This window comes from Pseudomonas sp. WS 5411, from assembly GCF_012985595.1.
In the GTDB taxonomy this organism is placed as follows: Bacteria; Pseudomonadota; Gammaproteobacteria; order Pseudomonadales; family Pseudomonadaceae; genus Aquipseudomonas; species Aquipseudomonas shahriarae.
The window spans coordinates 572,855-629,794 of record NZ_JAARMC010000002.1 but is presented as its reverse complement, the minus strand read 5'-3'; the positions used below and the strand labels follow the sequence as shown (position 1 = coordinate 629,794).

Sequence of the window (56,940 nt, the reverse complement as noted above, 5' to 3'; positions counted from 1 at the left end):
CGATCTCGCCGCCTTCACCCACAGTTTTGGTGGCGGTCAGCACTACATCGACTTTGTCGATGGTGTCGTTGATGGTGGTAGTTGCGCCATTGCCAGCAACCACGAGCTTCTCGAAGTTGCCGCCGTCAGTCCCTGTGATCTGGACGGTCTGGGTGCTCTTATCGACGAACACGTCATCGCCAGGGGCATCAACGGTGACGGTGCCGACTGTTTCGCCCGCTTTGATGGTGATGGTTTGTTTGTTATCGAGTGTCAGGGTGACGTCAGTGTCAGCCTTGTTGCTCAAGGTGGCGGTGTAAGTGATCTGGCCACCTTCACTCACTTCCGAAGGAGCCGTCAGCGTCACTGTCGTGGTGTTATCGGTACCTGGGGTATCAGTGACAGTCGTGGTGACTTTGTCAGTACCTGGAACCAGGTTTTCAAAGTGCTCGCCACCGGTGACTTCTTTAATGCCGGTAGTAACAGTCTGGTCGCCTTTGTACACATCATCTGGAGCCACAACCGAAACAGTCCCGCTCGACTGGTTCACACCAATGGTGATGACCTGGTTGTTATCCAGGGTCACGGTCACAGGGCTGGTGATGTTAATCACCGGCGCGCCGTTTTTATCCACCAAGGTAGCGGTGTAAACGATCTCGCCGCCTTCACCCACAGTTTTGGTGGCGGTCAGTACCACATCAACCTTGTCGATAGTGTCGTTGATCTGCGTCGTCGCCCCACCCGGTGCGATATCAAGCTTCTCGAAGCCACCACCCACGATGTCCGGATTGATCGTGACGTTGATCGGACCTGCATCTTTGAATACGTCGTCGCTCGGTGCCTTGGACGTCACCTGGCCTGTCGTCTCGCCCTTGGCGATAGTGATGACGTCACCATTGCTCAAGGTCAGGGTCAGGTCGCTGCCGGCCTTATTGCTCAAGGTCGCGGTGTAGGTGATGTTGCCACCTTCGTCGGCCTCGCCTGGTGCGGTCAGGGTGACGGTGGTGGTGTCGGTGGTGCCGGGTGTGTCGGTCACGGTGGTGTTGACCGGCGTGGTGCCCGGTACCAGGTTCTCGAAATGCGCGCCGCCGGTCACATTGGTGATAGCGGTGGTGACGGTCTGGTTGCCCTCATACACGTCGTTCGGCGCAACAGTGGTGGCAGTGCCAGCGGATTGGCCGACACCAATGGTGATGGTCTGGCCATTGTCCAGCGTCACGGTCAACGGATTGGTGGTGTTGGTGACCGGGTTACCTGCCTTGTCCACCAGCGACGCGGTGTAGACGATATTACCGCCTTCGCCCACGGTGGTAGTCGCAGTCAGGACCACATCGACCTTGTCGATAGTGTCGTTGACGGTGGTGGTAGCGCCATTACCGGCCACTTCCAGTTTTTCGAAGTTACCGCCAGTAGTCTCGACGATCTTTACGGTTTGCGTGCTTTTGTCGACAAACACATCATCGCCTGGAGCATCGACGGTGACGGAGCCGACGGTTTCACCCGCCTTGATGATGATGGTCGAACCGTTATCCAGTTTCAGCGTAACGTCAGTGTCGGCTTTATTGGAAAGCGTGGCGATATAGGTAATCTGGCCGCCTTCGCTGACATCGCCTGGCGCAGTCAGGGTTACGGTGGTGGTGTCGACCGAATCGGTGATGGTGGTGACGGCTGGCGTGGTGTTGGGCACCAGGTTTTCAAAGTTGCCACCGGTCGTGCCGGTGATGGTCGTCGTGACGGTGCTGCCGTTGACGTAGACGTCGTTCGCCGGGGTGTCGACCACCACGGTACCGACGGACTCGCCGGCCTTGATGGTGATCACCGAGCCGTTGGACAAGGTCACGGTCACCGGGGTTTGCGCCGGGTTGGTCAGCGTCGCGGTGTAGGTGATCTGGCCGCCTTCGGTGACGGTGTTAGTGGCGGTGAGGGTCACGCCGGTGTCGTCGACCGAATCGGTAATCGTGGTGACGGCTGGTGTGGTGTTGGGCACCAGGTTTTCGAAGTTGCCACCGGTTGCCCCGGTAATGGTGGTGCTGACCGTGCTGCCATTGTTGTAGACGTCGTTGGCCGGTGTCTCTACCACCACTGTACCGGTGGACTTACCTGCCTCGATGTTGATCACCGAGCCGTTGCTCAAGGTAATGGTGACGGGCGTCTGCGCCGGGTTGGTCAAGGTCGCGGTGTAGGTGATCTGACCGCCTTCGGTCACCGTTTCGCCTGCTGTCAGGGTCACGGTGGTGGTGTCGATGGTGTCGGTGATCTGGGTGACGGCCGGCGTCGGGTCGACGGTCACGATCAGGTTGTTACCGCCGGTGGTGCCAGTGACGGTGACGCTGATCTGGCCTGGGTCGATGTACGGGCTGTCATTAGGCGCCAGGGGCACATTCACGGAGCCAGTCACCTGGCCGGCCGGGATGGTGATCACCGCGCCGTTGGACAGGGTGACGGTCAGGTTGCTGGTAGACGGCTGGGTCACCGTGGCGGTGTAGGTCAGCACGCCGCCGGCTTCGGTGATGGTCGGGGTGGCACTCAGGGACAGGGTCGACGGCAAAGGTGCTGCCGTGAGCGGGTCGGTCGGCTGCCCGCCGAGTTCGTTGGTCAACGCATTGGTACCGAAACCCAGGCCAGCCGTCGGGAAACCAATGGTCGGATCAACCGAGCCTGCGGTCTCATCGAGCATCACAAAGCTGTGACCGCCCCCCGCCGCGCCGGTGCCAGCAGCTGCCGCGCCTGCGGCGGTGGCTTCCAGGTCGGTGGTCGGGTCAGCGCCGGCGGCGATTGCCTGCTGCAGTTCGGCAACCGAAGGTGCAGCCTGTGCGGTGGCTTGTGCCAGGTCCGTGCTGGAGTCGGGCGCGGTGGCGCTCCACTGGGTGTCACGGCCCAGGTCCAGAGTACGGCCATCGGCCAGCTCCAGGCTGACTGCGCCCGACATACCGGTGTCTATCTGGTCGCCGGCGAAAAGGCGATCACCTTCAACAAGCACCCGGCGGGCCCCTTCCGGAGAAATGACGAAAACTTGGCCAACAATGCTTTTGACGATGGCAACAACACTGCTCATTGAAGATTTCTCCGGCGATCCATTCTGTGGGTGTTCCTAGGGCTGAGATCCGATGGGATTCATCAGCCTGGGAGGTGCGTAGTTTATAAAACGAATGACGTCAAATAATTGGCTGTATTTTTTGGCTATTTACTTTATGCCAAACTATTGACCTTCTTGGCGCCATCCTAAACAATCGCCTCGCTAATGTCACATTGATATTCACGCGGCGAACCGTCCTACATGTGTGAACCAGTTCCGCTTTTGAACTTTCCGACGTACGGTCATTACGGTAGCCATTTTCTAACGCAGCACGCCAAGTTGCTGTGACTTGAGACAAGAAGTCCTGGGGATTCTTAAATGCGTTTGCACCTGCTTAAGGCAATACCGTTCGTTCTCGCCGCCAGTTTCGTTCAAGCCCAAACCCTGCCCCAGGCCATGCAGCAAGCGCTGGATGTGCACCCTGAGATTCAGGCAGGTGTCAATGCTCGTATCGCGGCTGACTATCAGTTGCGTGCGGCCAAGGGCGGTTACCTGCCCCGTGTCGACCTGAACGCCGGTTATGGCCGTGAAGGCACCGACAGCTCGTCCACCCGTGCCCGTGGTGGCCATTGGGACACCCTCAATCGCGGTGAGTCGAGCCTGCGTCTGCAGCAAATGGTTTTTGACGGTTTTGCCACCTCCAGTGAAGTTGGGCGTCAACAAGCCACCGTTAACTCCCGCGCGTTTTCGTTGCTTGGCACTTCCGAGCGCACTGCATTAACGGTAGCTCAGGTTTATCTGGACGTCCTGACCCGTCGTGAATTCGTGCGCCTGGCTGAAGACAACCTGCGTAACCACGAGCGCATTTACGACCAGATCAAGTTGCGCACCCAGCGCGGCGTCGGCAGCGGGGCTGACCTGGACCAGGCCGAAGCCCGTCTGGCCCAGGCCCGCAACAACGTGATCACCGAGCAGACCAACCTGGCCGATGCCCAGACCAACTACCTGAGCGCTGTCGGCCAGGAAGCCGATCAGTTGGAGCGCCCGCCTAGCTTCATGGCGATGCTGCCTGCAGACCTGAACGAAGCACGTCGCCAGATGCTGGATAACAGCCCGATCCTGCGCTCGGCCGAATCCGACATCGCCGCCGCCGAAAAACAATACGAAGCCGCCAAGTCTTCCTTCTACCCACGCTTCGACGCCGAGTTGGGCCGCAACGCCGACAACAACATCGACGGCGACGCCAGCCACAACAATGGCTGGGAAGCTATGCTGCGTATGCGCTTCAACCTGTATGCCGGTGGCAGCAACAAAGCCGAGCTGGAGTCCAAGTCCTACCAGTCCAACCAGGCCCTGGATATCCGCAACAACGCCTTGCGCCAGTTGAACGAAGAACTGGGCCTGGCCTGGAACGCCATGAACAACGCCAATGCCCAGGTGCCGATTGCCCAGCAATATGTCGACCACAGCAGCAAAGTACGCGGCGCCTACCAGAAGCAATTCAGCCTGGGCGAGCGGACCCTGCTCGACTTGCTCGACAGTGAAAACGAACTGTTCACCGCTTCGCGTCGTCTGGAAGAGATAAAAAACGTTCAGTTATTTACTCAGTACCGAATCAAGGCGACCATGGGCGAGTTGCTCAAGAGCCAGGGAGTGGTCGCACCGATGGCCTCCGTCGTCCAGAACGATGTGAAGCCGAAAGTTCAACTGCCGGGGATGAATTGAGCTATTCCTTATAGACCCATCCGTTAGTTGAGAGAGCCCGCGTGGAATCAGAAGTTAGTCGAGTCCATCTCAGTCATGATCCACGCACATTGCACGACGACCCGTTACTCGACGGGTTGTTGGCTCTCTGCGCCCTGCACCAGAAGCCTGCCAGTGCGGCAATGCTGACCACCGGTCTGCCATTGCCGTCACAGCAACTGACTGCCGATTTGCTGGCCCGGGCCGCGGCCCGCGCCGGTTTGCAAGGCCGGCTGCTGCAACGCAAACTCGATTCGATCCCCGCGATTGCCATGCCGGCGCTGCTGTTGCTCAAGGACGGCCGGAGTGCCGTGCTGCTCGGCTGGCAGGGTGAAGACGAGGCCCAGGTGCTGCTCAGCGAAAGCGATGGCGGTGAAACCATCGTCAAGCGTCAAGCCTTGGCTGATGACTACATCGGCAAAGTGTTTTTTGCCCAGCCCCAGCACAAATTCGATGTCAGCCACGGCACCCTGATCCCTCGGGCCCGTTCGTGGTTTCGCGACACCCTCAAGCGTTCGCGCTGGCTCTACGCCGATGCCATCGCTGCCAGTTTCCTGATCAACCTGATTGCCATGGCCGCGCCGCTGTTCGTGATGAACGTCTACGACCGCGTGGTGCCGAACCAGGCCACCGCCACCCTGTGGGTGCTGGCCACCGGTATTTTCATCGCCTACGTCTTCGACCTGGTCCTCAAGAGCTTGCGCAGTCTGTGCCTGGACCTGGCCGGCAAAAAAACCGACCTGATCATCTCGGCCACGCTGTTCGAGCGGATCGTCGGCATGTCGATGAAGTACCGCCCGGCGCGGGTCGGCAGTTTCGCCCAGAACATCCACGAGTTTCAGAGCCTGCGCGACTTCCTCGCGTCCCTGACCCTCACCAGCCTGATCGACTTGCCGTTCACCCTGCTGATCTTCATGGTGATCGCCATCCTCGGCGGGCACCTGGTGTGGATCCCCATGCTGGCTTTCCCGATTGCCCTGGGCATCGGTTACCTGCTGCAAAAGCCGCTGGTCGCCACCATGGAACGCACCATGGCCCTGGCCTCCGAGCGCCAGTCGAGCCTGATCGAAACCCTGGCCGGGCTGGATGCGGTCAAGGTCAACAACGCGGAAAGCGAGCGCCAGTACCAGTGGGAGCAGACCATTGGCACCCTCAGCCGCCTTGAATTGCGGGTGAAAATGCTCTCTGGGCTGTCGATGAACATCACCCTGCTGATCCAGCAACTGGCGGGTGTGATCATGATTGTCTTCGGGGTCTACCAGATCATCGGCGGCAACCTCAGCATGGGCGGCCTGATTGCCTGCTACATGCTCAGTGGCCGCGCCCTCAGCCCCCTGGCGTCGCTGTCGGGCCTGATGACCCGCTACCAGCAGGCCAAAGTCACCATGGTCTCCACCGACCAGATGATGGAACTGCCTCAGGAGCGCAACTTCGAAGAGCGCCCCTTGAGCCGCCGCACCCTGCAAGGTGCCATCGAATGCCGGGGCCTGAACTTTACCTACCCCAACCAGCAGAACATGGCGCTCAAGAACATCAACCTGGTGATCAAGCCCGGCGAGAAAATTGGCATCATCGGGCGCAGCGGTTCGGGCAAAAGCTCCCTGGCCAAGCTGATCGTCGGCCTCTACCAGCCCGACTCCGGCGCCCTGCTGGTGGACGGGGTGGACATTCGCCAGATCGACGTCAGCGAACTGCGCCACAACGTCGGCTATGTGCCTCAGGACATTCAACTACTGGCCGGCACCCTGCGCGACAATCTGGTCTCCGGCGCCCGCTACGTTGAAGACGAAGTGGTGCTGCAAGCCGCCGAACTGGCCGGCGTCCACGAATTTGCCCGTCTGCACCCGCAAGGCTACGAACTGCAAGTGGGCGAGCGAGGCCAGAACCTCTCTGGCGGTCAGCGACAAAACGTCGCCCTGGCCCGTGCCCTGCTGCTCAACCCGCCTATCCTGCTGCTGGACGAACCGACCAGCGCCATGGACAACACCGGTGAAGAACGCCTTAAACAGCGCCTGCAATCCGTTGTGGAAAACAAGACCGTGGTGCTGGTGACACACCGGGCGTCGCTGTTGTCCCTGGTGGACCGCTTGTTGGTCATCGACCGTGGGCAAATCCTCGCCGATGGTCCGAAAGCCGTAGTGATGGAAGCGTTGAAGAAGGGGCAGATCAGTGTTGCGTAAATTCAAGGACGCAGTCCGTCGTTACTTTATCGGTTCCGATTCGCTGGACGGCCAGCCACTGCCAGAGGTCAAGAAGGCCCTGATCGAAGATGCCCCGCGCGTGGTGCGGCTGACCATCTGGGGGATCATCGGGTTTTTCCTGTGCATGTTGCTGTGGGCCGGCTTTGCCAAGGTCGACGAAGTCACGCGCGGTGACGGCAAGGCCATTCCTTCCTCCAAGCTGCAGAAGATCCAGAACCTGGAAGGCGGCATCGTTGCCGAGCTGTTCGTCAAGGAAGGGCAGATCGTCGAAGCCGGCGCGCCGCTGATTCGCCTGGACGACACACGTTTTGTCTCCAACGCCGGGGAAACCGAGGCCCAGCGCCTTTCCCTGCTGTTGCGTATCGAGCGCTTGAGCGCCCAGGTCGAAGACCGGCCGTTGAACATCCCTGAAGATGTGCGGGCCGCTGCGCCCACCCAGGCCATCAACGAGCAGTCGCTGTACGAAAGCCGGCGCCAGCAGTTCAAGGACGAAATCGGCGGCTTGCAGGAGCAACTGACCCAGCGCCAGCAAGAAATGCGCGAGTACACCTCCAAACAGAGCCAGTACCGTAACCAGCTGTCGTTGCAGCGCCAGGAAATCAACATGTCCGAACCCCTGGTCGCCCAGGGTGCGGTGTCGCCGGTGGAAGTACTGCGCCTCAAGCGCGCAGAAATGGAAACCCGTGGCCAACTGGACGCCACCACCCTGGCCATCCCCCGTGCCGACTCGGCGATCAAGGAAGTACAGCGCAAGATCGACGAGACTCGCGGTAAGTATCGCAGTGAAGCCCTGACCGAGCTCAACGAAGCCCGCACCGACTTGAACAAGGCCCAGGCCACCGGCAAAGCCCTCGAAGACCGGGTGAGCCGGACCCTGGTCACCTCGCCGGTGCGCGGGATCGTCAAGCAACTGCTGGTCAACACCATCGGTGGGGTGATCCAGCCGGGCAGCGACATGGTAGAAATCGTCCCGTTGGACGACACCCTGCTGGTGGAAGCCAAGATCCGCCCGCAAGACATTGCCTTCCTGCACCCGGGGCAAGAGGCCGTGGTCAAGTTCACCGCCTATGACTACACCATCTACGGCGGCCTCAAGGCCAAGCTGGAGCGCATCGGTGCCGACACCATCACCGACGAAGACAAGAAAACCACCTACTACATGATCACCTTGCGCACCGACCGCAGCCACCTGGGTACCGATGAGAAGCCGCTGATCATCATCCCCGGCATGGTCGCTTCGGTCGATATCATTACCGGCAAGAAAACCATCCTCAGCTACCTGCTCAAGCCCATCATCAAGGCCCGGGCGGAGTCGCTGCAGGAGCGTTGATCTTCAGTGTCTGGGCGGGCCTCATCGCGAGCAAGCCCGCTCCCACACTCAACCGCATTCCTATGTTGGAAATCGGTCGAATGTGGGAGCGGGCTTGCTCGCGAAGGGGCCCTCAACTTCACCCTATCCCTCAGCCCTGCCGCAAAAAGGCCATATCGTTATTCTCTAACGATATTTAAATTTCAATTCTTATATCTATAAAGTCACTCTCCTGACTGCCAGGGAGTGATCTCATGTCCACCGCCACAGCCGCCTTGCCCACCGCCCAAACCTTCGACATCCGCCCATTCCCCGGCAGCGTAGGCGCCGAGATCATCGGCCTGGACCTGTCGCGCCCGGTCAACGACCAGGATTTCGCTCGCATCCACCGTGTGCACCTGGACCACCATGTGGTGGTGTTCCGCGACCAGCGCATCACCCCCGAGCAACAGATCGCCTTCAGCCGCCGTTTCGGCGTGTTGCAGATCCATTTGCTCAAACAGTTCCTGCTGGCCAACCACCCGGAAATCCTCATCGTCTCCAACATCATCGAGAACGGCCAATCCATCGGCCTGGGTGATGCGGGCAAGTTTTGGCACTCGGACCTGTCGTACAAGGAACTGCCGAGCCTGGGCTCGATGCTCCACGCCCAGGAGCTGCCGTCCGAAGGCGGCGATACGCTGTTTGCCGACATGCACAAAGCCTGGGACCAGTTGCCCGAGCTTCTGCGCAAAGCCGTGGAAGGCCGCAGCGCTGCGCATTCCTACACCGCGCGCTACAGCGAAACCAAATTCGAAGGCAACTGGCGCCCAACCCTGACCCCCGAGCAACTGGCCCAGGTCGCCGAAGTGGTGCACCCCGTGGTGCGTACCCACCCGGAAAACGGCCGTAAGGCACTGTTCGTCAGCGAGGGCTTCACCACGCGCATCGTCGGCCTGCCCGAAGACGAAAGCCGCGACCTGCTGGCCCAGCTCTTCGCCCACAGCATCCATCCGCAAAACATCTACCGCCACCGCTGGCAGCCCCACGACCTGGTGTTCTGGGACAACCGCTCGCTGATCCACCTGGCCGCCGGTTGCCCCAGCCACCTGCGCCGCAAGCTGTTTCGCACCACCATCCAGGGCGACGCCCCCTTCTGATTCGGAGCATGACCATGTCCAGGAAAACCCCCTTTGCACGATTGGCCGCGACTGTGGGCCTTGGCGTCAGCCTGCTGGCCGGCAGTCTGGTTGCCCCGACTGTCGCCCAGGCCGAAGGCGAGATTCGCATTGCCGAGCAGTTCGGCATCGTTTACCTGCTGCTCAACGTGGTGCGCGACCAGAACCTGATCGAGAAATACGGCAAGCAGCAAGGCATCGACATCAAGGTCGACTGGACCCAGTTGTCCGGCGGCGCGGCGGTCAATGACGCGCTGCTCTCCGGTTCCATCGACATCGCCGGTGCCGGTGTCGGCCCGCTGCTGACCATCTGGGACCGCACCCACGGCAAGCAAAACGTCAAGGCCGTGGCCTCCCTGGGCAACTTCCCGTACTACCTGGTCAGCAACAATCCCAAGGTCAAGACCATCGCCGACTTCACCGAGAAAGACCGCATCGCCGTGCCGGCCGTGGGCGTTTCCGTGCAGTCGCGGTTCCTGCAATACGCCGCGGCCAAGCAATGGGGCGACAAGGAGTTCAATCGCCTGGACAAGTACACCATCGCCGTCCCGCACCCGGACGCCACGGCCGCGCTGATCGCCGGCGGTACCGAGCTGACCGGGCACTTCTCCAACCCGCCGTTCCAGGACCAGGCCCTGGCCAACCCGAACGTGCATGTGGTGCTCAACACCTATGACCTGCTGGGGCCGAACTCGCCGACCGTGTTGTTCGCCACCGAGAAGTTTCGCAATGACAACCCGAAAACCTACAAAGCCTTTGTCGATGCCCTGACCGAAGCCGCGCAATTCGCCCAGAACGACAAGGGCGCCGCCGCCGACACTTACATTCGGGTAACCAAGGCCAAGATCGACCGTGCCGCGTTGCTGAAAATCATCGATAACCCACAGTTTGAATTCAGTGTCACCCCGAAAAACACCTACCCGCTGGCCGAATTCCTCTACCGCGTGGGCGCGATCAAGCACAAACCCGAATCGTGGAAGGATTACTTCTTCCAGGATGCCAAACCGCTGCAAGGGAGCTGAGATGAACGCGCCCTTGCAAGGCCACACGGCCAGCAACCTGATTACCGCCCAAGCCTTGCTCGCGGTGGATCACGTCAGCCTGGAATATCGCACCCCCGAACGGGTGGTGCGGGCCACCCACCAGGTCAGTTTCGAGATCGACCCGGCCGACCGCTTCGTGCTGCTGGGGCCTTCGGGCTGCGGCAAGTCCACGTTGCTCAAGGCGGTGGCCGGGTTTATCAAGCCCTGTGAAGGCGAGATTCGCCTGCTGGGGCAGAAGGTCGAGCAACCGGGCCCGGATCGCATCGTGGTGTTCCAGGAGTTCGACCAACTGCCGCCCTGGAAAACCGTCAAGCAGAACGTGATGTTCCCGTTGCTGGCGTCCAAGACCCTCAAGCGCCGCGAGGCCGAGGAGCGGGCGTTGTACTACCTCGACAAGGTTGGCTTGAGCGCCTTTGCCGACGCCTATCCGCACACCCTGTCCGGTGGCATGAAGGCGCGGGTGGCGATTGCCCGGGCATTGGCCATGCAGCCGAAAATCCTGTTGATGGATGAGCCCTTCGCCGCCCTTGATGCCCTGACCCGGCGCAAGATGCAGGAGGAGCTGCTGCTGCTGTGGGAAGAGGTGCGCTTCACCCTGTTGTTCGTCACCCACTCCATCGAAGAGGCACTGGTGGTGGGCAACCGCATCCTGCTGCTGTCGCCCCATCCAGGGCGCGTGCGCGCCGAAATCCACAGCCATCAATACGACCTGCACAGCCTCGGGGGTGTGGCGTTCCAGGCGTCGGCGCGGCGTATTCATCGCCTGTTGTTCGATGAGTCGCCCGAGGCCGAAACCGAACTGGATTTCGCCGATATCCGCATCGCTTATTGAAGGACCGTGCCCATGCGCCAGGAATATGAAATCACCCTGCAACCGCTGCCCGGCGTGCCCGTGGAGCGCGCCTTACCCCTGCGCCAACGCCTGTGGCAACAAGGCTGGCTGCGCAAGGGCCTGATCCTGATCGTGCTGGCGATCCTCTGGGAGGCGGCGGCGCGCTATCAGAACAACGATCTGCTGCTGCCCAGCTTCTTGCAGACCTTCCACGCCTTCTACGACGGCATTGCCAGTGGCGAGTTGCTGGGCAAGGTCAGCATTTCCCTGGTGGTGCTGCTCAAGGGCTACCTGATCGGGATTGTCCTGGCATTTGCCCTGACCACCCTGGCAGTCTCGACCCAGATGGGCCGTGACTTGCTGAGCACCCTGACCTCGATGTTCAACCCGCTGCCGGCGATTGCCCTGTTGCCCCTGGCGTTGCTGTGGTTTGGCCTGGGGCAGAACAGCCTGATCTTTGTGCTGGTGCACTCGGTGCTGTGGGCCTTGGCGCTCAACACCTACTCGGGGTTTATGGGGGTGTCGGAAACCCTGCGCATGGCCGGGCGCAATTACGGTCTCAAGGGCATGCGCTTTGTGCTGTTTATCCTGATCCCGGCGGCGCTGCCGTCGATCCTCGCCGGTTTGAAGATCGGCTGGGCCTTTGCCTGGCGCACGTTGATCGCTGCCGAATTGGTGTTTGGCGCCACCAGCGGCAAAGGCGGTCTGGGCTGGTACATCTTCCAGAACCGTAACGAGCTGTACACCGACAAGGTATTTGCCGGGCTGGCGGTGGTGATCCTGATCGGCCTGCTCGTGGAAAACCTGGTGTTCGATACCCTCGAGCGCGTCACCGTGAAGCGCTGGGGCATGCAGCGCTAAAAAGCCTGCTACGATTGCGTGCGCTGTACTCCAAACCCATCACGAGTGCTTGGCATGCAATTACCGGATATGAACCTGCTGGTGGCCCTCGACGCCTTGCTCGACGAGGGCAGCGTGGTGGGTGCCGCGCGGCGGATGAACCTGAGCCCGGCGGCGATGAGCCGCACCCTGACGCGCATTCGCGAAGCGGTGGGCGATCCGATCCTGGTGCGCGCCGGTCGCGGTCTGGTGCCCACGCCCAAGGCCCTGGAGTTGCAAGGCCAGGTGCGCAACGTGGTGGAGCAGGCGGCGTTGTTGTTCCGCTCGGCGGACGAGGTTGACCTGAGCACCTTGCGCCGACGGTTCAGCGTGCGCGCCAATGACTTTTTTGTCGGCGTGTATGGTGGTCGTTTATTCGACACCATGGAGCGGGTGGCGCCCCATTGCGAGCTGCGCTTTGTCCCGGAAGGTGATAGCGATGACGAAGCCTTGCGCGAAGGGCGCCTGGACCTGCGCGTTGGCAACACCATGCCGATTACCCCGGAAGTGAAGGTGCAGAACCTGTTCTCCACCACCTTCGTCGGCCTGGCCCGCGAAGGCCACCCGTTGTTCGACGAAGAAATCACCGCTGCGCGCTTTGCCAGCTACTCCCATATCAGCATCTCGCGGCGCGGTATCGCCCGAGGGCCGATCGACACCGCCCTCAGCGCCCAGGGCCTGGAACGCCGGGTGGCGATGATCGCGCCGGGGTTTCACGGTGCGATGTTTATGCTGCCTGACTCCGACCTGATACTGCCGGTGCCCAAGGAAGCGCTCTACAGCGCCAATCGCCTGAAACTGCCACTGCGCGCATTTACCCTGCCGATTTCCCTGCCGACCCTGGTCCTGACCCAGGCCTGGCACCCGCGTTTCGACAAAGACCCGGCGCACAAATGGCTGCGCGAAACCATGCGCGAAAGCTGCGCCGCGACCTGGCGCGAAGCCCAACCCACCTGACGACCACGATCAAAATGTGTGGAGCTAGCCTGGCTTGTGTGGGAGCTGGCTTGCCTGCGATAGCGGTGTGTCAGCTAAGGCATCTGTCACTGATACACCGCTATCGCAGGCAAGCCACCTCCCACATTCAATCATTGCGTCTGGCGCAGTTATAACCTTCCGATAAGTCAGTTTTCGTCATGTCTAAGCCTTATTAAACTGCTCGGGTATTCTATTGCCGAGTTGTACTTTCATGACGTCCCTCGCTGCCCCCGCGCCCTTGGCCACCGCCAAACCCGCCGCCGTCAGCCCCCCTGTGTTCGGCCCACGGATCATCATCGGCCTGGTCGGCGTGCTGCTGGCGGTGCTGGTCTCGGGCCTGAACGAAATGGTGACCAAGGTCGCCCTCGCCGATATTCGCGGTGCGCTGTACATCGGGTTTGACGAAGGCACCTGGCTGGTCGCGGCCTACACCGCCACCTCCGTCTCGGCCATGGCCTTTGCCCCATGGTGTTCGGTGACGTTTTCGCTGCGCCGTTTCACCCTGTGGGCCATCGGCCTGTTTACCCTGCTGGGGGTGCTTTGCCCGCTGGCGCCGAACTACGAAAGCCTGCTGGTGCTGCGCACCCTGCAAGGCCTGGCCGGCGGCGCGTTGCCGCCGATGCTGATGACCGTGGCCCTGCGGTTTTTACCGGCCAACGTCAAACTCTACGGCCTGGCCGGCTACGCCCTGACCGCCACCTTCGGCCCCAGCCTCGGTACGCCGTTGGCGGCGCTGTGGACCGAATACGTCGGCTGGCAGTGGGCGTTCTGGCAGATCGTCGCGCCGTGCCTGCTGGCCATGGCCGCCGTGGCCTATGGCTTGCCCCAGGACCCATTGCGCCTGGAGCGCCTCAAGCAGTTCAACTGGCGCGGCCTGCTGCTGGGCTTCCCGGCGATCTGCATGCTGGTGATCGGCATCTTGCAGGGCAACCGCCTGGACTGGTTCGAGTCGCCGCTGATCACCACGCTGCTGATAGGCGGGGTGCTGTTGTTGGTGCTGTTCATGCTCAATGAATGGTCACACCCGATGCCGTTCTTCAAGCTGCAGATGCTTGGCCTGCGCAACCTGGCCTTTGCCTTGATTGTGCTAGCCGGGGTGCTGGTGGTGTTGCAGGCGGTGATCATCCTGCCGTCCAGCTACCTGGCGCAGGTGCAGGGCTACCGGCCGCTGCAAACCGCGCCAGTGATGCTGATCATGGCCCTGCCGCAACTGATCGCGCTGCCCCTGGTGGCCGCCCTGTGCAACCTGCGCTGGGTCGACTGCCGCTGGGTGCTGGGGATTGGCCTGGGCATGCTGACCCTGTCGTGCATCGGCGGCGCGCAACTGACCTCGGCGTGGATTCGTGATGAGTTCTACGTGCTGCAACTGCTGCAAATCTTCGGGCAGCCGATGGCGGTGTTGCCGCTGTTGATGCTGTCCACCGGCAGCATCGTGCCCGCCGACGGGCCGTTTGCCTCGGCCTGGTTCAACACGGTCAAGGGCCTGGCGGCGGTGGTCGCCACCGGGGTGATCGAGGTGCTGACCACCCACCGCCTGCATTTCCACTCGACCATGCTGGTGGACGCCCTGGGCAACTCGCCCCTGGCCGACAGCGACGCCACGGGCCTGGCCCACCGGCTGCACCAGCAGGCCGTAGTGCTGACTTCTTCGGATCTTTATTACGTCATGGCCGGTGTCGCGGTGGCGTTGATCCTCCTGATTTTCTGGATGCCGACGCGGATTTTTCCGCCGCGCGCACCCGCTTGATTGCTGACGCAGACCAAGGATTTTTATGAAACGCAAAGACCAGATTGCCGTGACTGTTATCAGCCTATTCGCCGTGGGCGTGCTGGTGTACCTGCTGGCGCCGGGTGTGTTTGGCAGTAAGCGCCAGACCACCAACGACGCCTTCGTCGCCGCCGACTACACCCTGGTGGCGCCACGGGTCGCCGGGTTTATCAAAGAGGTGTTGGTGGAAGACAACCAACAGGTCAAGGCCGGGCAGTTGCTGGCGCTGATCGACGACCGTGACTTGCGCGCCGCCGCCCAGGCCGCCGATGCCGAGACCCTGATGGCCCAGGCCCAGCTGAAAAATGCGGTGGCCACCCTTGAGCGACAAAGCTCGGTGATCGCCCAGGCCCAGGCCACGGTGGCCGCCGATCGCGCCGAAGTGGCCTTTGCCGAGCACGAATTGAACCGCTACAACCACCTCGCCGGTGTCGGCGCCGGTACGGTGCAGAACGCCCAGCAAGCCAGGACCCGCATCGACCAGGCCACCGCACGCCTGGCCAACGCCACGGCGGTGTTGGCCGCCGAACGCAAGCAGGTGGAGATTCTCAGCGCCCAGCGCGATGCCGCCGAAGGTGGCTTGAAACGCGCCCAGGCGGCGCTGGAAATGGCCAGCTATCAACTGTCGTACACGCGCATCGTCGCGCCGGTGGATGGCATGGTCGGTGAGCGGGCGGTACGGGTCGGCGCCTTTGTCACCCCGGGCAGCAAGATCCTCGCCGTGGTGCCGTTGGCCGACGCCTATGTGGTGGCCAATTTCCAGGAAAACCAACTGTCCCATATGCACGCCGGCCAGGCGGTTGAAGTGCGGGTCGACAGCCTCGACGGTGAAGTCCTCAACGGCCACTTGGAAAGCCTGGCGCCCGCCACGGGCGTGACCTTCGCCTCGGTCAAACCAGACAACGCCACTGGCAACTTCACCAAGGTGGTGCAGCGCATCCCGGTGAAAATCATCCTGGAGCCGGGTCAGGCACAGGTCCATCGCCTGCGGGTCGGGATGTCGGTGGAGGCCAGCGTCAATACCCATCCCAGTGCACAGCAACGTGAGGTGGCGCAGCAATGAGAAAACTCGCGCTGCTTACTCTCGGCCTGATTAGCTTGGGTGCCTGCACCGTCGGCCCGGATTTTAAACGGCCCGATGCCCAGCCAGCGACGCAATGGGCCGAGCCCCAGGGCCGCCAGGCCGCCAGCCGCGCGGTCAGCGACCCGTTGGAAGAACAGTGGTGGGATGTGTTCCACGACCCGCAACTGTCAGCCCTGGTGCGCCGGGCATTGACCGACAACCTCGACCTGAAACTGGCCAGCAGCCGCTTGCAACAGAGCCGCGCAGTACGCCAGGTGACGACCGCCGGGCGCTATCCAGAGCTCAGCGCCGATGGCAACTACGGGCGCAAACGCAATAGCGCCAATGGCCTGAGCGATCCATCCGGCAACAACGGCCGTTCGGCCTTCAACCTGTGGGACGCCGGTTTCGCCGCCTCCTGGGAACTGGACTTCTGGGGCCGGGTACGGCGTGAAACCGAAGCCGCCGACGCCACCCTGCAAGTGGCGGAAAACGACCGCCGCACGGTGCTGCTATCGGTGCTGGCCGAGACCGCCCAGGACTATATCCAACTGCGCGGCGTGCAAAGCACCCGTGCGGTCACCGAGCAAAACCTCGACGTGGCGCGCCGTAGCCTGAAGCTCTCGCAACTGCGTTTGGCCGATGGCGTGGCCACTCATCTGGATGTCGCTGAAGCCGCTGCGCAAGTAGCCGCCATCGAAGCGCGCCTGCCGGATTTGCAACAGCGCCAGGACCAGTTGATCAATGCCCTGAGCCTGTTGATGGGCCAGGCTCCGCAAGCCTTGCATGCGCAGCTGTCGCCGGACGCCGCGGTGCCCCAGACCCAGCGTCAGGTTGCGATTGGCCTGCCGTCGCAATTGGCACAGCGCCGCCCGGATATCCGCCAGGCCGAGGCGCGCCTGCATGCGGCGACCGCCAGCATCGGCGTGGCCAAAGGTGACTTCTACCCACGGATCACCCTGTCGGGCAGCCTCGGTTCCCAGGCCATGCAATTGTCGGATCTGGGCTCCTGGGGCTCGCGCACCTTTGCTTTCGGCCCGTCGCTGAGCCTGCCGCTGTTCAACGGTGGCCGCCTGCAGGGCATGCTCGACCTGCGCGAAGCCCAGCAGCAGGAATTGGCCTTGGCGTACCAGCAGACTGTGCTGCGCGCCTGGCATGAAATCGACGACCAGTTGACCCGCTACAACGCCAGCCAACTGCGCCGTGACAGCCTGGCCGAAGCAGTGCGCCAGAACCAGATCGCCCTGGACACCGCCCAGCACCAATACGTCGAAGGGGTGGTGGATTTCGTCAACGTCCTCACGGTGCAGAGCGCGTTGCTGGCGACCCAGGAGCAATGGGTGGAAAGCTCCACCGGCGTGTCCCTGGCCATGGTCGGCTTGTACAAGGCGCTGGGCGGGGGCTGGGAGTCGGTGTATCCGGTGCAGACCGCCGGGCGGTAACAGATAAAGTTTTTTGCCAGTCGCGATACAAGCTGTAATGATAATTGCTCTCAATAGTGTATCCGAGCAATTCATGGACACCGCGACTGACGGCCAGCAACAGCTTCATCTCCTGTACCGCGACCATCATGGCTGGTTGCAAGGCTGGTTGCGCAAGCGCCTGGGCGACCGCGAGCACGCCGCCGACGTGGCGCAAGACACCTTCCTGCGCCTGCTGGTGTCGGGGCGTTTTCCCGGTGCCCAAGAAAGCCGCAGCTACCTGACGCAGATCGCCCGCAACCTGGTGATCGACCAATGGCGCCGCTTGCGCATCGAGCGCGCCTACCTGCAAAGCATTGCCCACTTGCCGGAACCCGAGTCGCCGAGCCTGGAAACCCGCGCGTTGATCCTCGAAACCCTGATGCAGATCGACGCCATGCTCGACCGCATGCCCGAGAACGTGCGCCGCGCGTTCCTGCTGTCGCAGTTCGAAGGCCTGACCTACGCGCAGATCGCCGAACGCCTGGGGGTGACGGTCAGCTCGGTGCAGAAGTACATGACCCGCGCGATCATCGCCTGCTACCAGGTGGTCTACGAAGAATGAGAGCCCGCCATGACGCGCCGATTGCCCAGGCTGTGGTCGAGCAGGCCAGCGAGTGGTTGATGCTGCAATGGGGCGGCGAACTCGACGGGGCCCAGCGCCAGGCCTTTGCCCGTTGGCAGGCCGCCGACCCGGAGCATCGTCGTGCCTGGCAGCGTTTGCAGCAGTTGCAGCAGACCTTGGGCGGCGTCCCCGCCGACAGCGCCCGCGCGGTGTTGCGTGACGCGCCGGACCCCCAGCGTCGGGCGGCGTTGAAACTGCTTGGGCTGTTGCTGGTGGCCGGCGGCAGCGGCTACCTGGTCCAGGGCAGCCAGCCGTGGCAGGCGGCGTTTGCCGAGCATCGCACCGCCACCGGCGAGATTCGCCACCTGACCCTGAGCGACGGTACCCAGCTGGACCTCAACAGCGACAGCGCCGTCGACCTGCGCTTCAGTGCCACTGAGCGGCGCATCCGCTTGATTCGCGGCGAGATCCTGCTGACCAGCGGCCACGACCCATCCCGGCCGCTGATCGTCGAAACCACCGCGGGCGATATCCAGGCCCTGGGCACCCGCTTTGCCGTGCGCGAACTGCACGACGGCAGTCGGGTCGACCTCTATGAAGGGCGCGTACAGGTCCGCCCGGTGCAGGGTGTGCCGGTGCTGATGAAGGCGGGTGACAGCCTGTGGTTCAGTGCGACACAGACCTCGGCAGTGACCGCGCTGGATGCCAACGCCAGCAGTTGGACCCAGCACCGTCTGATTGCCGAACGCCAGCCACTGGGGCGGTTTGTGGCTGAGCTGAGTCGCTATCGCCCGGGGTTGTTGCGCTGTGACGAGGCCATCTCCGGCTTGTTACTGACCGGCGTGTTTCCGCTGAATGACACCGACGCGATCCTCGCCGCCCTTGAGCGCTCACTGCCGGTGCGGGTACAAGCGGTGACCCGCTATTGGGTCACCCTCAAAGCCAGGGTTTGACTCGATCAACTTTGGGCGCTGGCTTGCCTGGGATAGCGGTGGGTCAGTTGGCCCATCTGTCACTGATACGCCGCTATCGCAGGCAAGCCAGCTCCTACATTGATGGGTGTTTTGGTGTGGAAAGTCAGTGGGCGCATTTTTTTTCATTTTCCTTTGTCGGTTTTCCAATCCCGTCCGGGTTACCTCTTGAAAGCCAATCAAGAAGCGTTCTCACGGGGAGTCCTGCAATGCCGCACCATCCAATCCAACCCCTGGCCCGCGCCCTGCGTCGTGGCCTGTTTGTCAGTGTGCTGGCGACGGTGCCGCTCGTCCCGACCCTGGTCCAGGCCCAGGAGAGCGCCGGCGAAGCCTTGCGCCAATACAACATCCCTGCCGGCAGCCTGGACCAGGCGTTGAACCGTTTCGCCAGCGCTTCGGGGATTTTGCTCTCGGTGGATGCGTCACTGACGTCCGGCAAGCGCAGCCCTGGCTTGCAGGGGCGCTATGCCACCGGGCCGGGCTTGGAGCGCTTGTTGGCCGGCAGCGGCCTGGTGGCGATGCAGGCGGGGAGCGGTTGGTCGGTGCAGGCCCTCGCGGGGGACGGTGCGGTGCAACTGGGGGCGACCCAGATCAGCGCCCAGCAGCACCAGGAAAACGCCTGGGGCCCGGTCGACGGCATCGTCGCCACCCGCAGCGCCACGGGCAGCAAGACCGATGCGGCGCTGGTGGAAATCCCCCAGACCATCAACGTGATCAGCGCCGCCGAAATCAAGGCGCGCGGCGCGCAAAGCGTGACCCAGGCGCTGCTCTACACCCCTGGCATGAGTGCCGGCGGCTTCTCCGACCGGGTGAAGCTGTTCGATGAACCGACATCCCGTGGCTTCTCGCCGACACCCTTGTACCTCGACGGTTTGCACCTGCCTTACGGTGGCGGCAGTACCGGCGGAGCGTTGCAGATCGAGCCCTATTCCCTGGAGCGCATCGAGGTGCTCAAAGGCCCGGCGTCGGTGCTGTACGGGCACAACCAGCCCGGCGGCATCGTCAATATGGTCAGCAAGCGTCCCAGCGAGACCCCGGTGCGCCAGGTGGTACTCGAAGCCGGCACCTACGAGCACAAAAGCGCGGCCATCGACCTCAGTGGTCCGCTGGATGATCAAGGGCAGTTGTTCTATCGCCTTACCGGGCGCCTCAAGGACGAGCAAGGCGAGATTGACTACTTCGAAAACCGCCGCCAATTCATTGCGCCAAGCCTGACCTGGCGGCCCAACGACGACACCAGCCTGACCCTGTTCGCCCAGTACCAGAAAGACAAGGGCATGCCCGAGGCCCAGGGCCTGCCCGCGTCCGGCACGGTCTGGCGCAACCCCAACGGCAAGATCGACCGTGATGTGTTTATCGGCGAGCCGGGCGTCAACAAGTACAACCGCGAACAATTCGCCTTCGGCTACGAGTTGTCCCATCGCTTGAACGACACCTGGACCCTCAAGCAAAACGCGCGCTATGCCGAAGTGGACGACCGCTATGTGGCGCCGTTGCACGGCTACCGTTTTGTCGCCAACCCGGCCACTGGCGCCATGGATCAACGCTACCTGGAACGCTTCGGCGTGGACTGGAGGCAGAACAACAAAGTGATTGGCGTGGATAACATCGCCCAGGCCGAATTCACCACTGGCGAGTTCTCCCACACCCTGATCGTGGGCTTGGATTACTACCACTTCAACTCCAGGTTCCTCGGCCTCTACGACCGTACCGCGCCGATCATTGATCTATTCAACCCGGTGTATGGCCAGCCGCTGAATTTCGGCCAGCCGTATCGCTGGGACAACACCATCACCCAGACCGGCCTGTACGTGCAGGACCAGATCAAGTGGGACAAATGGGCGCTGGTGCTGGGTGGGCGCTATGACTGGGCCAATGTGGTCAACAAGGCGCCGCTGAGCGATGACCGCACCAGCAGCAAGGACCAGGCCTTCACCGGCCGTGCGGGCCTGGTGTACCTGTTCGATAACGGCCTGGCGCCGTTTATCAGTTACTCGGAGTCCTTCCTGCCGCTGTCCGGCACCGATGTCAACCATAAGCCTTTCGACCCGTCCACCGGCAACCAGTACGAAGTCGGGGTGAAGTACCAGCCACCGGGCCAGGAAAGTTTTGTGCAGGTCTCGGTCTATCAACTGGACCAGGAAAACATCCTGACGGCCAACCCGCCGAGTAACTTCAGCAGCCAGAGCGGCGCCATGCGTTCGCGTGGCGTCGAGTTCGAAGCCAAGGCGGTGCTGAACGATTCCTGGGATGTGGTCGCTTCGGCGGCGCGCAACGACATCAAGTACACCAAGGACAACGAAGGTCGCGAAGGCCGCCACCCGGCCGGTATCTCACCCCTGACGGCCGCGTTGTGGGTCAACTACACCGTGATCGGTGACACCCCGCTGGCCGGCCTCGGCGCAGGCCTGGGCGCCCGCTACACGCGCAGCAGCATGGGTGACTACGTTGCCGGCGCGTTCACGGTGCCGTCCTACACCGTCTACGATGCCAGCCTGAGCTACGACCTGGGCGCCTCGGCTCTCAAGCTTAAAGGCGTGAAGTTGGCGATGAATGTGCAGAACCTTGCCAATAAAACCTATGTGTCGCAGTGCACCAGCGATCTGGATTGCTACTACGGCGAAGGGCGTACGGTGGTGTCGAGCCTGACTTACGACTGGTAAGACGCTACCCCCTGTAGGAACCGGCAAGCCGGCTCCTACAGGGGGTCAACCCGGATTCTGCAAAAACACCACATACCCCCGAAACCACTCATTCCCCTGCAAATACCCCGGCTCCTGCCACTGCCCGCCCTGGATCAAGCCAATCTTGAACGGCATTCCCAGCCGGTTCATCCGTGGCAGGTACGCCGCGTAATCCGGGATGCTGTGGCGGCCCTGATAGGTCTGCACCACCACTTCATCCACCACGCCCTTGAGCTGGGCGATGGCGGCCGGGTCGGCGTTGCTGCTCCAGTCCATCAGGCCGGTGATGCTCAGGCGCAAATCCTTTGGCAGGCGCTGGCGCAGGTCTTTGAGGAAGTCGGCGTATTCATGCAGGTACTGGGTGCGGGCGTCGAAGTCGATCTGGATGCCCACCACCGGGTTGCCCGCTGCGCGCCAGCGTTGCACCTGGCCGAGCATTTTTGTGTAGACCGGCTCTGGCCAGCGCAAGGTGTGGGCGCGGTAGACAATCCACACCTCGCCCTGGCGGATGCGCGGCACGCTCATGCCCTGGGCGATGAACTGCACGCCGCGTTCGGGCTGGCGGCGGGTCGAGTTGATCTGGCCCTGGAGGATGTACAGCGTCTTGGCCTGCTTGAGCACCGGCTGTGGCGCGACCCCGCTCCACAGCCAGAAGGCCTCATAGTCGCGGGCATCGACCGCGCCGAAGGCCGGGCTCGCCAGTACCAGCAGCGCCAGCCAGAAACCTTTCACCGGCTTACCAGTAGTACTGCAGCGACTTGCCCCACTGGGTGTCGGCAAACCCGGTTTTCAACTGGCGGAACCAGCCCTTGCGCACCGCCTTGTCCACATCTTCGCCGCCGCAGCTGTTGTAGCCCGACGGCGCATAGCAGTTGATCGCCCGGAACAGTGCATAGGCCTTGTCGTCACGGGGCGCCTTGGGGTTGGCGATCACTTGTTTATAACCCTCGAGCCGGGAGAAGGTTTCGCCTTTGAAGGCCGATGCGGTGCTGCCCAGGCTACCGGCCGAGCGCACTTCTTCCAGGGGCATGCCATCCAGGCCGTTGCGCAGGATGAACTCACCCAGGCAGTTGAGGCCGTGGGGGTCTTTCGGCTCGCTCTGCAAGGTGCTGGCGGTTTGCGCGATGGTCGGGCAGGTGTAGCCGGAGGCGGCCTTGTCGCCGCTCCAGCGGAACAGCGTCAGTGCCTGACCGCCGTCGTACACATAGCCCAGGCTGGTGCCGATCTTGTCGGCGGCAGGCGAGGCCGGCAGTTGCTGCAAGTCCTCGGCAAAGGTCGCGAACTGGCCGCGCAGCAGGTCTTTGTAGAGCAAGACAAATTGCGCGGTACTGCGCTCCAGCGGGTCGCTGGCCTGGCTGATCTGCTGGCGCAGCAACTCGGGCCCGGCCACGCTGCGCAGCAGGATATAGCGCACTTGCTTGGTCTGGATCGGCGAGTCGGCGGCGAACACCTTGGCCAATTGGCCGCTGCGTTCGTAGTTCATCGCCAGGGCCAGTTCCAGTTGGTCGCGCTGCAAGGGCTGCTTGGCCAGGGGTAGCAGTTGCAGCCACAGCGCCTCGGCGCCTTTCCAGTCCTGCTTGGCTTCCAGGGCCAGGCCGCGCAGGGTTTGCTGGCTGAAGGCCAAGTAATCCAGGCTCGACGGCAGCTCTTGTGGCAGATGTTTCAACGCGTTGTCTGGCTGGTGCTCGACATACAGGGCGAACGCCGCCTGCAAGTAGTCGTACAGTGCCGGCTCGTTGGCAAACGCGGCCTTTTGCCCGTCGAGGGTGGCGCGGGTCAGCTTGGGCGGGTTGTTGGCGCGCATCCACATCAGGTCGTTGATCGCCAGCAACAATGGGTTGCGGATGGTCTCGGCGTAGCTGGTCAGCAGCTTGTTGTCGGTTTCTTCCACCAGCTCATCAATGGAGCCATTGCGCTCGGCATCGCCGGCCTCGGTCAGTTGCCAGGCGTAATCGTCCGCCAGCTTGCTCGCATCGCCCGCCAACCAGTGCACCCGGCGCAACAGGCCACGGGCGGAAGGGGCGTATTCACCCTGTGGATAAGTTTTCAGGTAGCTGAGGAAACTGTGCTCGGCTTCGTCCAGCGCGGACTTATCCACAGCCTGGCGCTGGGGTAGGCCATATTCATCGAAGGCGTTTTCCTGGGCATGATTGAGGGACGCGCGGGCGATCATGTACACCGCCGTTTCTTTGAGCCATGGCAGTGTGGTCAGGGTCACCGCAGCAAACCCGCGCTCGGCATACACAAAGCGCCCGCTGTAAAAGTCGGAAGCGGCGAGCAGGTAGGTGGTCAGCTCGCGACCCTGGGTGGAAGTGATCAACTGCGGCTCCAGCAGCACTTCCCCCTGCCAGTCGCAGGTGCCGAGCAATTTCAGGCGCGCATTGGCCAGCAGCACTCGCTCATTCGCCGGCACGTCGGCCTTGATCACTTGGCGCACAAAGTCGGTGGCACTCTGCACATTGTTGCTGCGGCAGCGGCTGCCTTCGCCCCACAAAAACTGATCGCCTGCCGCCGCCGTGGCCTCGCGCTGGATGCCCAGCGAGGCCAACAGTTGCGCAAGCTCCGTGCCTTGCTCTTCGCCCGTCTGCCCTTCGGGCGGGTGCGGCACCAGGCGATACACCGGGAACGGCACCGGGCCGAAGCCCTGGGCCAGGTCATCTTCACCCAGCGCATTAGGGGTCAGGGGCGCGTTCTTTTTTGCCGCGAGCAACAGGCGCAGGTTGGTCCGGCTGTCATTGCCGGGGCTCAGGAATGGCATGTTGCTGCAGGCGGTCAGCGAATCCTGGGACACGCGCCAGTCGGGGTAGCACGAGTCGTCGCCGCTGGCCTGGGCCTGCAGGGAAAAGGCGGCACACAGTGCCAGGGTCAGGGATGACAGAAGACCGATGCGCATGAATTGTCCTTATTCCGGGAGTCCGTGAATGCCGCTGGGCGAAAGGTGAAGATGATAGCGTGAACATTGCAAAATGTTGCACGAATGGCGGCCAATCTGTGGGTTTTATCGGTCTAGACTGAGGGCAATCCCTTATTTTCTGGAGTTGCCATGCAATCGCCTGTTCACAGCCTGCCGTCGTTGTTCAAACAGCTCGGGCTGCCCGATGACGCCACCAGCATTGAGCGTTTTGTTGCGGTGCATTCGCCGCTCAAGCCGGAGTTGAAACTCGAAGATGCGTTTTTCTGGACGGGTAGCCAGAAGGCGTTTCTACGCGAAGAAATTCTGGAGGATGCGGATTGGGCGGAAGTGGTGGATGAGTTGAATGTGCTGTTGCGCAGCGGCCGTACTTAAGTGAACTCATTCGAATGTGGCAGCTGTCGAGCCCGAGCGAGGCTGCGATAGCGGTGGATCCAGCAGTGCTACCGCCATCGCAGCCTCGCCAAGGCTCGACAGCTCCCACAGAGGCGGCGCGTTATAGGGGGCCCACCGCCTATCTGTGAATCTGTATCAAAACTTGACGAGATTCCATTCCTCCACCATATTGATAGTTAGCAAACTAACTGTATGCGAATGATCTCGTGCCTCAAACCCTCGAAACCCTTCATATGAGCCTCAGCAGCAGCATGGTGGCAGGCGCCCGTAACTGGCGCAAAATCTGCCAGGCCACGCTGGTGAGCTACGGTATTTCCGAAGCCTGTGCGGTGCCTTTACTGATGATCGGCCGTCTCGGCGACGGCGTGCATCAAGTCAAGGTGGCCCAGGCTTCGGGGATGGAAAGCCCGTCCCTGGTACGCCTGCTCGACCAACTGTGCAGTGCCGGCCTGGTGTGCCGCAGCGAAGACCTGCACGACCGCCGCGCCAAGGCGTTGAGCCTGACCGAGCGCGGCCGCGAGTTGGTGCAGGCGGTCGAAGCCCAGCTGGTGCGCTTGCGCCATGAAGTGCTGGCAGACATGGCCCCTGCCGATCTGGAAGCCGCGTTGCGCGTGCTGCATGCTTTTGAAGCAGCCAACCACCCACCGTTGGTCGTGGCTTCTTGAACGGATTTTTTACCGGCATGCCGCCGGCCCGGGATTGGTTCTACGGTGTGCGCACTTTCGCGGCGTCGATGATTGCCCTGTATATCGCCATGCTGATGCAAATGCCGCGTCCGTATTGGGCGATGGCCACGGTGTATATCGTCTCCAGCCCGTTTGTCGGGCCCACCAGTTCCAAGGCCTTGTACCGTGCCATCGGCACCTTTCTCGGGGCGATGGCCGCGGTGTTTTTCGTGCCGCTGTTTGTGCAGACACCGTTCCTGCTGGTGGTGGTGATTGCGTTGTGGACTGGCATTTTGCTGTTTCTGTCCCTGCATTTGCGTACCGCCAACAGCTACGCCTTGATGCTGGCGGGCTACACCTTGCCGTTGATCGCCTTGCCGGTGGTGGATAACCCCCTGGCGGTGTGGGATGTGGCCGAGGCGCGTACCGAAGAAATCTTCCTTGGCATCGCCGTGGCGGCGGTGGTCGGCGCGATGTTCTGGCCACGGCGCCTGGCACCGGTGTTCGATGACTCGGTGCGTAAATGGTTTGCCGACGCGACGATCTACAGCCAGCGCTTCCTCAATCGCAACGTACAGCCCGAGGAAGTCAGCAGTCTGCGCGGCGGCATGGTCGCGACCTTTAACACCCTGGAATTGATGATCGGCCAACTGCCCCACGAAGGCGCGCGGCCGCAAACGGTGCGCAACACCAAGGAGCTGCGCGGGCGCATGATCCATCTGTTGCCGGTGGTGGATGCCCTGGATGACGCGCTGTATGCCCTGGAGCGCCGCACCCCGGAGTTGGTCGGCAAGTTCGCGCCGCTGCTGGCGGCCACCACCGAGTGGCTGCAAAGCACCACCGATGAGGCGCCGGTCGAACGCTGGCGCGTCCTGCGTGACCAGCTCGAAGCCCTGCAACCCGACGCCGAGGCCCTGGACGACCGTCATCAGTTGCTGTTTTCCAACGCGCTGTATCGCCTCGGCGAGTGGATCGACCTGTGGCAAGACTGCCGCAGCCTGCAAGCCGCCATCCACAGTGAAAGCCAGGCCCCGTGGCGCGCGGTCTATCGCCACTGGCGCCTGGGCCGGCTGACGCCGTTCCTTGATCGCGGCCTGATGCTCTACTCGGCGTTTTCCACGGTCAGCGCGATCATCGTCGCCTCGGTGCTGTGGATTCTGCTGGGCTGGACCGATGGCGGCAGCGCAGTGATCCTCGCGGCGGTGGCGTGCAGTTTCTTCGCCTCGATGGACGACCCGGCGCCGCAGATCTACCGGTTCTTTTTCTGGACGGCGATGTCGGTGCTGTTCGCCAGCCTCTACCTATTCCTGATCCTGCCCAATCTGCATGATTTTCCGATGCTGGTGCTGGCGTTTGCGGTGCCCTTTATCTGGGTCGGCACCCTGACGGTGCAACCGCGTTTCTACCTGGGCATGCTGCTGACCATCGTCAACACCTCGTCCTTTATCAGCATCCAGGGCGCCTACGACGCGGATTTTCTGAGTTTCGCCAACTCCAACCTCGCCGGCCCGGTGGGCTTGCTGTTTGCCTTTGTCTGGACCCTGATCGCGCGGCCCTTTGGCGCTGAGCTGGCGGCCAAGCGCCTGACCCGTTTCAGCTGGCGCGATATCGTTGGCCTCACGCAGCCGGCCACCCTCGCCGAGCACCGGCGCCTGGGCGTGCAAATGCTCGACCGCCTGATGCAGCACCTGCCGCGCCTGGCCATGACCGGCCAGGACACCGGCGTCGCCCTGCGCGAGCTGCGCGTGGCGCTGAACCTGCTCGACCTGCTGGCCTACGCACCCCGCATCCTCGGCGTGCCGCGAGTGTTGCTCGACCAGGTGGTGGCCGAGGTCGGCGAGTACTTCAAGGCGTGCCTGAAGGCCGGTGAGCGCCTGCCGGCCCCCAGCGGTCTGCTGATGACCCTGGACCGCACCCGCCGCGCCCTCAACGGCCAGGGCCTGCAAGGCGAGGGCGAAACCCGCCTGCACCTGCTGCACGCCCTCAGCGGTTTGCGCCTGGCGCTGTTGCCCGGCGTGGAGTTTGTCAGTACAGGCGAGATGGACGCGCCGTTACCCGATGGAGCGCCTCTATGATCGGTGACCTGGATATCAGCGGGGTGTTCCTGCCCACGCTGCTGGTGCTGATGGGCATTACGTATGGCTTTTACCTGGTGGTGCACGGGTTGTTGACCCGCGTCCACTTCTACCGCCTGGTCTGGCACCGGGCATTATTCAATGTGGCTCTCTACGCGCTGTTGCTGGGCGCTGTGGACTCACTCAGTCGATACCTGATGACATGAAAAAACCTTTTTTGACGATCGGCCGTGTGGTCCTGACGTTGCTGGTAGTGACCTTTGCCTGCGTCGTAGTCTGGCGCATGGTCATGTACTACATGTTCGCCCCCTGGACCCGCGACGGGCATATCCGCGCCGACATCGTGCAGATCGCCCCGGACGTGTCCGGGCTGATCCAGCAAGTGGATGTGCGCGATAACCAACTGGTGACCCGGGGCCAGGTGCTGTTCTCCGTGGACCAGGACCGTTTCAAGCTCGCCCTGCGCCAGGCCCAGGCGGCCGTGGCCGACCGCCAGGAAACCCTGGCCCAGGCCCAGCGCGAAGCCAAGCGCAACCGCGGCCTGGGCAACCTGGTGGCCAGCGAGCAACTGGAAGAAAGCCAGTCCCGCGTGGCCCGCGCCCAGTCGGCCCTGGCCGAGGCGCAGGTGACGGTGGACAGCGCCCAGCTCAACCTCGACCGCTCGGTGATCCGCAGCCCGGTGGACGGCTACGTCAACGACCGTGCGCCTCGGCCCCAGGAGTTCGTGACCGCCGGGCGCCCGGTGTTGTCGGTGGTGGACAGCAACTCCTTCCACATCGACGGCTACTTTGAAGAGACCAAACTGGACGGCATTCATGTCGGCCAGAGCGTGGATATCCGCGTGATTGGCGACAACGCCCGTTTGCGCGGGCATGTGCAGAGCATCGTCGCCGGCATCGAAGACCGCGACCGCACCAGCGGCTCCAACCTGCTGCCCAACGTCAACCCGGCGTTCAGCTGGGTGCGCCTGGCCCAGCGGATCCCGGTGCGTATCGCCTTTGATGATGTGCCGGCGGACTTCCGCATGATTGCCGGGCGCACGGCCACCGTGTCGATCATGGATGACCAGCCCAAGTCCGGAGACCAGCCATGAAGCAACTGCTGGCGACCGCTGGGCTGGGGCTGCTGTTGTCGGCCTGCCAGGTAGTAGGCCCGGATTACCAGTTGCCGGATGCAGCCGCCGTCAACCGTGGCGACCTGCAGGGCCAGTTGGCCGGGCAGGGCAATAATGTAGTCTCGGCGCCGGTGCCCGCCGACTGGTGGAAGTTGTACCAGGACCCGCGCCTGGATGAACTGGTGCGCCAGGCCATGGCCTCCAACACCGACCTGCGGGTGGCGGCGGCCAACCTGCAACGGGCGCGCTTCCAGGTGCAGGAAGCGCAATCGGCGGGCGGCTGGAGCGGCGGGGTCAAGCTCGGCGCCCAGCGTTTGCAGGAGTCCGGCGAGGCCTTTTTGCAGGCGAATAAAGTGCCGGTGGCGAATGTCGGTGATATCGGCATCACCACCTCCTATCAGTTCGACCTGTTCGGCACCTTGCAGCGCGGCATCGAAGGCGCCCAGGCCAATGCCGACGCGACCCAGGCCGCGGTGGATACCGCACGCATCACCCTGGTGGCGGACGTGGTGCGCTCCTACACCCAGGTGTGTGCAGCCAATGAAGAGCTGCACATCGCCCGCCAGTCTCTGGACCTGCAAGCCCAGAGCACGCGCCTGACCCAGCGCCTGCGCGATGCGGGGCGTGGCGATGAAACCCAGGTCACCCGCTCACAAACCCAATTCAAGTCTTTGCGCGCTGAACTGCCGCGCTTTGAGGCGGCGCGCCAGGCCGGTTTGTTCCGCCTGTCGATGCTCCTGGCCAAACCCCTGGACCAATTGCCGGCCGGCACCCGCGATTGCGCCGAGTTGCCGCAGATTGCCCAGTTGCTGCCGGTGGGCGACGGCGCCACCCTGCTCAAGCGCCGCCCTGACGTGCGCCAGGCCGAACGCCGACTGGCGGCGGCGACGGCGGGCATTGGCGTGGCCACCGGCGAGTTGTACCCGGATATCAGCATCGGCGCCTCCATCGGCACCGTGGGCATTATCGACAACCTCGGCAAACCGGCCGCCAACCGCTGGGGCTTCGGCCCGCTGTTGAGCTGGACGGTGCCGTCCAACGGCTCGCGTGCGCGCATCCATGAAGCCGAAGCCGCGACCCAGGGCGCCTTGGCGCACTTCGATGGGGTGGTGCTCAACGCCATCCGTGAGACCCAGACCGGGCTTGCGCAATACACCGCCCAACTGCAGCGCCGCGATGCCCTGGCCGAGGCCGAGCAGTCGGCGCAACAGGCCGCCGACCAGACGCACCGCTTCTTCCAGGCCGGGCGCGAGTCGTTCCTCGCCGACCTGCAAGCCACGCGCACCTACACCGATATGCGTGCGCAACTGGCTCAGGCCAATACCCAGGTGGCGATGAGCCAGATCGACCTGTTCCTGGCCCTGGGCGGTGGCTGGGAAAGCGGACGAACGCAAGGCACACAACCCGGCAAACCCTGAGGCGGTTGCTATGCTTTGATCAGACGGGCTTGCGTGATGGCCCGCTGATCACTGCCTGCGTTGCTCATGGGGATTCCAATAATGAAAAACCCTTATGCTCCCGCGTTCTGGTGCGTGCTCTTCGCACTGGTGTTGTTATCGGCGACTTACTTTTACGGCGTCATGCTGGCCCATCAACTGGATAAGGCCATGGTGTTCCTCGACAGCGCCTGTGCGTTGATCGCCGCGTTGTCCATTGGTGTGGTGGCCTGGGCCTCCTACCAGGGCCAGCGCACCCAGAAAAAAATCCTCGAACAAGGCAAGACGCGGGTGGCGATCTGGGACACCAAGGTCGCCCTGCGCCGGGTCGAAACCGTGTTCGACCGCTATTTCTGGGGCAGCTACTGGCAGCCTGGGCGCACCTTCCAGGAAGTCATGGGCGAACTGACCGGCACGCCCCTGGAAAAAAGCCTCGAAGCCTTGAAGCAACAATGCGTGGTACTCGACCGACAAGTGGCCGAAGGGCGGCACTGGCTGAACAACGCCCGGGAACTGTCCGACGTCGCCACCGCCATGGCCCGCGAGCGTTACCAACTGGACTTCTACGACCCCAAGGCGGATACGCCGGGCAATGCGGTGATTCACCGCGAGTTTGAAGTGCTGGTGTACACCTGGACGGCGCGGCTGAAGAGTTTTGATCACCAGCTCGACGAAATCGAGATGGAATACTCCTGACCCAGGGCTGAGTCCGGTGGACCTGATAAAACTCCGTGAGTCTTATTGGGGCTGCTACGCGGCCCAACGGGGGCAAGTCCCCTCGCCACAATGTTCCATTTCCATCCCCTGGGCCGCGTTGTTCGCCACAAGAGATTGCAACGAGCCCCCCCGCCAGTGCTAACCTTGCCCCGATTTTCGGCGGGCTTGAGCCGACGCCCCACTTCGGGGTTCAGGGAAGACAGCCCACTTCGCACAGGATTGGATCAGGACACTTCATGAATAAATCAGCCGTTGTACTTTTGGGTTTTGTTGCCGCCGTCGGCGTGGTCAGTGCCGGCGGTGCCTGGTACACCGGCAGCCAATTGGAAGGTGTGCTTAAAACCACGATCGAAGACGCCAACAAGGAGATGGAACGCTCCCTGGCCGGCGTCGATGGCCGTATGACCCTGGAGATGGTCTCCCTGGATCGCGGCTGGTTCAGCAGCACCGGCCACTTCCGTCTCAAGGCTGAAGGCGCGGTGTTCGGTGAACAGTTCAAAGACAGCGAACTGCTGTTTGTCGACCGTATCGAACACGGTCCGCTGCCGGTCTCACGCCTGGTCACCCTGAAGTGGTGGCCAGTGCTGGCTACCAGTCACCTGGCCCTTGAGAAGAACCCGACCACCGAAAAATGGTTCGCCGCCACCAAGGACGTTTCGCCGGTCAAAGGCGTCGCCAACATCGGTTTCAACCGTTCGGTCACGGGCAACCTGGAGCTGCTGCCCCTGGAGTACAAGGACGGCACCACCAGCGTCACCTTCTCCGGCCTGAACATGGACTACTTCAACACCGAAAAGGCGACAGAGATCAAGGTCGACGGTTACATGGACGCCCTCAAGGTCTCCCTGGTCGACCCCAAGGGGGCACCGTTCCAGGCAGAGCTCAATGGCTTGACCCTCGCCAGTAACTTGACCAAGAGCAGCTTCGGTTTTTATGTCGGCCAGAATACCGTCGTGTTGAGCAACAGCACGTTCACCTTTGGCCCGGAACAAGCCGTGCTGACCGTCAAAGGGTTCGAGCAGAAAGACAGCAGCGATACCAAGGACAACAACCTGGACGGTCGCGTCGACTACAAAATCACCGAGATCGGTTACCAGGGTAAACCCGTGGGTTCGGCGGCCATGGCCGTGAGCGTCAAGAACATCGATGTGCCATCGACCATGGTGCTGACCAAGCTGTATCAGGACAAGATGCAACCGGTGCAGGCTGCCCAGGCTGCCGGCCAACCGATTCCTGAGCTGCAACTGAGCGAAGCCGAGCAAGTGCTGGCCCAGGCCAACGTTGATCTGCTGCTGGCCGCCAAGCCGCAAGTGGCCCTGGAAAATCTGTCCCTGAAGACCGCCAATGGCGAAAGCCGCTTCAACCTGGTGGTAGACCTGACCAAGCCGTCCACCATGGAGCTGCCGCCGGTTGAACTGGCCAAGCAGATGATCACGCTGCTGGATGCCAACCTGACCCTGTCCAAGCCGATGATCGCTGACGTGGCCGCCCTGCAAGCGCAGATCGGTGGTGTGACTGACCCCAAAGCCATCGAGCAGCAGGCCCAGATGGCCAGCGAGATGGTCAGTGGCATGGCCGTGGGCACGCAACTGGCGACCCTGGAAGGCAACGACATCCTGGCCAAGCTGCATTACGCCAACAATGAAGTGACCTTCAATGGCCAGAAAATGACCGTCGAGCAGTTTATCGGCGGCGTACTGGGCAAGCTGGGTGCGGTCAGCGGCGCGCAATAAGGCTGCCCGACCCCCTGTAGGAATACGGTTTGTGTAGGCGCTGGCTTGCCTGCGATAGCATCACCTCGGTGTGTCAGTGAAACAGAGGTGATGCCATCGCAGGCAAGCCAGCTCCCACAGAGGCCAGCTCCCACACAAGCCCCACGTTTGATCTCCACTGGCTTTTAGGACGATTCTGAACAATTGTCCTAATTTGTCCTATTCCATATCCCTCTCAGGGATATTGCGCCCAGGAAAGCTTGGCCGGGTCATCAGACACCGGCGGCCTGATGCGTGTTGTACAGGCGAACCTATCGCTACAGCTTTCCGAGTAAGGAAGCTGACGACATGTTGCGTAATTTCTCTCCCTCTGGCCCTGGCCGCCTGCGTCTACTGATCGGTGCTGCCTTGTTGCTGCCGACCCTGGCCGTGGCCGATCCTGCCTATGATTCCCTGATTCGCCAGGCCCGTACCGGCAACTACACGCCAGCGCTCAACCTGTTGCGCCAATTGCCTGCCGAGCGCCAGACCTCTGGCCAGGTCAGCGATCACCTGTTGATCGCCAGTTGGGCGCGCCAGGATGACGAAGTACTCAAGGTCTATGAGGCCCAGGGGCGCCAGCGCCAACTGACCGCCCAAGCGCTGACCACCGTGGCCCGCACCTACCGCAATCAACAGCGCTGGGCCCCCGCCGAGGCGGTGTATCGCCAGGCCTTGCTGCGCGAACCGAGCAACCCGGACCTGCAACTGGGCCTGGCCATGACCCTGGCCGATGGCGGCAAAACCGCCGAAGCCGTGCAGCGTGCCCGCACCCTGGTGGCGACCAAGCCCGAGAATGTCGAGCGGCGTATGGCCCTGGGCTATGCGTTGTCCCGTGCCGGGCAGCCCTATGATTCGCTGTTCGAATTCGACCAGGCGTTTATCCGCGCCGGTAACCAGCCCGAGGTGGTGCGCGAATACCTGATCGCCCTGCAACGTGCACGTATGCCGGAACCGGCCCTGCGCCTGAGCGCCCGCCACCCCGGCTTGCTGGACCCGGTGACCCAGCGCCGCCTGGAAGGCGACCTGGCTGCCGAACGCGTGCGCCTGGCTGAATTCCCGACGCGCAGTGAAAGCGAACGCTTTGTGATCGCCGACCGCGCCCTCAAGAATTACGACCAACTGCTCGCCACCTGGACCCCGGACGCCAGTGCCCATGACGATGTGGTGCGCTGGCGCATCGACCGCCTGGGCGCGCTCAAGGCCCGCGCACGTACCGCCGAGGTGCTCCACGACTACGAAGCCTTGCAAGCTCAAGGCGTGCAACTGCCCAACTACGCCCTGCGCTGGGTGGCCGCCGCCTACCTCGACCAGCGTTTGCCCGAGAAGGCCGCGCCGCTGTATCGCCAGGCAGTGACCGCGTCGGATGCCGACCCCAGCAACCAAGTGGTCGACAGCACCGCGCTGTACTACTCCCTGCTGGAAAACGACCAGACCCGCGAAGCTCGCGCCGTCGCAAACGACCTGGCGAGCACGCAAAAACCTCGGGTTGAACTCAAGGGGCTGCCCCTCGGTAACCCCAACGACGCGTGGCTGGCCGCCCAGCAACTGGCGGCCCAGGCCGCGACCTACGGCGCCGATCTGCCGACCAGTGAAAAAAGCCTGGAAACCCTGGTGCGCACCTCGCCCGGCAATGTCGGCATGCGCGTGGCCCAGGCGGACATGTTCCGCGCCCGCGCCTGGCCGCGACGTGCCGAAGTTGCCCTCAAGAACGCCGAAAACCAGAACCCGCGCCATATCGACCTGGAAGTCTCCCAAGGCTACAACGCGCTGGATCTGCAGGAGTGGCGCCAGCTCGATATGCTCGCCGATGACGTGGTCGCCCGCGCCCCGGACAATCGCCAGGTCCAACGCCTCCAGCGCCTGCGCAAAGTGCATGAGATGGCCGAGCTGCGTATCGAAGCCGAGACCGGTAAAAGCCATGGCGGCGGGGCGGTTGCCGGTAGCCGTGACTGGGGGATCGAAACCCTGCTCTACAGCCCGCCCATCGATGAAGACTGGCGGATATTCGGCGGTATCGGCTACGCCACCGCCGACTTTGAAGAAGGCACGGGCCACCACCGCTGGCAGCGCCTGGGTGTGGAGCGGCGTACCCGTGATATGACCCTGGAGGCCGAAGTCTCCAATCACTCCTACGGCAAAGGCACCAAGCAGGGCGCACGCCTGGCGATTGCCCGCGACATCAACGACCACTGGCAGTACGGGGGCAGTCTTGACTACCTGGCCGCCAGCACGCCGTTGCGCGCGCTCAATGCCAACGTCACCGCCAACGGCGGCAGCGGGTTTATCCGCTGGAGCGCCAACGAGAGCCGTGAGTGGAAACTGTCCCTGAGCCCGTCCCACTTCAGTGACGGTAACGACCGTATCGAAGCGTCGCTCATCGGCCGTGAGGGTGTCTACCGCTCGCCGGGCGTGCAAGTGGACCTTGGCCTGGAAGTCGCCGCCAGCCGCAACAGTAAGGAAGAGGCCGCGTATTTCAACCCGCGCTCAGACTTCAGCGTGCTGCCCACGGTGAGCGTCAACCATGTGCTTTATCACCGCTACGAAACCCAGTGGAGTCAGCAGTTCCAGGCCGGTGCGGGCACTTACAGCCAGCGCGATTACTCCACCGGCGCGATAGGTTTGCTCAGTTACGGCCAGCGTTATCGCTGGAACGACGTACTGGAAACCGGCGCCAACCTGAGCTGGATCAACCGACCTTATGACGGTGAGCGCGAAAGCGATGTGCGCCTGATCGTCGACCTCACTTACCGTTTCTAGAAGAGTCCGATCATGACCCTTGTTTCCCGTTGCCTGCTGGCCCTGGGTTTTTTGCTGAGCAGTGCCTGTGCCCAGTCCCCCGCGCCTTTTACGCCACCTGCTGAACGACTCAAACCGGTCAACGAAGCGCCGTGGCCGAAAAACCATTTCCTGGGCATTGCCTACCACGATGTCAACGACCGTGACCCCGACCAGAGAGTGGTGGCGGTGCGTACCGAACGCCTGATCGAACAGTTGTCCTGGCTGCGCGAGAACGGCTACCAGGCGGTCAGCGTCGACCAGGTCCTCGCTGCCCGTGCCGGCGGGCCAGAGCTGCCGCCCAAAGCCGTCATGCTCAGCTTCGACGACGGTTATTCGAGCTTTTACACCCGCGTTATGCCGATCCTGCGTGCCTACCGGTGGCCGGCCGTGCTGGCGCCAGTGGGCAGTTGGGTCGACACGCCGTTGAACCAGCCGGTGGATTTTGCCGGCGTGCCGCGTAACCGCGGGGAGTTTCTGACCTGGCAACAAGTGCGCGAAGTGGCGCAATCGGGCCTGGTGGAAATCGCCGCCCACACCGACGCCAGCCACAAGGGCGTGCTGGCCAACCCCCAGGGCAACCAGGAACCGGCCGCCGCCACCCGGCGCTATGACCCGGTCACCCGCAGTTATGAGTCCGAAGCGCAGTTCCGGGCGCGGATGCGCGCCGACGTCGCGGCGATTTCCAATAAGATCCGCGCCGTTACCGGCAAGGCCCCGCGTGTGTGGGTATGGCCGTATGGGGCGGCGGATGGCACTTCTCTGGCGGTGGTGGGTGAGCAGGGTTACCAGATGGCCCTGACCCTGGAGGACGGCCTCGACAACCTCGGCAACTTGATGAGCAGCCCGCGCTTTCTGGTGGACAACGACCCGTACGGTGAGGACTTCGCCAACAGCATGGTCTCGGCGCAGGTCAAAGCACCGATGCGCGTGCTGCATGTGGACCTCGATCATGTCTACGACCCGGACAAGGCGCAGGAGGTGCGCAACCTCGACGCGCTGGTCCAGCGTGTGCTGGACATGGGCGTCGACACCGTGTTCCTTCAGGCTTTTGCCGACCCCAAGGGTGATGGCCTGGCGCGTTCGCTGTACTTCCCCAACCGCCATCTGCCGATGCGCGCAGACCTGTTCAACCGTGTCAGTTGGCAGCTGCATACCCGTGCCGGCCTGGTCAAAGTCTACGCCTGGATGCCCGTGCTGAGCTTTGCCCTGGATGCCAAGCTACCCCGCGTCAGCCGCTGGGACCCGGCCACCGGCAAGGTGGCTGTCGACCCGAAACAGTACCAGCGCCTGTCGCCGTTCGATCCCCAGGTGCGCAAAGTCATTGGTGAGATCTACGAAGACCTGGCCCGTACCAGCGCTATCCACGGTGTGTTGTTCCACGATGACGCCGTGCTCTCTGACTTTGAAGACGCCAGCCCCCAAGCCCTGAAAACCTACGCCGCCAACGGCCTGCCGGGCAGCATCCAGGCGCTGCGCGCCGACCCTGAAGTGATGCAGCGCTGGACCCGTTTCAAGAGCCGGTACCTGATCGACTTCACCCATGAACTGACCGCCAAGGTCCGCGCCCTGCGCGGCCCGGAAGTGCTCACCGCGCGCAATATCTTCGCCGAGCCGATGCTCAACCCGGCCAGCGAAGCCTGGTTTGCGCAGAACCTCGACGACTTCCTCAAGCACTACGACTGGACCGCGCCGATGGCGATGCCATTGATGGAAGGTCAGTCACTGAAAAACTCCAACGCCTGGCTGGAAAAGCTCGTGGCCACGGTCAAGGCCCGGCCCGGTGCGATGCAGCGCACGGTCTTCGAGCTACAGGCCAAGGATTGGCGCACTCCAGCCGCCCCGGACATTTCCGGCGTGCAAATGGCCGAGTGGATGGGTGTGCTCAAGCGCCAGGGTGCCAGCAGTTTTGGCTACTACCCCGACAACTTCCTGGAGAATTCGCCGGATCTGAACACCGTGCGTCCGGCCCTTTCCAACAAATGGAATCCTTGACTCATGTTCGACAGAATCCTTGCTCTTCTCGTGTTGGCATTGGTGTTGGGTGTGCCCCTGGGCCTGATCTTCCTGGTCACCGGGCAGTTCCTGATGGAGTTCGTGTTTTTCTACCCGTTGTTCATGTCCGGGCTGTGGATCGCCGGCGGCCTGTACTTCTGGCTGCACTGGGAGCGCCACTGGCCGTGGTCCGATGACACCCCGGCGCCGGTGCTCAAAGGCGAGCCGCTGATCTCGATCCTGATCCCTTGCTACAACGAAGGCGACAACGCCGCCGAGACCATCGGCGCGGCGTTGGCCCAGCGCTATCGCAACCTGGAAGTGATTGCGATCAACGACGGCTCCAGCGACAACACCGCCGCTGTGCTCGACGCCCTGGCGCTGCTGGAGCCACGCTTGCGCGTGCTGCACTTGGCGCAAAACCAGGGCAAGGCCGTGGCCTTGCGCATGGGCGCCGTGGCGGCGCGCAGCGAATACCTGGTGTGTATCGACGGTGACGCTTTGCTCGACCACAACGCGGCGGCCTATCTGGTGGCGCCGATGCTCGACAACCCACGGCTTGGCGCGGTCACCGGCAACCCGCGCATCCGCACGCGCTCGACTTTGATTGGTCGGGTACAGGTGGGCGAGTTCTCTTCGATCATTGGTTTGATCAAGCGTACCCAGCGGGTTTTCGGGCGGATCTTCACCGTGTCCGGCGTGGTGGTGGCGTTTCGGCGGGCGGCCCTGGACCGGGTCGACTACTGGAGCACTGACATGATCACCGAAGACATCGACGTGAGCTGGAAGCTGCAACTGGACCACTGGAGCATCTTCTACGAGCCGCGTGCGCTGTGCTGGATCCTCATGCCGGAAACCCTCGGCGGCCTGTGGAAACAGCGTCTGCGCTGGGCCCAGGGCGGCGCCGAAGTGCTGTTCAAGAATATTCGCGGGATCTGGCAATGGCGCCATCGCTACCTGTGGCCGCTGCTGTTCGAGTACTGCCTGTCCACCGGCTGGGCCTTCACTTTCCTGCTGTCGGTGATCTTCTGGGGCGTAGGGAAAGTGGTGCCGTTGCCCGAGGCGATTGCCGTCGGTTCGCTGATGCCGCCGGCCTTCACCGGGTTGCTGCTGGCGGTGGTGTGCCTGGTGCAATTTGCCGTGAGCATCATGATTGACCGGCGCTACGAGCGCGGCCTGTGGAAAACCCTGTTCTGGACCGTCTGGTACCCGCTGGTGTTCTGGCTGGTGAGCCTGTTCACCACCCTGGTCAGCTTCCCCAAAGTCCTGTTCCGCCAACATCAAAAACGCGCGCGCTGGGTCAGCCCGGATCGCGGCATCAAGGCACCTGCCAAGGAAGTTAAGCCATGAACCTGATCCGTACCCCACAGCGGCCTGTGATGCAGGCCATTGATATTTTCCTGACCCTGATGGCCTGGGCCGGCCTGGTGATCCTGCTGGTGCGCGGCCTAGTGCCGATGCTCGATAGCAATGGTGGCCCACGCATCGATGCACCGATTTTTGCCGCGCTGAACACCTTGCAGATCTACCTGTGGATCGCCTTGTTCAACGCGGTGCTGCTGATCGTCTGGGCGCGCTACCAACAACGACGCGGCAAGCAGTTTGCCCAGCGGCGCTCGGCGACCAAGGCGTTGAGCGACCACGGCTTGAGCGAGAGCTTCCGCCTGGCGGCAGGCGAGCTTGAGCAACTGCGCCGGCCGGGGGTGTTGGTGATTCATAACGATCAGGAGGGCGGGGTGCAGGCGGTGACGGCGCATCACTCCCGTGAGGTGCGGCGGCCAGGGTTGAAACTGGTGGTGGGGCAGGAAAACTAGGCGCGTAGGGAAGGCGACCTTTTATTGTGGGAAAATTCGCCAATAGATTTAGGAATACTCCTATTTATCTCGCCTCGGCGGCCCGCTGACAATCACGGAGTTGCGCGCCTTTAAACGTTTGATGAGTAGTTGTTCGTTATAAATCAATGGGTTGGCTGTTAATCAAAATGAGGTCCTCGCTCAATTTGAGAGCCTGTGTGCCGACAACCTGTTCGGCGATGACCGCGAACGCTTGCTCAATCTGCGGGAAATTGAGCTGGCCATTGATCAGCTCAAATGATGCAGGTCGTCGCTCAGTGCAAGGGCTCAACAGGCTGTTTCGGTTTTATACCTGCTGCCGCGAGATCGTGAGCGGAGCCCCAGTCATACATGGAGTTTTACATGAAGCCAAAGCCGTTTAAAAAAAGCCTGCTGGCTTTAATCGTTGGGGCAATCAGCACTCAAGTGCTGGCCGTTGAAGTGGATCTTGGCCAAGGCAAGAGCACCTGGAGCGGTGAGAAGTTTAGTGAATCACTGACCTTCACCGGAACGGTGACTCAACCCACGAATGTGACCGCTAGCCGAGGCATTAGCAATTGGATGGGGGTGAGTGTCGCTGATACGAGCATTCAGGGCTCGTTGATCAATCGTGCAAATATTAATTTGGATGGTCAAGGGCTCGACATTCACGGGTTCGCCGTGGACCCATCTCTGCAACTGACCGCTAATCCAGGAAGTAGCACCATCACGGGGGATGTTATCCAGGCAGCCGACATCACCCAGAGTAACGGGGCGTTTCAAGCCTTTGAGATCGGCGCTACTAATATTGGCGGGAGCGTGATCAACTCCGGGACCATTCAATCCACGGCCCCAGTATCCAATCCCTGGACTTTTCGCGATGGCATCCGGTTGCATGGCACCACGGTGGCGGGGGATGTTTCCAACACTGGCGTGATACGGATGATGGGCGTCAACTCGCTTGCTATGCTGCTTGACCGAGGCGGCGTCTTCCCGATCAGCATAGGTGGCAAGATTCTCAACTCCGGTACGTTGTCTGTGACGGGCGACGACTCCTGGGCTTTCGAGGTGGAAACCTCCACATCTCCCTTGAGGATCGAAAACAGTGGCCTGATTTCCGCGAACGGCGCTGCTTCCGCTGGCGTGGTGTTTCATGACGGCACTGTCGATTACATCCTCAATACCGGCACGATCGAAGCAAAAGGCGAAAAGGCTGATGCTTTTGACTTCCACGGAGCAACTTTCGCTCAGAACAGTGCGCCCGGCTCTCGCGGCATCGTCAACCGAGGCACCATCAGTGCCGATGGCGTAGCCATTTATGCAGATATCGACGAGCAAACCTCCCCCTTCGAAATCAACCAGCAAGCCGGCGAAATCCGCAGCAACTCTGGCACCGCCATCGACGCGGCCAACCTGGCGAGCCTGAACTGGAGCGGCGGCAAAATCGTCGGTGATGTGCTCGGTGTCACGGCTGTGAACATCAACGGCCAGGCCGACTTTACCGGCGCGCGCATTGGCAGCCCGGTATCGGTCAACGCGGGTTCGTTGAACCTGTCCGGCGCCGGCACCACTATCACTGGCGACCTGAATGTAGCCAGCGGCGCTGGGGTTGATATGCGCCTGTCCAATAGCGTCGTACCGACCACGCCTTACCTCACGGTCAGCGGCGCTGCGAACTTCGCCCAGGGCTCCAACGTGACCTTGAGCGCCAAGCCCGGTGATTTCACCGCAGCCCCCAGCGGCACCGAATACACCTTGCTGCAAGCCAGCAGCGTGCAGAACAACGGCCTGACGGTCGCCAGCAGCTCGTCGTTGCTCGATGTGCTCAGCTACTCGGCCGATGCGCAGACGGTCAAGGCCGTGGTGGGCTTGAAGAGAGATCAGCAGGTGCAAGAGGAGCTGACCAATGTCGGCGCCACCTAGCCGGTTATCACTGCCGTTAACGAAGTGAAAAATGACGTGCTTGGGCAACTGGATGAGAGTGATCCGGTGTTCCAGGCCGTGGCCAACGCCGGCAGCGCCCAGCAACTGGCGCAGATTGGCGAACAGCTCAAGCCTGACGTAAACCGTGGCGCGCTGGACGTGGCCTTGTCTGGGCAGACCGTGATCAACGGCACGATCCTCAACCGCCTGGCCGGCCAGCGCGATGGTAGCGAGCGTGGCGGCGTGTGGGTGCAAGGCCTGAGCAGCAACATGGACCAGGACGGTCGCGGTGGCGATAACGGTTACTCGGCCAACAGCAGCGGCGTGGCCGTCGGCGTGGACGGGCGTTTGAACGACAGCACCCGTGTGGGTGTGGCGTACAGCTACCTCAACTCCAATATCCATTCGGACCTGGGCAACAAGACTGAAGTGCAGGGCAACGCGCTGTCGCTGTATGGCAACTGGTCGCTGCAGAACTGGTTTGTCGATGGCAGCCTGAGCTATGGCGTCAACGACAACGACAGCAAGCGTCATGTCACCGGCACTACAGCGAAGGGCAGCTACGACAGCCAGGCGCTGTCGGCCAGTGTGGTGGGCGGTTACAGCTTCAAAGCGTCGGACAGTGTGCTGATCGAACCGCGTGTCGCCGCGCGTTACTCCAGCGTGCACATGGACAGCCTGCATGAGAAGGGCTCTTCGGCGGCGCTGAACACTGGTTCCCAACGTTACGAAGTCGGTGAGCTGGGCGCCGGCCTGCGTGTGGCAGGCAACCTGGCGCTGGGTGCCGGCACTCTGCAACCGGAAGCGACCGTGATGGCCTATCACGACCTGATGGGGGATCGCGTGGCGCAGACTTCCAGCTTTGTGAACGGTGGTTCGACGTTCAGCGTGACCGGCGCATCGGTAGCGCGTGACAGCTATGAGGCCAGCGTGGGTGTGAACTACCAGGTCTCGGCGTTCAGCGTCGGCGCCAGCTACACCCGTCAGGCTCGCAGTGGGTTTGATGCCGATGGGGTGATGGTTAAGGCGCGGTACGCGTTTTAAGTAGAAAAACCGGGGGCCAGACCACGATTGAATTTTTAATCGGGGTCTGGCCCTTTTTTATTGCTCGTTTTATGTGCTCTGCAGACTCAACCGTCGCCCAATCAAATCGTAGCGATTGCGCAAGGCTAGGTTTTCCAACCGCTGGGGGAAAACAGGCTTAAACCACGATTCAACCGCTACTGATTGTCTGGCCCCCTATTTGCTTCTTCTTTCATCAAAAAAGGCAGGTGCGTCACCTGACACGACGAGGGCACGTCGTGACAATTTGCCAGCTCTGTGCATTTGGTGAAAACTCCACTTTAAAAGGCCCCAAGAGTTTGCTGGGCAGGCATGTGCTGTCAGGGAGACTGTTGATCACAGTCTTTACGATGGCCAGTTACCACCAATGGCGATTATTTCTATAAAGGATTGAGATGTTCGAGATAGATCGCGGCAGCAAAGTACTGTTGGTGGACCAGATTCGCAGCGAAATCATCCGCCGCATCGAATCTTTTCAATGGGTGCAAGGCAGCCGTTTACCGTCAGTCAGGGCACTTTCCAAACAGTTGGGCGTGAGTATTTTTACGGTGAGCAGTGCCTACGAGGATCTCGTTGCCCAACAGGTCATCGAGTCCCGGCCTGGTGCGGGTTACTACATTCTTGCGCCCACTGCTCCGGACGTTTCCAAGGATCTGGACAAGATCATTGCGCCATCCAGTTTGCACGCGGGTTTTCTTTATCGGGCGCTGGATCCTTCCCAATACGATATTCCTGTCAGTTCAGGGTATTTTCCACCTGCCTGGTTGGCGGACGCCGTTCCGGCATCAGTGACCGGCCGGCTGATTCGCAGCACGCTGTCTTGTAGTGCCCCGGCGCCTGCTGCGGGCAAGCAGGAGTTGCGTTCGGTGATTGCGCGACAGCTGCGGGAAATTCAGATCAATGCCTCCAGCAGCCAGATTGTGGTGACTGTGGGGGCTACCCATGCGTTCTCGTTGATTCGCAGTGTTATGCTTGAGCCTGGTGATTACCTGTTGGTCGAGGATCCAAGCTACCTGCTGCTGCAGTTGCGGCTGATCAAAGACCGGGATTTCAACATCATCACCGTCCCCCGCATGGCAGATGGCCCGGACTTGGAGGCCATGGAAGCCATGTTGATCCAGTATCGACCAAAACTGTTTCTTACCCAGACCCTGATCCACAACCCTACCGGGGGCAATACCTCGCCGGCCAAGGGCTTCAAGATTCTTTCGTTGGCGCAGAAGTATGACTTTCATATTGTCGAGGACGATATCTTCGGTTCGTTATGTGCCCGGCAAACCCTGCGCTTGAGCAGCCTGGATGAATGGAACCGCACCTTCTATATCAGCGGATTCAGCAAGGTACTTAGCCCGGCATTGCGCCTTGGGTATGTGGTGGCGCCGGCGAAGTTTGTCGAGGGACTGATCGAACAGAAAATGTACAACTTGTTGTGCGGTTCATCACTGGACGAGACGATCGTGACCTACACCCTGGAGTCCGGCCGCTATCGACACCATTTGGATGGTTTGCGCCAGCGGGTGACGCAGGAGCGTGTCCGGGCGCGGGAGTGGTTGGGGAACAAGGGGGTGGTGTTTGACGATGCCAGTGCGCAGGGGGTGTTCTTGTGGGCGCGGTTTCCTCAGCACGTGGATCTGCGCCGCCTGATTGAGCGGGCACACGATGCCCGCATTTTCCTGGCGCCTGGATCACTGTTCAGTAACACGCACGATTATGATCAGTACATTCGCTTGAACGTCAGTCATTGCAACGATATCCGGTTCAAGCACTTCATTGATGCCCAACTGGACTGTGAAACTGCGCTCACAGGCAAGACTGAACAAGACGCCTGACCCTCAAGGCTTGATGCGTGACCCGGTATCGTGCGGTGAATGTTGCGCCGGGTCGAGGTTTCGTTGCCAGCGTTTGAAGTACTCCGCCAGGGTTGCTACCTCTCCCAGGTCTTCATAAGAGTAGATGTTGCCGGTAAGGATCTGCACGTCATCATCGTCGTGAAGCATTTGGATGGATGAATCCTCAGCGATTTCCAATCCATTGACAGCCAAGCTGATGTTGTCGATCCAGTACAACGGTTTCCCGTCCTGGCCGGACCAGACCTGAGCGTCTGCGTAAAACGACTTCAGGGCCAGTCCGTTGGTTTTCATGGGCATAGCGTTAACCCCGTTTACTGCTGGGAGTGTTCTTGATGCCTGCTGATGGATGACATCAGCCGCACTCGGTTAGATCAGACTGCGTGGGTCAGTTTTTTTTCAGCCCTGAAGCGCAGCCGTGTGTAGTCCACCGTCCAATGTCCGCTGGAGTCCAGCAGGTCGCTGGCCAGTTCCTCCGTGACCTCCTCCAGAAACTGCGCGTGTGCGTCTACCGGTAAAGCGGCTAAATAGGGGCTGCCATAGGTTTTTATCCATTCGCTGACGGGGTAATCCAGCACCATTGGGCGCTCGAACCAACTGATGAACGTGACGTGGAACCCCACCTGCTCCAACACCTGTTGGTACTCGTGGGCGGAGGGCAGATACCAAGGGTCAATGTCCTGCGCATCGACGGACCTGCGTTCCAGGGCCTCATGGATGGCCCGCCGGATCAACAGGGCGTTCTTCGCACCGGCAAACTCACCCACAAACCGCCCGCCGGGTTTGAGTGCCATGAAGGCGCCACGGGCTACTTGATCAGCATGACGCATCCAATGTAGGGCGGCATGGCTGAATACCGCATCGAATTCCTGGTGGAAGTAGAGCTCTTCGGCATTGCCCAGTTTCACCTCAAGGTTGCGCGAGCGTGCGGCGTTCACCTTCTCGGGGCTGGAGTCGAACCCCACCACCTCCGCACCCTGGCGAGCGAGTTGTTCACTCCAATAGCCATCACCGCAGCCGATATCCAGCACCCGCTCCCCCGTTTTGATTGCCAGCAACTCGATCGCACCGTTGGCCCGGTGAATCTGCGAACACGTGTTGGTTTCATAAGGCAGGGCGTTCCTTTCCTGCAACTCGAAAAAGGGTCGGAAAAAGCTTGAGGCAGTCATCGGGAGGTCTCCGTTTAGGGGAGGTGATGTGGCTGTCGGGCTGCAAGCCCCTCTAAGCATCACCTTGGGCGAGGTGAAAAAGGGCGCGCCGGTTGCCCGGCGCACGCTCCGGTTCAGATGCGCTTGGACAACCAGACCAGCACGATTACCACGACGCATGCGGCCGGGGTCAACCAGTTCCAGAGCTCACCCATCAGCCAGATCGAAAAGGCAAACGTGAAGAACGGCTGTAGCAACTGCAACTGGCTAATGCGTTGGATGCCCCCCAGTGCCAGTGCACGGTTCCATGAAAAGAAGCCCAGCAGCGAGTTGACCAGCGCCAGGAAGAGCAGGGCTGCTACCCCTTGGCCAGGCAGGTTGGCAATAGCTTCGCCGTCATACAGCCAGAGGCTGACCGGAAGTAACACAGGCAGGCTGATGACCAGGGTCCAGCACATGACCTGCCAGCCCGGCAGTTCCTTGGACAGCGCGCCGCCTTGGGCGTAGCCAAAGCCGGCCAGCATGACGGCGCCCAGTAGTGCCAAGTCACCGATGTAGATATCCGAGACATTCGAGTTGATCACGGTATAGGTCATGACCACCAGGAAACCCAGGCTCGACACCACCCAGAACATTTTGGAGGGGCGGGTACCTGTGATCAGCGTGCCGAAGATAGCCGTAGACAGTGGCAGCGCCGCGAGCACCACGCCGCCGTGGCTCACGGGAACGTATTGCATGCCAAGGGCGGTAAGGATTGGAAAGCCGTAAACGATCCCGGTGGATGTCAGCAGCATTCGTTTGATTTGCGATCGAGTGGGCAGCTTGGCTCGGCCGAGAATCAGAAATGGAATTGCCGCAAACGCTGCCAGCACCGACCGGAAAAAACCGACTTGCAGGGCGCTTAGATCGCCCGCGAGTATCTTGGCCGCCGGTAGGGTCATCGCGAAAGCTGCGACCGAAATGAGCCCTAGGAAGTAGGCTTGCAAGTCCTGGTTTTTTGATTCTTGAAAGCTGGCGATATTGGTTTGCGTCATGGGACGTTTCCTTTGGTTTCGCCGGTGGTGCATCCGCCCATGCGGGTGGATGCGCAGGCCGGTCAGATCTGTTTGTTATTGAGGTTGGGTTTATCCAGGGGGCTGGTACTCAGGAAAAATACCAACGATGAACGTGTGCCACTTTGTACCTTGCGTACCCCATGGGGGATTTCGCAGCGATTGATCAGCACATCGGCATAGCCGGTTTTAAACTGCGACTCCTGGCCTTCATGCTCGATAAAGAACTCGCCGCCTTCGTATTGCCTGCCGAACTGAATGACCACCGAGTAGCGATATTCCAGGTTGCTGTAGGTATCAATGTGCTTACCGATATAGTTCCCAGCCTCCAGCAGGTTGGATTGGCAACGACGGATAAAACACTCTCCCTCCATGATGCCGTTGAAAAACTCACGGCTTTTGCCTGACGAGAGAATTTCCACCACCCGTTCGCCATACGGTGTGTTCCGATACACGGGCAACTGGCCTTTTTGGTCTTCCATGAAGCGCCCAACCGCCAAAAAGTTTTCTTCGCCCACATCGCCGATTTTAATGATGGTTTTGGGGATGACCTGGCACGCGGTCTCCAAGTAGTCGATATCTTCATCTGAGAACAGTTGTGAAGCCTTGAGGCGTGCGTAGGCGTCGGTGTGCAACTGTTGATTGGCTGCTTGAATCGTCTCTTGCATGGTCAGGCTCCTTGAGAGGTGGAAGTGGAGAACGGGCAGTTATGAGTGTCCGAGACAGTGGTTTCGAGAGGGCCGAAAGGCTCCTGCACACCTCGGCACAAGTGGTCGCGAATCAGATACAGCCCGGCCATGAACCCCCAGACTTCCAGGAACGGGCCATAGGGCGAGGGTTGTTGCTCGAGACTGGCGCGATAGTTGGCGATGTGCCGGAAGTGCACGTTGGGGCGGCGGTGATGCGCGTCATGGTTCGGCAAGTCTTGCGGGTACACATACATCCGCACGGGGATGTCCAGGCACACGCACTGCAAACCCCAGATCAGATGGGCGATGATGCCGCGTTCCGGCGGTTTGCGGCCCTGGTAGCGACCCCAGGTCAGGCGGCCGTAGTGGTCTTTTTCGCTGCGCCGAGCGTCCCGTTGATAAAACCAAAGGTGCTCGGTAAACAATTGCAGCCACATGGAGTGTTCAAACAGCACGGCGCGAGGAATCACGTACATCAATGCGAAAGCAGGTAACCCGCCCGTCGCCCACAAAAGCACCAGCACCACCCCCCAGAAGCACCAGCGAAACAGCGCTGCGCGGCGGTCAAGACGCACGAAGCAGTCAAGCCATGTCTCCCGCCATTGACGCAGCAGATAAGTAGGGCGAAACGGGGTGCAGCACACTCGCAACCAGTACGCTGTTTCAGGCATTCCCGGGTAGAACCCTTGCGCCCGGATAAAGCGTTGGTCGGGGTCCTCGTCAGAACACAGCACGCGGATGTTGTGGTGCTCGCGCACATGGCTCTGGTTGTAGGTGTCCCAGTCCTGATAGAGCAGCGGTGTGCTCAGAAATAACCTGGCGTAGCGCTGCGCCCGTGTCTTGTCCTTGAGTACGGCACCGTGGGTAAGGTAGTGAAAGGTGGCTTGCAGGCTACGCAGGCGATTGACCATCAAGACCCAGGCCATCAGTACCAGCAGCACCGCAGTAGCGGGTTGAAAAGCGCCCTGCAGAACGGCCTGGCCGAGCATCACCAAGGCGATTATCACGGCCCATGTAAAGCACAGATGAACCACCAGGTAGCGTTCCCCGGTCTTCTCCATTTCACGCTGCAACACCTGCGCTGTCCGCGCCTGACCCTTACCGGTCAGCCACGTCCAGAGCCCCTGAAAGGGCAGGTGGGCATAGGCCGCTCGAACATCGCCCCGTGGCCCGTACTGACAGTAGTGAGTGTGGTGACGTGCACCTTGCCCCGGACTCATCAGTAGACCCTGGTCAAGTAGAGGACGGGGATGGTGCTGTACAGCCAATAGAATGGCTGCATGCGATTGTGATCGGCGCCGATCACTATGGGGTTGGTCCACTGCTGGGCAAACACTTTGCCAATCGCGGCGTACTCCGCTCCCTGGGCATACAGCACCTGCATCAACTCTTCATTACTGCGCTGTTGATGCCAGGCCTGATAGAGCGCCAGCCTCGCATTCAAGATCGCGGCGTAGTCCAGATCGTTGTCGACGATGCAACCGTTATCCCCGATTGCCAGGCGTTGCTGGGCCTGCGCTGTCAGCGCGTTCCAGATGTCCTTCCCACCGGCCGCCTCGGCGATCATGATCGTCTCGGTGTCCCGCCCCAAGCGGTCGAGGATTTTCTGCTGGCTGACTCGCAGTTTGTGGGCGAAACCTTCGCGTGTTTCCTTGAGACGGCTCAACGTACGCTCGTCGAACCCTTCAAAATCCCCGGCTGCGATGGCGATGCGTGTCTCAATGCCGTGTTTTTGCAACACTGCCTGTAAGTCGGGCAGGGTCTTGACTACACGTCCGGCCACCAGCCCGATGCCTTCGCCCAAATAATCGAAGGTGTAGCGAAGTCGCCCGTTTTTGTTCTCGTAGCCATAATCAGGGCATACGGGGGAAACCAGCGTGACGATTTCTCCGGCAAGCCCCTTGGCTAGGGTCTCGGCGAAACGCGCGATAAAGTGAGGCGCCGATTGGGCGAATGACAGCCGTTTAAACGCCTGCTCCAGGTCCACCACCAGAGCATCTGGCAGCGCTCGCATGGCCGGATAACGTACTTTCAAGGCTGGCGTTGTCGCGGTGTTGTCGTTTACCGCACAGAGCAGCAAGTTCAACAGCGACGGGCGGCTTTGATTGATATACGGCTTGTTCAGAACCAGCGTTTTCTTGTTTTGATGTGTGCGCACTTCCCACTGAAAGCCAGGGAACTTTGACTGGATAAAACGATAAAAGGGCATGTAGCGAGGGAGCCCCGTAACCACATCATCTGAATGTTGAAACTGTGCATATACGGCCGACAGTTTTGTAACTTCTTCTTCGATGCAAAGTGCCTTGACCAAGTCGGATGGCGGCATTTGAGAAAGCGATATCGGCGACAACACACGCTTGCTGATAAGTTTATGCGTAAGTTTGTTTCTGACGTAATAGTGCGCGAGAGATTGGCTCATAGGTTCACCGGTACGAAAGTTTCTGGTCGGCAGGCATTAGTTCAATACTGTTGATGTTGACGTGTTGCGGCTGTTGCAGGGCCCAAAGAACAGAATTTGCAACATCCATTGGCTCAAGTGGCGTCAGGGAGCTATACGCCCGGTCAGCCAGGGACTGGTCGCCTGCACATTGAACCAGGGCAAACTCCGAGCGGGTTTTGCCGGGCGCGATGTTGGTCAGGCGCACTTTAGTACCGACCAACTCCGTACGCAGGCACCGGCCAAAGTGATCGACAAATGCTTTGGAGGCGGCATAAACGTGCCCGCCTTTATAGTGATAATGAGCACCGATCGAAGTCAGGTTGATCACATGCCCGCAGCCACTTTTTATAAGTGCTGGCAATACGGCCCGCGTGACATTGATCAAGCCGTTAATGTTGGTATCCAACATGGTTGATACATGCTCGTCCGAGACATCCAACAGTGTGCCCTGGCCCTGGATCAAACCTGCACAGTTGATAAGTTTACTAATGTCTGCAAATTCGGCAGGAAGGCCTTTCAAGCAAGTCTTGAGCTGTGCACTGTCCCGAACATCATTGGTCAACGGATAGAAGTTTTCGCGCAGCTCATCGGCTATTGCAGATAGCCGTTCGGTACGACGCCCGATGCCGACGACCTTGTTGCCCTGCGCGATCAACTTTCTGGCACATGCCAGCCCAATGCCAGATGTCACCCCAGTTACGACAACCGTCACGTCACTGTTCAATTGAAGCCCCTTTTGATTGTGGTTTTTATGGATAACTGGAGAGCAGACGCGTCGGTGCCTAGTGAGCTCCCGCAGATTAGAAAGCATCCCAGGCGATGTACCGGTACGGCGATGAGGGGGGGCAGCAAACTGTCTGGTGCTGCGACCATGACAGTTGAAGGGGGCTATTTTTGGCGTTCGTGAGGGCGGCACAGCCGCGAAGGCAGATCTGTGATGCCATTCCCGTGCGCGACCCTCTAGGAGCCGACCCGGCGGTGGTCGTTAGCGATGACGCTGGGCAACTGACAGTCGGCGGCGCTGTAACGGCCGTTATCGCTGGCAAGCCAGTTCCACGGGAGGAGGTGGTGTCAGGGGGGGCTGCGATGCCTGTCGTCAGAAATGGGATCCAATTCACACAATAGCCGCGAACTTTTCCGCTTATTTGGCTACTAACCCATCTCGGCACAACATTGATGGCTAACTAATGGCAACTTTCAAGTTGTGCCGAAAGCTGTATCAAAACTGATACCGCTTGTCGGAATAAAAATTCCGAATACAAGCATTTAATTGTTGCTGATAGTTTTTATCGTTATTAATCAGCAGCTTACGGGTGATTTAATTTTTAGCTTCAACTAGCCGGGAGTTTTGGCTGGGTGGAAGTTCGATGTTAGTTTGCCGCCCCTTGTTACTCGATGGATCGAAAATGCCTTCGTTATTGCCACGGATTCGGTATTCCCTGTGTATTGCCCTGTTCGCCCTCTGTGGGTCAAACAGCGCAGTGGCCGCGACTTCGCCTGGCGATCAGGACCTGATCCGCGAGCGGCAAAACCGCCTGCTCGAAGAGCAGCGCCGGCGCCTCGAAGACCTCAAGGAATTGCCCGGCAAGGAAGTCAAACCCACAGCGCCCACCGCCCCGGTGGATAACCGTTGCTTCCCGATCAAGACCATTGAACTCAAGGGCGCCGACAGCCTGTCCGCCACCGAGCGTGAGCGCTTGATCAAGCCTTACATCGACCAGTGTCTGGGCGTTTCCCAGCTCAATCAACTGCTCAAGGCCGTCACCGATCACTACATCGACAAGGGCATGGTCACCAGCCGTGCCTACTTGCCGCAGCAGGATTTGTCCAAAGGGCATCTGCAGGTGCTGGTGGTCGAAGGCAAGCTCGAAAGTTTGCAAGGCGCGGATAACAGCAAGCTCTCGGCACGCGAGTTGGCCATGGCCTTTCCTGGCCAAAACGGCGACCTGCTCAACCTGCGGGAAATCGAGCAGGCCATCGACCAGCTCAACCGCTTGCCATCCAACCAGGCCCAAATGGAACTGGCCCCCGGCGAAGCCGTCGGCGGCAGTTCGGTGTTGGTGAAAAACAACCCGCAAAAGCCCTGGCGCGCCAGCTTGTCGCGCAATAACGACGGGCAAAAAAGCACTGGCGAGCAGCAGTGGGGCGCCGGCCTTGAGTGGGACAGCCCCCTGGGCCTGGCGGACCAGTTGGTGTTGCGCGGCGGCCATGATGCGATCAGCGATCACCAGAAAACTTCGAAAAACGGCATGTTCTATTACAACGTGCCGTGGGGCTGGTGGAACTTCAGCTACACCTACAGCGAGAGCGATTACCGCGCGTTGGGCCAGGCCGATACGTTCAGCTTCAAGCAATCGGGTGACAGCCAGAACCACCAACTGCGCGCCGAGCGCGTGGTGCATCGTGATGACGTGAGCAAGACCTCGGTCAACGTCGGCCTGGCTCACCTGCGCACCAATAACTATGTGTTCACCACCCGCCTGGACAGCAGCACTCGCCTGAGTGAAATGCAGGTCGGCATCAACCACGGTCGGCGGGTCGGCAGTGCCTTCGTCAACATGGATTTGGGCATGCAGAATGGCATTGGCCTGCTCGATGCCCAGTCCCAGGACGAACGCGGCGAGTTTGGCAGTCGTCAGCCCAATTCGCGCTACCGCAAATACACCGCCACCGTCAGCTACCTGCAGCCGTTCACCTTGTGGGGCGAGTCGTTCAGTTTCACCAGCCTGGCCACCGGCCAACGCAGCGAAGACATACTGTTCAGCCCGCAGCGCATGAGCCTGGGTGGCTCATCCTCGGTGCGCGGCTTCAAGGACCAGCAACTCAACGGTGACAGCGGCGGCTACTGGCGCAACGACCTGCGCTGGGCGCGGCCGGTGCTGGTGGATTGGTTGCGCCCGGCCTTCGGCGAGTACGGCGTGAGCCTGGGTTACGACCAGGGCGTGATCCGCAATGACCGCTACAACGACACTGTCCACGGCCGGGTTTCCAGCAACTCCGTGGAGCTGTTCGCCCGTGGCAAGAATGTCAGCACCAGCGTGACCTTTGCCCATTCTTTGGAACGTCCGGCAGTGATGAGCGAGCGCGAAGCGCCGATCTACTTCCGGATGGATTTCTACCTGTAATTCAACGCCTAGCCGCATCGAGAATTTGACATGGACGTCCGCCAGTTTGCCTTCCTCGCCCGCCTGCCTTCTGCTGCCTTGAAGCGTCGTGACGCGTTCTGCGGCCTGCCCAAGCGCGGCCTGGTGCTGATCCTGGCCAACGCGCTGTTCTGGCAGCCGCTGCTGGCCCAGGCCGACGGCATTGTGGTCAGCGGCCCCGGCACGACGGTGGGCGCGGCGGGCAATGGGGTGCCGGTGGTGAACATCGCCACGCCCAATGGCAGCGGCCTGTCCCACAACCACTTCAAGGACTACAACGTCGGCCCCAATGGCGTGATCCTCAACAACGCCGGCGGCCCGTTGCAGTCCACCCAACTGGGCGGGATTATCGTCGGCAACCCCAACCTCAAGGGTGGCTCGGCGAATGTCATCCTCAATGAAGTCAACGGCGGCAGCCCCAGCCAACTGCGCGGCTACACCGAGGTGGCGGGCCAATCGGCCAAGGTTATCGTCGCCAACCCCTATGGCGTGACCTGCAACGGCTGCGGCTTTATCAATACGCCCAACGTGACCCTGACCACCGGCAAACCGATCCTCGATAACGGCCGCCTGGACCGCTACCAGGTCGATGGTGGTGCGGTGACCATCGACGGCCAGGGCTTGAATGCGAGCAATGTCGACCGCTTCGAAATCATCACCCGCACGGCCAAGATCAACGCGCAGATCAATGCCCGCAACCTGACCGTGATTGCCGGGCGCAACGACGTCAATGCACAGACCCTGAATGCCACCGCGCGCGCCGACGATGGCAGCGCCAAGCCGGAGTTGGCGATTGACTCCTCGGCCCTGGGCGGCATGTATGCCGGCGCGATCAAGCTGGTGGGCACCGAGGCCGGTGTCGGGGTGAAACTGGACGGCACGTTGGCGGCCAGCGCGGGCGATATCCAACTCGATGCCAATGGTCACCTGAGCATGGCGCAAGCGGCGGCCAGTGGCGCGATTGACGTCAAGGCGGCAAGCCTCGACGCCCAGGGCCCGGCCTACGCCGGCACCGCCCTGACGGTGAAAACCAGCGGCGACCTGAACACCCAGAAAAGCCTCGCCGCCCGCGACACGGTGCGCCTGAGCAGCGGCGGGCAGTTGACCAACAACGGCATCATCGAAGCCGGCGTGAATCCCGATAACACCCGAACCACCACCGGCGACGTCAGCCTCGACGCCCGCGATATTCGCAATAACGCCAGTGTGGTTGCCAGCCGTACCGCCACCGTCAAGGCCAGCCAGACCGTGGATAACCAAGGCGGCGTCATCAGTGCCAGAAAGGCCCTGGACATCACCGCCAGCACTGTGGATAACCGCAACAAAGGCCGCCTGCTGACCAGCGGCAGCACCCAGTTGACTGCCGCTGCGCTGCATAACAGCCAGGGCGAAATCATCAGCGACGGCGCGTTGCAGGCCAACGTCGCGCAGGTCAATAACCAGGGCGGCGCGGTGGTCAGCCACGACACCCTCAGCGTCACCGGCGACAACCTCGATAACAGCAACAAAGGCGTGATCTCCAGCGCTGGAGCGCAAACCCTGACCCTCAGCGGCGCGCTCAACAACAGCCAGGGCGGCGCCATCGACAGCGCCGCCGCATTCACCCTGCGCGGCAAGAGCCTGGACAACAGCGCCGGCAGCCTCACCGGCAACGGCGCGCTGACCCTCGACCTGCTGGCCGACCTGATCAACCGCAACGGCAAGCTGGCCAGCGCCGGCCCGCTGTCGATCGAGCGTGTCGCCGCCCTCGACAACCAGGGTGGCAAACTCACCAGCCAAACCTTGCTGACGGTATTGGCGGCCAGCCTGGACAACCGCAACAGCGGCACCCTGGCGGCAAACGCTGGGCTGACCCTGAACGCCAGCGGCCTGGTGCAAAACGACAACGATGGCCTGATCCACAGCGAAAACGCCGGCCTGAACCTCACCGTCGGCAGCCTGAACAACGCCGGGGGCAAGCTCTCGGCCAAGGCGGGTGACGCGCTGATCAACGCCGATGTTTTCAACAACGGCAACGGCGGTGTATTCGCCGGCCAGCGCGTGCGCCTCAGTGGCGGCAGCGTCGATAACGCCGGGCAGATCGCCGGTCAGCAAGTCGACCTCAGCCTGCTGGGCGCCCTCAACAACCGTGGCCTGATCGAAAGCGCCAGCACCCTGGATATCGCTGCCGCCAGCCTGAACAACCAGGGCGGGCAATTGCGCGCCCTGGGGAGCACTGGCAAAAGCCGCCTGGCGATTGGCGGTACCTTGGACAACAGCGGCGGCAAGCTGGAAGCGGCCAATGCCGACTTGAGCCTGGCCGCCGGCACCTTCCAGAACCAGGGCGGCAGCGTGCTGCATGTCGGCACCGGCGTGTTCGATATTGCCGGCATCAACCTCGATAACGTCGGCGGCAGCCTGGTGACCCAGGGCGACCTGAGCCTGGACAAAACCAACTGGACCAACAGCAGCCTGATCCAGGCCGGCAACCTCACGGTCAATGTCGACACCCTCGAGCAAACCACCAGCGGCCAATTGCTCGCGGCCAACCGCATCAAGGGCACCGGCCAGAACTGGTCCACCCAGGGCGTGATCGCCAGTAACGGCAGCCTCGACCTGACCCTGGGCGGCACCCTCAACAACACGGGCCGCCTGACCGCCGCCACGGACTTCAGCCTGGCCAGCGCTGCGCTGAACAACCTCGGCACCCTGGGCAGCGGTCGCACCATGACCCTGACCTCTGGCAGCCTGCTTAACCAGAACGGCCTGCTGTTCAGCGGCGGCGATATGAGCCTGCGGGTCGATCGCCTGAAAAACCTCGCTGCCGATATCTATGCCATGGGCAACTTGAGCATCGACCGTGACGGCAAGGGCGCGTTCGCCACCAGCATCATCAACAGCTCGTCGAGCATTCAGAGTGACGGCAACCTGAGCCTGGCCGCCGGCACCATCCAGAATATCCGCACGGTCCTGACCAGCGAGTCGGGGATCTACAGCGCCTCGATCAGCCCGGTGCAGTGCATTGAAAACGTCAACGGCGGTGACTGCGAAGGCGGCAAGGAAAACCGTCCGTTCCTGATTGCCCAGCGGGAGCGCCTGAGGGTCACCGACGCCAGCGCGGCCTCCAGCATTACCTCCGGCGCCAACCTGCTGCTGGTCGGCGGCGATGTGCTCAACAGCAGCAGTAGCATCGCTGCAGCCGGCAGCCTGACGGCGCGGGTCAACCAGTTGACCAACCTCGGCCTGGAAACCCACGACACCCTGACCGAGCGCGTATTTTCTTCCGAGCGCACCCGTGATCCGTCGGGCTACAACCAGACCGCCGCGCAATTTACCCAGCGTTATTCCATCGGTGGCGCGGCCTACAACCCCAATAACCTGGGGGGCCTGGAAGCGGCCATGGCGTTCTTTATCGGCGCGATGGAGCGCCAATGGGGCGAGACCAAAACCACCCAACTGGCGGCTCCGGACCAGCGCTACGCTGCGGTGATCCAGGCCGGCGGCGCGGTGAATATCCAGGCCCAGGCCGGCATCGACAACAGCGTGGTGCGCGGTGGCTACACCTACGTCGGCAGCGGCGCCAAGACCGACACCAACGCCCCTGGCTTCTCCACCCAGGTGAAGCTCAACGGGCAATTGCCACCGGATGTCGCCCAGCAACAAGTCAACCCGCTGGGCCTGCCGGGCTTCAGCTTGCCCACCGGGCAGAACGGCCTGTTTCACTTCAGCGACGGCAGTGGTGTACAGGGCCTGCCCAACAGCCAGTTTGCCGCCAACCCGCACAAGTACCTGATCGAGACCAACTCGCAGCTGACCAATATGGCTGAGTTCCTGGGCTCGGATTACATGCTGGCCAAGCTGGGCTACGACCCCGACGCCAGCCAGAAGCGCCTGGGCGATGGGTTCTACGAGCAGCGCCTGATCCAGCAAGCCGTACTTGCCCGCACCGGCCAGCGCTTTATCGACGGCCAGACCAGCGACGCCGGTGTGTTCAAGTACCTGATGGACAATGCCATCGGCGCTCGCCAGCAACTGAACCTGGCCGTGGGCGTGAGCCTCACCGCCGAACAAGTGGCGGCCCTGACCCACGATATCGTGTGGCTGGAAAACGCCACCGTTGCCGGTCAAGACGTGTTGGTGCCGGTGCTTTACCTGGCCCAGGCCAGCAATCGCCTGGCACCCAATGGCGCGCTGATTTCCGGCAGCGACCTGAGCCTGATGACCGGCGCTAACCTCAACAACGTCGGCACACTGCGTGCTACCAGCAACCTGGGCGCCAATATTGGCGGTGATTTGCACAACAGCGGGTTGATGGAGGCTGGCAACCGCCTCGACCTGCTGACCGGCAAGAACCTCAACA

At 61.6% G+C, this 56,940-nt stretch carries 40 protein-coding genes and 1 pseudogene (1 of these 41 running past the window's edge); 31 read left to right on the top strand and 10 right to left on the bottom strand.

The genetic code is table 11. The features are described from left to right. On the bottom strand, window positions 1-3,034 hold a 3,034-nt coding region (locus HBR93_RS06575), incomplete at its 3' end, for a retention module-containing protein (protein WP_169960027.1). Between the two features lie 339 nt (window positions 3,035-3,373). Here HBR93_RS06575 and HBR93_RS06570 point away from each other — a divergent pair. The 14 genes from HBR93_RS06570 to HBR93_RS06505 all read left to right on the top strand — a co-directional run bounded on the left by HBR93_RS06570 (window position 3,374) and on the right by HBR93_RS06505 (window position 21,627). Further along, entirely contained in the window at window positions 3,374-4,720 is a 1,347-nt protein-coding gene (locus HBR93_RS06570; protein WP_057438932.1) for a TolC family outer membrane protein, read from the top strand. Between the two features lie 41 nt (window positions 4,721-4,761). Continuing rightward, window positions 4,762-6,918, top strand: a complete 2,157-nt coding sequence (locus HBR93_RS06565) for a type I secretion system permease/ATPase (RefSeq protein ID WP_057438933.1) — start codon at window positions 4,762-4,764, stop codon at window positions 6,916-6,918. Beyond that, entirely contained in the window at window positions 6,911-8,269 is a 1,359-nt protein-coding gene (locus HBR93_RS06560; protein WP_115129340.1) for an HlyD family type I secretion periplasmic adaptor subunit, read from the top strand. Before HBR93_RS06565 ends, HBR93_RS06560 begins: the two co-directional genes overlap by 8 nt. 233 nt (window positions 8,270-8,502) lie before the next feature. Beyond that, window positions 8,503-9,387 (top strand): TauD/TfdA family dioxygenase, encoded by an 885-nt coding sequence (locus tag HBR93_RS06555; RefSeq protein WP_169960026.1) that lies wholly within the window; start codon window positions 8,503-8,505, stop codon window positions 9,385-9,387. Window positions 9,388-9,401: 14 nt separating this feature from the next. After that, on the top strand, window positions 9,402-10,427 hold the full coding sequence (locus tag HBR93_RS06550; protein ID WP_057438936.1) for an ABC transporter substrate-binding protein: 1,026 nt from the start codon (window positions 9,402-9,404) through the stop codon (window positions 10,425-10,427). 1 nt (window position 10,428) lies between these two features. Further along, a complete protein-coding gene (locus tag HBR93_RS06545; protein WP_169960025.1) occupies window positions 10,429-11,280 on the top strand; it encodes an ABC transporter ATP-binding protein in 852 nt (283 codons plus the stop codon). A 12-nt stretch (window positions 11,281-11,292) separates the two neighbouring features. Next, entirely contained in the window at window positions 11,293-12,141 is an 849-nt protein-coding gene (locus HBR93_RS06540; RefSeq protein WP_057438937.1) for an ABC transporter permease, read from the top strand. Between the two features lie 54 nt (window positions 12,142-12,195). Beyond that, window positions 12,196-13,116 (top strand): LysR family transcriptional regulator, encoded by a 921-nt coding sequence (locus HBR93_RS06535; RefSeq protein ID WP_057444856.1) that lies wholly within the window; start codon window positions 12,196-12,198, stop codon window positions 13,114-13,116. A gap of 232 nt (window positions 13,117-13,348) precedes the next feature. Beyond that, entirely contained in the window at window positions 13,349-14,884 is a 1,536-nt protein-coding gene (locus HBR93_RS06530; RefSeq protein ID WP_057438938.1) for an MFS transporter, read from the top strand. 25 nt (window positions 14,885-14,909) lie between these two features. Further along, complete coding sequence (locus HBR93_RS06525) at window positions 14,910-15,968, top strand: HlyD family secretion protein (protein ID WP_057957935.1); 1,059 nt, start codon at window positions 14,910-14,912, stop codon at window positions 15,966-15,968. Beyond that, on the top strand, window positions 15,965-17,410 hold the full coding sequence (locus HBR93_RS06520) for an efflux transporter outer membrane subunit (protein ID WP_169960024.1): 1,446 nt from the start codon (window positions 15,965-15,967) through the stop codon (window positions 17,408-17,410). The genes HBR93_RS06525 and HBR93_RS06520 overlap by 4 nt, the downstream gene beginning before the upstream one ends. Window positions 17,411-17,483: 73 nt before the next feature. Further along, window positions 17,484-17,993 (top strand): sigma-70 family RNA polymerase sigma factor, encoded by a 510-nt coding sequence (locus HBR93_RS06515; protein WP_057438940.1) that lies wholly within the window; start codon window positions 17,484-17,486, stop codon window positions 17,991-17,993. Beyond that, window positions 17,990-18,946, top strand: a complete 957-nt coding sequence (locus tag HBR93_RS06510; RefSeq protein WP_169960023.1) for a FecR domain-containing protein — start codon at window positions 17,990-17,992, stop codon at window positions 18,944-18,946. Before HBR93_RS06515 ends, HBR93_RS06510 begins: the two co-directional genes overlap by 4 nt. 227 nt (window positions 18,947-19,173) lie before the next feature. After that, on the top strand, window positions 19,174-21,627 hold the full coding sequence (locus HBR93_RS06505; RefSeq protein WP_169960022.1) for a TonB-dependent siderophore receptor: 2,454 nt from the start codon (window positions 19,174-19,176) through the stop codon (window positions 21,625-21,627). Window positions 21,628-21,672: 45 nt separating this feature from the next. On the opposite strand, the gene HBR93_RS06500 is transcribed toward HBR93_RS06505, so the two are convergent. Both HBR93_RS06500 and HBR93_RS06495 read right to left on the bottom strand, forming a co-directional pair. Next, window positions 21,673-22,380, bottom strand: coding sequence for a DUF3142 domain-containing protein (locus tag HBR93_RS06500; RefSeq protein ID WP_057957939.1), 708 nt, complete (start codon window positions 22,378-22,380; stop codon window positions 21,673-21,675). Between the two features lie 4 nt (window positions 22,381-22,384). After that, complete coding sequence (locus HBR93_RS06495) at window positions 22,385-24,541, bottom strand: hypothetical protein (protein ID WP_057438943.1); 2,157 nt, start codon at window positions 24,539-24,541, stop codon at window positions 22,385-22,387. A gap of 150 nt (window positions 24,542-24,691) precedes the next feature. On the opposite strand from HBR93_RS06495, the gene HBR93_RS06490 reads away from it, so the two are divergent. From HBR93_RS06490 to HBR93_RS06425, 15 genes and pseudogenes are all read left to right on the top strand, one after another. Beyond that, the gene (locus HBR93_RS06490) at window positions 24,692-24,934 is read left to right on the top strand and encodes a DUF2789 domain-containing protein (RefSeq protein WP_057438944.1); all 243 of its coding nucleotides are present in this window, start codon (window positions 24,692-24,694) and stop codon (window positions 24,932-24,934) included. A gap of 254 nt (window positions 24,935-25,188) precedes the next feature. Next, window positions 25,189-25,620, top strand: a complete 432-nt coding sequence (locus HBR93_RS06485; RefSeq protein ID WP_057438945.1) for a MarR family transcriptional regulator — start codon at window positions 25,189-25,191, stop codon at window positions 25,618-25,620. Further along, entirely contained in the window at window positions 25,617-27,695 is a 2,079-nt protein-coding gene (locus tag HBR93_RS06480) for an FUSC family protein (protein WP_057957942.1), read from the top strand. The genes HBR93_RS06485 and HBR93_RS06480 overlap by 4 nt, the downstream gene beginning before the upstream one ends. Beyond that, window positions 27,692-27,901 carry a DUF1656 domain-containing protein gene (locus HBR93_RS06475; protein ID WP_057438946.1) on the top strand — a complete coding sequence of 70 codons (210 nt, stop codon included), beginning with the start codon at window positions 27,692-27,694 and terminating at the stop codon, window positions 27,899-27,901. Before HBR93_RS06480 ends, HBR93_RS06475 begins: the two co-directional genes overlap by 4 nt. Next, on the top strand, window positions 27,898-28,788 hold the full coding sequence (locus tag HBR93_RS06470; RefSeq protein WP_169960021.1) for an efflux RND transporter periplasmic adaptor subunit: 891 nt from the start codon (window positions 27,898-27,900) through the stop codon (window positions 28,786-28,788). Before HBR93_RS06475 ends, HBR93_RS06470 begins: the two co-directional genes overlap by 4 nt. After that, window positions 28,785-30,227: an efflux transporter outer membrane subunit gene (locus HBR93_RS06465; protein WP_169960020.1), complete on the top strand. Its 1,443-nt coding sequence runs from the start codon at window positions 28,785-28,787 to the stop codon at window positions 30,225-30,227. Before HBR93_RS06470 ends, HBR93_RS06465 begins: the two co-directional genes overlap by 4 nt. An 81-nt stretch (window positions 30,228-30,308) precedes the next feature. After that, a complete protein-coding gene (locus HBR93_RS06460) occupies window positions 30,309-30,941 on the top strand; it encodes a hypothetical protein (RefSeq protein ID WP_057438948.1) in 633 nt (210 codons plus the stop codon). Between the two features lie 257 nt (window positions 30,942-31,198). After that, a complete protein-coding gene (locus tag HBR93_RS06455) occupies window positions 31,199-32,695 on the top strand; it encodes a YdgA family protein (protein ID WP_057957945.1) in 1,497 nt (498 codons plus the stop codon). A 327-nt stretch (window positions 32,696-33,022) separates the two neighbouring features. Next, a complete protein-coding gene (gene pgaA / locus HBR93_RS06450) occupies window positions 33,023-35,473 on the top strand; it encodes a poly-beta-1,6 N-acetyl-D-glucosamine export porin PgaA (protein ID WP_169960019.1) in 2,451 nt (816 codons plus the stop codon). A 12-nt stretch (window positions 35,474-35,485) separates the two neighbouring features. Continuing rightward, window positions 35,486-37,486: a poly-beta-1,6-N-acetyl-D-glucosamine N-deacetylase PgaB gene (pgaB, locus tag HBR93_RS06445; protein WP_169960018.1), complete on the top strand. Its 2,001-nt coding sequence runs from the start codon at window positions 35,486-35,488 to the stop codon at window positions 37,484-37,486. Window positions 37,487-37,489: 3 nt separating this feature from the next. Continuing rightward, window positions 37,490-38,836 (top strand): poly-beta-1,6-N-acetyl-D-glucosamine synthase, encoded by a 1,347-nt coding sequence (gene pgaC / locus HBR93_RS06440; RefSeq protein ID WP_169960017.1) that lies wholly within the window; start codon window positions 37,490-37,492, stop codon window positions 38,834-38,836. Next, window positions 38,833-39,300 (top strand): poly-beta-1,6-N-acetyl-D-glucosamine biosynthesis protein PgaD, encoded by a 468-nt coding sequence (gene pgaD, locus HBR93_RS06435; protein ID WP_169960016.1) that lies wholly within the window; start codon window positions 38,833-38,835, stop codon window positions 39,298-39,300. Before pgaC ends, pgaD begins: the two co-directional genes overlap by 4 nt. A gap of 151 nt (window positions 39,301-39,451) precedes the next feature. Next, a complete protein-coding gene (locus tag HBR93_RS26895) occupies window positions 39,452-39,580 on the top strand; it encodes a hypothetical protein (protein ID WP_262377258.1) in 129 nt (42 codons plus the stop codon). Between the two features lie 101 nt (window positions 39,581-39,681). After that, window positions 39,682-42,264 (top strand): annotated as a pseudogene (locus tag HBR93_RS06430) (autotransporter domain-containing protein). 413 nt (window positions 42,265-42,677) lie between these two features. Beyond that, the gene (locus HBR93_RS06425) at window positions 42,678-44,111 is read left to right on the top strand and encodes a PLP-dependent aminotransferase family protein (RefSeq protein ID WP_057441722.1); all 1,434 of its coding nucleotides are present in this window, start codon (window positions 42,678-42,680) and stop codon (window positions 44,109-44,111) included. Window positions 44,112-44,114: 3 nt separating this feature from the next. On the opposite strand, the gene HBR93_RS06420 is transcribed toward HBR93_RS06425, so the two are convergent. The 7 genes from HBR93_RS06420 to HBR93_RS06390 all read right to left on the bottom strand — a co-directional run bounded on the left by HBR93_RS06420 (window position 44,115) and on the right by HBR93_RS06390 (window position 50,182). Then, window positions 44,115-44,423, bottom strand: a complete 309-nt coding sequence (locus HBR93_RS06420) for a hypothetical protein (protein WP_169960015.1) — start codon at window positions 44,421-44,423, stop codon at window positions 44,115-44,117. A gap of 80 nt (window positions 44,424-44,503) precedes the next feature. After that, complete coding sequence (locus HBR93_RS06415) at window positions 44,504-45,298, bottom strand: class I SAM-dependent methyltransferase (RefSeq protein ID WP_169960014.1); 795 nt, start codon at window positions 45,296-45,298, stop codon at window positions 44,504-44,506. Between the two features lie 113 nt (window positions 45,299-45,411). Beyond that, window positions 45,412-46,311, bottom strand: coding sequence for a DMT family transporter (locus HBR93_RS06410; RefSeq protein WP_057441728.1), 900 nt, complete (start codon window positions 46,309-46,311; stop codon window positions 45,412-45,414). Between the two features lie 62 nt (window positions 46,312-46,373). Next, window positions 46,374-46,997, bottom strand: coding sequence for a 2OG-Fe(II) oxygenase (locus tag HBR93_RS06405; protein ID WP_057957953.1), 624 nt, complete (start codon window positions 46,995-46,997; stop codon window positions 46,374-46,376). Between the two features lie 2 nt (window positions 46,998-46,999). Next, window positions 47,000-48,094, bottom strand: a complete 1,095-nt coding sequence (locus HBR93_RS06400) for a fatty acid desaturase (RefSeq protein WP_169960013.1) — start codon at window positions 48,092-48,094, stop codon at window positions 47,000-47,002. 143 nt (window positions 48,095-48,237) lie between these two features. After that, complete coding sequence (locus HBR93_RS06395) at window positions 48,238-49,437, bottom strand: hypothetical protein (RefSeq protein WP_169960012.1); 1,200 nt, start codon at window positions 49,435-49,437, stop codon at window positions 48,238-48,240. 4 nt (window positions 49,438-49,441) lie between these two features. Beyond that, on the bottom strand, window positions 49,442-50,182 hold the full coding sequence (locus tag HBR93_RS06390) for an SDR family NAD(P)-dependent oxidoreductase (RefSeq protein WP_222932490.1): 741 nt from the start codon (window positions 50,180-50,182) through the stop codon (window positions 49,442-49,444). A gap of 682 nt (window positions 50,183-50,864) precedes the next feature. Between HBR93_RS06390 and HBR93_RS06385 the strand changes: the two genes are divergently transcribed. Both HBR93_RS06385 and HBR93_RS06380 read left to right on the top strand, forming a co-directional pair. Next, window positions 50,865-52,583 carry a ShlB/FhaC/HecB family hemolysin secretion/activation protein gene (locus HBR93_RS06385; protein WP_057957957.1) on the top strand — a complete coding sequence of 573 codons (1,719 nt, stop codon included), beginning with the start codon at window positions 50,865-50,867 and terminating at the stop codon, window positions 52,581-52,583. Between the two features lie 30 nt (window positions 52,584-52,613). Continuing rightward, a protein-coding gene (locus tag HBR93_RS06380) for a hemagglutinin repeat-containing protein (RefSeq protein ID WP_169960010.1) crosses the window boundary here: on the top strand, window positions 52,614-56,940 show its start. It continues 4,703 nt past the right edge of the window; 4,327 of the gene's 9,030 nt are visible here — the first part of the coding sequence; it begins with the start codon at window positions 52,614-52,616; its stop codon lies off the right edge, out of view.

Bases quoted from the DNA above. Each gene is read 5' to 3' on its own strand.
- HBR93_RS06460 (WP_057438948.1), top strand. From the start codon at position 30,309: ATGAAAAACCCTTATGCTCCCGCGTTCTGGTGCGTGCTCTTCGCACTG.
- HBR93_RS06515 (WP_057438940.1), top strand. From the start codon at position 17,484: ATGGACACCGCGACTGACGGCCAGCAACAGCTTCATCTCCTGTACCGC.
- pgaB (WP_169960018.1), top strand. From the start codon at position 35,486: ATGACCCTTGTTTCCCGTTGCCTGCTGGCCCTGGGTTTTTTGCTGAGC.
- pgaC (WP_169960017.1), top strand. From the start codon at position 37,490: ATGTTCGACAGAATCCTTGCTCTTCTCGTGTTGGCATTGGTGTTGGGT.
- HBR93_RS06455 (WP_057957945.1), top strand. From the start codon at position 31,199: ATGAATAAATCAGCCGTTGTACTTTTGGGTTTTGTTGCCGCCGTCGGC.
- HBR93_RS06395 (WP_169960012.1), bottom strand. From the start codon at position 49,437: ATGAGCCAATCTCTCGCGCACTATTACGTCAGAAACAAACTTACGCAT.
- pgaA (WP_169960019.1), top strand. From the start codon at position 33,023: ATGTTGCGTAATTTCTCTCCCTCTGGCCCTGGCCGCCTGCGTCTACTG.
- HBR93_RS06425 (WP_057441722.1), top strand. From the start codon at position 42,678: ATGTTCGAGATAGATCGCGGCAGCAAAGTACTGTTGGTGGACCAGATT.
- HBR93_RS06540 (WP_057438937.1), top strand. From the start codon at position 11,293: ATGCGCCAGGAATATGAAATCACCCTGCAACCGCTGCCCGGCGTGCCC.
- HBR93_RS06550 (WP_057438936.1), top strand. From the start codon at position 9,402: ATGTCCAGGAAAACCCCCTTTGCACGATTGGCCGCGACTGTGGGCCTT.
- HBR93_RS06495 (WP_057438943.1), bottom strand. From the start codon at position 24,541: ATGCGCATCGGTCTTCTGTCATCCCTGACCCTGGCACTGTGTGCCGCC.
- HBR93_RS06385 (WP_057957957.1), top strand. From the start codon at position 50,865: ATGCCTTCGTTATTGCCACGGATTCGGTATTCCCTGTGTATTGCCCTG.
- HBR93_RS06405 (WP_057957953.1), bottom strand. From the start codon at position 46,997: ATGCAAGAGACGATTCAAGCAGCCAATCAACAGTTGCACACCGACGCC.
- HBR93_RS06490 (WP_057438944.1), top strand. From the start codon at position 24,692: ATGCAATCGCCTGTTCACAGCCTGCCGTCGTTGTTCAAACAGCTCGGG.
- pgaD (WP_169960016.1), top strand. From the start codon at position 38,833: ATGAACCTGATCCGTACCCCACAGCGGCCTGTGATGCAGGCCATTGAT.
- HBR93_RS06570 (WP_057438932.1), top strand. From the start codon at position 3,374: ATGCGTTTGCACCTGCTTAAGGCAATACCGTTCGTTCTCGCCGCCAGT.
- HBR93_RS06505 (WP_169960022.1), top strand. From the start codon at position 19,174: ATGCCGCACCATCCAATCCAACCCCTGGCCCGCGCCCTGCGTCGTGGC.
- HBR93_RS06525 (WP_057957935.1), top strand. From the start codon at position 14,910: ATGAAACGCAAAGACCAGATTGCCGTGACTGTTATCAGCCTATTCGCC.
- HBR93_RS06485 (WP_057438945.1), top strand. From the start codon at position 25,189: ATGAGCCTCAGCAGCAGCATGGTGGCAGGCGCCCGTAACTGGCGCAAA.
- HBR93_RS06510 (WP_169960023.1), top strand. From the start codon at position 17,990: ATGAGAGCCCGCCATGACGCGCCGATTGCCCAGGCTGTGGTCGAGCAG.
- HBR93_RS06465 (WP_169960020.1), top strand. From the start codon at position 28,785: ATGAAGCAACTGCTGGCGACCGCTGGGCTGGGGCTGCTGTTGTCGGCC.
- HBR93_RS06475 (WP_057438946.1), top strand. From the start codon at position 27,692: ATGATCGGTGACCTGGATATCAGCGGGGTGTTCCTGCCCACGCTGCTG.
- HBR93_RS06520 (WP_169960024.1), top strand. From the start codon at position 15,965: ATGAGAAAACTCGCGCTGCTTACTCTCGGCCTGATTAGCTTGGGTGCC.
- HBR93_RS06415 (WP_169960014.1), bottom strand. From the start codon at position 45,298: ATGACTGCCTCAAGCTTTTTCCGACCCTTTTTCGAGTTGCAGGAAAGG.
- HBR93_RS06470 (WP_169960021.1), top strand. From the start codon at position 27,898: ATGAAAAAACCTTTTTTGACGATCGGCCGTGTGGTCCTGACGTTGCTG.
- HBR93_RS06530 (WP_057438938.1), top strand. From the start codon at position 13,349: ATGACGTCCCTCGCTGCCCCCGCGCCCTTGGCCACCGCCAAACCCGCC.
- HBR93_RS06545 (WP_169960025.1), top strand. From the start codon at position 10,429: ATGAACGCGCCCTTGCAAGGCCACACGGCCAGCAACCTGATTACCGCC.
- HBR93_RS06555 (WP_169960026.1), top strand. From the start codon at position 8,503: ATGTCCACCGCCACAGCCGCCTTGCCCACCGCCCAAACCTTCGACATC.
- HBR93_RS06420 (WP_169960015.1), bottom strand. From the start codon at position 44,423: ATGAAAACCAACGGACTGGCCCTGAAGTCGTTTTACGCAGACGCTCAG.
- HBR93_RS06410 (WP_057441728.1), bottom strand. From the start codon at position 46,311: ATGACGCAAACCAATATCGCCAGCTTTCAAGAATCAAAAAACCAGGAC.
- HBR93_RS06535 (WP_057444856.1), top strand. From the start codon at position 12,196: ATGCAATTACCGGATATGAACCTGCTGGTGGCCCTCGACGCCTTGCTC.